55 protein-coding genes and 1 pseudogene (1 of these 56 cut by a window edge) are annotated in these 52,594 nt (G+C 44.4%); 41 read left to right on the forward strand and 15 right to left on the reverse strand.

The features are described 5' to 3' along the window. The 8 genes from AC58U0_RS26420 to AC58U0_RS26455 form a co-directional block, all read left to right on the forward strand. A protein-coding gene (locus AC58U0_RS26420) for a transglutaminase domain-containing protein (protein WP_497381864.1) crosses the window boundary here: on the forward strand, window positions 1-761 show its 3' portion. 388 nt of this gene lie to the left of the window's left edge; only the last 761 of its 1,149 coding nucleotides appear in the window; the start codon falls outside the window, past its left edge; it ends in the stop codon at window positions 759-761. A 172-nt stretch (window positions 762-933) separates the two neighbouring features. Further along, window positions 934-1,656, forward strand: a complete 723-nt coding sequence (locus AC58U0_RS26425) for an HAD-IA family hydrolase (protein ID WP_497381865.1) — start codon at window positions 934-936, stop codon at window positions 1,654-1,656. An 18-nt stretch (window positions 1,657-1,674) separates the two neighbouring features. Then, complete coding sequence (locus tag AC58U0_RS26430) at window positions 1,675-3,738, forward strand: peptidoglycan D,D-transpeptidase FtsI family protein (RefSeq protein ID WP_497381866.1); 2,064 nt, start codon at window positions 1,675-1,677, stop codon at window positions 3,736-3,738. 73 nt (window positions 3,739-3,811) lie between these two features. After that, window positions 3,812-5,092, forward strand: a complete 1,281-nt coding sequence (locus AC58U0_RS26435; protein WP_497381867.1) for a hemolysin family protein — start codon at window positions 3,812-3,814, stop codon at window positions 5,090-5,092. A 372-nt stretch (window positions 5,093-5,464) separates the two neighbouring features. Further along, on the forward strand, window positions 5,465-7,339 hold the full coding sequence (asnB, locus tag AC58U0_RS26440; protein ID WP_497381868.1) for an asparagine synthase (glutamine-hydrolyzing): 1,875 nt from the start codon (window positions 5,465-5,467) through the stop codon (window positions 7,337-7,339). A gap of 37 nt (window positions 7,340-7,376) precedes the next feature. Beyond that, complete coding sequence (locus tag AC58U0_RS26445; RefSeq protein WP_497381869.1) at window positions 7,377-8,111, forward strand: Cof-type HAD-IIB family hydrolase; 735 nt, start codon at window positions 7,377-7,379, stop codon at window positions 8,109-8,111. Between the two features lie 76 nt (window positions 8,112-8,187). After that, the gene (locus AC58U0_RS26450; RefSeq protein ID WP_497381870.1) at window positions 8,188-8,667 is read left to right on the forward strand and encodes a DUF456 domain-containing protein; all 480 of its coding nucleotides are present in this window, start codon (window positions 8,188-8,190) and stop codon (window positions 8,665-8,667) included. A 33-nt stretch (window positions 8,668-8,700) separates the two neighbouring features. Continuing rightward, window positions 8,701-10,374 carry a putative polysaccharide biosynthesis protein gene (locus AC58U0_RS26455; RefSeq protein WP_497381871.1) on the forward strand — a complete coding sequence of 558 codons (1,674 nt, stop codon included), beginning with the start codon at window positions 8,701-8,703 and terminating at the stop codon, window positions 10,372-10,374. A 16-nt stretch (window positions 10,375-10,390) separates the two neighbouring features. Here AC58U0_RS26455 and AC58U0_RS26460 read toward each other — a convergent pair whose 3' ends face one another. Further along, entirely contained in the window at window positions 10,391-11,659 is a 1,269-nt protein-coding gene (locus AC58U0_RS26460; protein ID WP_497381872.1) for a DUF2515 family protein, read from the reverse strand. Window positions 11,660-11,913: 254 nt separating this feature from the next. On the opposite strand from AC58U0_RS26460, the gene AC58U0_RS26465 reads away from it, so the two are divergent. Genes AC58U0_RS26465 through AC58U0_RS26480 form a run of 4 tightly spaced genes read left to right on the forward strand, consistent with a single transcriptional unit; the run spans window position 11,914 to window position 15,105 of the window. Beyond that, on the forward strand, window positions 11,914-12,291 hold the full coding sequence (locus AC58U0_RS26465) for a GntR family transcriptional regulator (protein ID WP_057307568.1): 378 nt from the start codon (window positions 11,914-11,916) through the stop codon (window positions 12,289-12,291). A 55-nt stretch (window positions 12,292-12,346) separates the two neighbouring features. Further along, complete coding sequence (locus tag AC58U0_RS26470) at window positions 12,347-13,036, forward strand: ABC transporter ATP-binding protein (RefSeq protein WP_497381873.1); 690 nt, start codon at window positions 12,347-12,349, stop codon at window positions 13,034-13,036. Continuing rightward, a complete protein-coding gene (locus tag AC58U0_RS26475) occupies window positions 13,033-13,866 on the forward strand; it encodes a hypothetical protein (protein ID WP_497381874.1) in 834 nt (277 codons plus the stop codon). Before AC58U0_RS26470 ends, AC58U0_RS26475 begins: the two co-directional genes overlap by 4 nt. Window positions 13,867-13,878: 12 nt before the next feature. Then, the gene (locus tag AC58U0_RS26480; protein WP_497381875.1) at window positions 13,879-15,105 is read left to right on the forward strand and encodes a hypothetical protein; all 1,227 of its coding nucleotides are present in this window, start codon (window positions 13,879-13,881) and stop codon (window positions 15,103-15,105) included. A gap of 369 nt (window positions 15,106-15,474) precedes the next feature. Here the strand turns inward: AC58U0_RS26480 and AC58U0_RS26485 are convergent, their stop codons facing one another. The 3 genes from AC58U0_RS26485 to AC58U0_RS26495 form a co-directional block, all read right to left on the reverse strand. Continuing rightward, window positions 15,475-15,846 carry a hypothetical protein gene (locus AC58U0_RS26485; RefSeq protein ID WP_497381876.1) on the reverse strand — a complete coding sequence of 124 codons (372 nt, stop codon included), beginning with the start codon at window positions 15,844-15,846 and terminating at the stop codon, window positions 15,475-15,477. A gap of 113 nt (window positions 15,847-15,959) precedes the next feature. Beyond that, window positions 15,960-16,151: a type II toxin-antitoxin system antitoxin gene (locus AC58U0_RS26490; RefSeq protein ID WP_497381877.1), complete on the reverse strand. Its 192-nt coding sequence runs from the start codon at window positions 16,149-16,151 to the stop codon at window positions 15,960-15,962. A 13-nt stretch (window positions 16,152-16,164) separates the two neighbouring features. Further along, window positions 16,165-17,004 (reverse strand): SPFH domain-containing protein, encoded by an 840-nt coding sequence (locus AC58U0_RS26495; protein WP_497381878.1) that lies wholly within the window; start codon window positions 17,002-17,004, stop codon window positions 16,165-16,167. A gap of 164 nt (window positions 17,005-17,168) precedes the next feature. Between AC58U0_RS26495 and AC58U0_RS26500 the strand changes: the two genes are divergently transcribed. Next, window positions 17,169-17,513, forward strand: coding sequence for a thioredoxin family protein (locus AC58U0_RS26500; RefSeq protein ID WP_497381879.1), 345 nt, complete (start codon window positions 17,169-17,171; stop codon window positions 17,511-17,513). 93 nt (window positions 17,514-17,606) lie between these two features. Here AC58U0_RS26500 and AC58U0_RS26505 read toward each other — a convergent pair whose 3' ends face one another. Next, entirely contained in the window at window positions 17,607-18,128 is a 522-nt protein-coding gene (locus tag AC58U0_RS26505; RefSeq protein ID WP_497381880.1) for a general stress protein, read from the reverse strand. 245 nt (window positions 18,129-18,373) lie between these two features. On the opposite strand from AC58U0_RS26505, the gene AC58U0_RS26510 reads away from it, so the two are divergent. From AC58U0_RS26510 to AC58U0_RS26530, 5 genes and pseudogenes are all read left to right on the forward strand, one after another. Then, window positions 18,374-19,273 (forward strand): COX15/CtaA family protein, encoded by a 900-nt coding sequence (locus tag AC58U0_RS26510; RefSeq protein WP_057307737.1) that lies wholly within the window; start codon window positions 18,374-18,376, stop codon window positions 19,271-19,273. Window positions 19,274-19,482: 209 nt separating this feature from the next. Next, window positions 19,483-19,746 (forward strand): annotated as a pseudogene (locus tag AC58U0_RS26515) (4-hydroxybenzoate decarboxylase); the annotation flags it as partial. Further along, a complete protein-coding gene (locus AC58U0_RS26520; RefSeq protein WP_497381881.1) occupies window positions 19,743-20,696 on the forward strand; it encodes a DMT family transporter in 954 nt (317 codons plus the stop codon). The pseudogene AC58U0_RS26515 and the gene AC58U0_RS26520, both read left to right, overlap by 4 nt. Window positions 20,697-20,732: 36 nt before the next feature. After that, entirely contained in the window at window positions 20,733-21,443 is a 711-nt protein-coding gene (locus tag AC58U0_RS26525) for a Cthe_2314 family HEPN domain-containing protein (protein WP_497381882.1), read from the forward strand. Between the two features lie 7 nt (window positions 21,444-21,450). Continuing rightward, window positions 21,451-22,242, forward strand: a complete 792-nt coding sequence (locus AC58U0_RS26530; RefSeq protein ID WP_497381883.1) for an SDR family oxidoreductase — start codon at window positions 21,451-21,453, stop codon at window positions 22,240-22,242. A 65-nt stretch (window positions 22,243-22,307) separates the two neighbouring features. Here the strand turns inward: AC58U0_RS26530 and AC58U0_RS26535 are convergent, their stop codons facing one another. Then, the gene (locus tag AC58U0_RS26535) at window positions 22,308-22,553 is read right to left on the reverse strand and encodes a NifU family protein (RefSeq protein WP_056829608.1); all 246 of its coding nucleotides are present in this window, start codon (window positions 22,551-22,553) and stop codon (window positions 22,308-22,310) included. Window positions 22,554-22,648: 95 nt separating this feature from the next. Between AC58U0_RS26535 and AC58U0_RS26540 the strand changes: the two genes are divergently transcribed. Next, window positions 22,649-22,903, forward strand: a complete 255-nt coding sequence (locus AC58U0_RS26540; protein WP_047681593.1) for a YuzB family protein — start codon at window positions 22,649-22,651, stop codon at window positions 22,901-22,903. 2 nt (window positions 22,904-22,905) lie between these two features. Here AC58U0_RS26540 and AC58U0_RS26545 read toward each other — a convergent pair whose 3' ends face one another. Both AC58U0_RS26545 and mqnE read right to left on the reverse strand, forming a co-directional pair. Then, on the reverse strand, window positions 22,906-23,970 hold the full coding sequence (locus tag AC58U0_RS26545; RefSeq protein WP_497381884.1) for an NAD(P)/FAD-dependent oxidoreductase: 1,065 nt from the start codon (window positions 23,968-23,970) through the stop codon (window positions 22,906-22,908). A gap of 44 nt (window positions 23,971-24,014) precedes the next feature. Further along, window positions 24,015-25,118 carry an aminofutalosine synthase MqnE gene (gene mqnE / locus AC58U0_RS26550; protein WP_497381885.1) on the reverse strand — a complete coding sequence of 368 codons (1,104 nt, stop codon included), beginning with the start codon at window positions 25,116-25,118 and terminating at the stop codon, window positions 24,015-24,017. Between the two features lie 379 nt (window positions 25,119-25,497). Here mqnE and AC58U0_RS26555 point away from each other — a divergent pair, with 379 nt between their 5' ends. The 4 genes from AC58U0_RS26555 to AC58U0_RS26570 all read left to right on the forward strand — a co-directional run bounded on the left by AC58U0_RS26555 (window position 25,498) and on the right by AC58U0_RS26570 (window position 27,458). Then, a complete protein-coding gene (locus AC58U0_RS26555; protein WP_497381886.1) occupies window positions 25,498-25,689 on the forward strand; it encodes a Spo0E family sporulation regulatory protein-aspartic acid phosphatase in 192 nt (63 codons plus the stop codon). Window positions 25,690-25,821: 132 nt separating this feature from the next. Continuing rightward, window positions 25,822-26,193, forward strand: a complete 372-nt coding sequence (gene erpA, locus AC58U0_RS26560) for an iron-sulfur cluster insertion protein ErpA (protein WP_029194777.1) — start codon at window positions 25,822-25,824, stop codon at window positions 26,191-26,193. 156 nt (window positions 26,194-26,349) lie between these two features. Next, window positions 26,350-26,628 (forward strand): hypothetical protein, encoded by a 279-nt coding sequence (locus AC58U0_RS26565; protein ID WP_497381887.1) that lies wholly within the window; start codon window positions 26,350-26,352, stop codon window positions 26,626-26,628. Window positions 26,629-26,777: 149 nt separating this feature from the next. Continuing rightward, window positions 26,778-27,458: a glycoside hydrolase family 73 protein gene (locus tag AC58U0_RS26570; RefSeq protein ID WP_497381888.1), complete on the forward strand. Its 681-nt coding sequence runs from the start codon at window positions 26,778-26,780 to the stop codon at window positions 27,456-27,458. Window positions 27,459-27,506: 48 nt separating this feature from the next. On the opposite strand, the gene AC58U0_RS26575 is transcribed toward AC58U0_RS26570, so the two are convergent. Then, the gene (locus AC58U0_RS26575; RefSeq protein ID WP_057307549.1) at window positions 27,507-27,668 is read right to left on the reverse strand and encodes a hypothetical protein; all 162 of its coding nucleotides are present in this window, start codon (window positions 27,666-27,668) and stop codon (window positions 27,507-27,509) included. A 340-nt stretch (window positions 27,669-28,008) separates the two neighbouring features. Between AC58U0_RS26575 and AC58U0_RS26580 the strand changes: the two genes are divergently transcribed. Beyond that, entirely contained in the window at window positions 28,009-28,164 is a 156-nt protein-coding gene (locus AC58U0_RS26580) for a sporulation histidine kinase inhibitor Sda (protein WP_082562636.1), read from the forward strand. A gap of 311 nt (window positions 28,165-28,475) precedes the next feature. On the opposite strand, the gene AC58U0_RS26585 is transcribed toward AC58U0_RS26580, so the two are convergent. Next, window positions 28,476-29,477 (reverse strand): NAD(P)/FAD-dependent oxidoreductase, encoded by a 1,002-nt coding sequence (locus tag AC58U0_RS26585; RefSeq protein WP_497381889.1) that lies wholly within the window; start codon window positions 29,475-29,477, stop codon window positions 28,476-28,478. A gap of 410 nt (window positions 29,478-29,887) precedes the next feature. On the opposite strand from AC58U0_RS26585, the gene AC58U0_RS26590 reads away from it, so the two are divergent. Next, entirely contained in the window at window positions 29,888-31,078 is a 1,191-nt protein-coding gene (locus AC58U0_RS26590; protein WP_047681609.1) for an NAD(P)/FAD-dependent oxidoreductase, read from the forward strand. Between the two features lie 27 nt (window positions 31,079-31,105). Next, window positions 31,106-31,387 (forward strand): hypothetical protein, encoded by a 282-nt coding sequence (locus AC58U0_RS26595; protein ID WP_497381890.1) that lies wholly within the window; start codon window positions 31,106-31,108, stop codon window positions 31,385-31,387. Between the two features lie 162 nt (window positions 31,388-31,549). Here the strand turns inward: AC58U0_RS26595 and hemQ are convergent, their stop codons facing one another. Further along, window positions 31,550-32,296, reverse strand: a complete 747-nt coding sequence (gene hemQ, locus AC58U0_RS26600) for a hydrogen peroxide-dependent heme synthase (protein WP_029194770.1) — start codon at window positions 32,294-32,296, stop codon at window positions 31,550-31,552. 191 nt (window positions 32,297-32,487) lie between these two features. On the opposite strand from hemQ, the gene AC58U0_RS26605 reads away from it, so the two are divergent. Together AC58U0_RS26605 and AC58U0_RS26610 are read left to right on the forward strand one after the other, a co-directional pair. Further along, complete coding sequence (locus AC58U0_RS26605; RefSeq protein ID WP_029194769.1) at window positions 32,488-32,772, forward strand: YuiB family protein; 285 nt, start codon at window positions 32,488-32,490, stop codon at window positions 32,770-32,772. A 90-nt stretch (window positions 32,773-32,862) separates the two neighbouring features. Then, the gene (locus tag AC58U0_RS26610; protein WP_497381905.1) at window positions 32,863-33,723 is read left to right on the forward strand and encodes an alpha/beta fold hydrolase; all 861 of its coding nucleotides are present in this window, start codon (window positions 32,863-32,865) and stop codon (window positions 33,721-33,723) included. Window positions 33,724-33,785: 62 nt separating this feature from the next. On the opposite strand, the gene AC58U0_RS26615 is transcribed toward AC58U0_RS26610, so the two are convergent. Further along, window positions 33,786-34,820 carry a zinc-binding alcohol dehydrogenase family protein gene (locus tag AC58U0_RS26615; protein ID WP_497381891.1) on the reverse strand — a complete coding sequence of 345 codons (1,035 nt, stop codon included), beginning with the start codon at window positions 34,818-34,820 and terminating at the stop codon, window positions 33,786-33,788. A gap of 126 nt (window positions 34,821-34,946) precedes the next feature. Here AC58U0_RS26615 and AC58U0_RS26620 point away from each other — a divergent pair, with 126 nt between their 5' ends. The 3 genes from AC58U0_RS26620 to dnaI all read left to right on the forward strand — a co-directional run bounded on the left by AC58U0_RS26620 (window position 34,947) and on the right by dnaI (window position 38,064). Further along, complete coding sequence (locus AC58U0_RS26620; protein WP_497381892.1) at window positions 34,947-35,303, forward strand: winged helix-turn-helix transcriptional regulator; 357 nt, start codon at window positions 34,947-34,949, stop codon at window positions 35,301-35,303. A 171-nt stretch (window positions 35,304-35,474) separates the two neighbouring features. After that, the gene (locus AC58U0_RS26625) at window positions 35,475-36,995 is read left to right on the forward strand and encodes a replication initiation and membrane attachment family protein (protein ID WP_497381893.1); all 1,521 of its coding nucleotides are present in this window, start codon (window positions 35,475-35,477) and stop codon (window positions 36,993-36,995) included. A 118-nt stretch (window positions 36,996-37,113) separates the two neighbouring features. Then, on the forward strand, window positions 37,114-38,064 hold the full coding sequence (dnaI, locus tag AC58U0_RS26630) for a primosomal protein DnaI (RefSeq protein WP_497381894.1): 951 nt from the start codon (window positions 37,114-37,116) through the stop codon (window positions 38,062-38,064). A 123-nt stretch (window positions 38,065-38,187) separates the two neighbouring features. Here the strand turns inward: dnaI and AC58U0_RS26635 are convergent, their stop codons facing one another. Then, complete coding sequence (locus tag AC58U0_RS26635) at window positions 38,188-38,331, reverse strand: YqzM family protein (protein ID WP_156410805.1); 144 nt, start codon at window positions 38,329-38,331, stop codon at window positions 38,188-38,190. Window positions 38,332-38,541: 210 nt separating this feature from the next. On the opposite strand from AC58U0_RS26635, the gene AC58U0_RS26640 reads away from it, so the two are divergent. The 3 genes from AC58U0_RS26640 to uvrC all read left to right on the forward strand — a co-directional run bounded on the left by AC58U0_RS26640 (window position 38,542) and on the right by uvrC (window position 41,789). Continuing rightward, window positions 38,542-38,925 carry a MerR family transcriptional regulator gene (locus AC58U0_RS26640; RefSeq protein WP_497381906.1) on the forward strand — a complete coding sequence of 128 codons (384 nt, stop codon included), beginning with the start codon at window positions 38,542-38,544 and terminating at the stop codon, window positions 38,923-38,925. Window positions 38,926-39,067: 142 nt separating this feature from the next. Beyond that, window positions 39,068-39,382, forward strand: a complete 315-nt coding sequence (gene trxA / locus AC58U0_RS26645) for a thioredoxin (protein WP_057307540.1) — start codon at window positions 39,068-39,070, stop codon at window positions 39,380-39,382. 448 nt (window positions 39,383-39,830) lie between these two features. Then, a complete protein-coding gene (gene uvrC, locus AC58U0_RS26650; protein WP_497381895.1) occupies window positions 39,831-41,789 on the forward strand; it encodes an excinuclease ABC subunit UvrC in 1,959 nt (652 codons plus the stop codon). Here the strand turns inward: uvrC and AC58U0_RS26655 are convergent. Next, window positions 41,749-43,320: a CPBP family intramembrane glutamic endopeptidase gene (locus tag AC58U0_RS26655; RefSeq protein WP_497381896.1), complete on the reverse strand. Its 1,572-nt coding sequence runs from the start codon at window positions 43,318-43,320 to the stop codon at window positions 41,749-41,751. The genes uvrC and AC58U0_RS26655 overlap by 41 nt on opposite strands. 274 nt (window positions 43,321-43,594) lie before the next feature. On the opposite strand from AC58U0_RS26655, the gene AC58U0_RS26660 reads away from it, so the two are divergent. From AC58U0_RS26660 to AC58U0_RS26675, 4 genes are all read left to right on the forward strand, one after another. After that, window positions 43,595-44,947, forward strand: a complete 1,353-nt coding sequence (locus AC58U0_RS26660; RefSeq protein ID WP_057307537.1) for a TrkH family potassium uptake protein — start codon at window positions 43,595-43,597, stop codon at window positions 44,945-44,947. Window positions 44,948-44,961: 14 nt separating this feature from the next. Beyond that, entirely contained in the window at window positions 44,962-45,624 is a 663-nt protein-coding gene (locus AC58U0_RS26665; protein ID WP_060647541.1) for a potassium channel family protein, read from the forward strand. Further along, complete coding sequence (locus AC58U0_RS26670; RefSeq protein WP_497381897.1) at window positions 45,624-46,874, forward strand: cation:proton antiporter; 1,251 nt, start codon at window positions 45,624-45,626, stop codon at window positions 46,872-46,874. The genes AC58U0_RS26665 and AC58U0_RS26670 overlap by 1 nt, the downstream gene beginning before the upstream one ends. A 93-nt stretch (window positions 46,875-46,967) precedes the next feature. Further along, window positions 46,968-47,705: a response regulator transcription factor gene (locus AC58U0_RS26675; RefSeq protein ID WP_497381898.1), complete on the forward strand. Its 738-nt coding sequence runs from the start codon at window positions 46,968-46,970 to the stop codon at window positions 47,703-47,705. Between the two features lie 79 nt (window positions 47,706-47,784). Here AC58U0_RS26675 and AC58U0_RS26680 read toward each other — a convergent pair whose 3' ends face one another. Beyond that, a complete protein-coding gene (locus AC58U0_RS26680; protein ID WP_497381899.1) occupies window positions 47,785-48,681 on the reverse strand; it encodes a LysR family transcriptional regulator in 897 nt (298 codons plus the stop codon). Between the two features lie 288 nt (window positions 48,682-48,969). Here AC58U0_RS26680 and AC58U0_RS26685 point away from each other — a divergent pair, with 288 nt between their 5' ends. The 3 genes from AC58U0_RS26685 to sdhB are packed head-to-tail and all read left to right on the forward strand — an operon-like array spanning window position 48,970 to window position 52,170. Further along, a complete protein-coding gene (locus AC58U0_RS26685) occupies window positions 48,970-49,623 on the forward strand; it encodes a succinate dehydrogenase cytochrome b558 subunit (protein ID WP_029197341.1) in 654 nt (217 codons plus the stop codon). Window positions 49,624-49,639: 16 nt separating this feature from the next. Then, a complete protein-coding gene (gene sdhA / locus AC58U0_RS26690; protein ID WP_057307531.1) occupies window positions 49,640-51,403 on the forward strand; it encodes a succinate dehydrogenase flavoprotein subunit in 1,764 nt (587 codons plus the stop codon). A 2-nt stretch (window positions 51,404-51,405) separates the two neighbouring features. Beyond that, window positions 51,406-52,170: a succinate dehydrogenase iron-sulfur subunit gene (gene sdhB / locus AC58U0_RS26695; protein ID WP_047680827.1), complete on the forward strand. Its 765-nt coding sequence runs from the start codon at window positions 51,406-51,408 to the stop codon at window positions 52,168-52,170. Window positions 52,171-52,594 lie beyond the last annotated feature (424 nt).

Consider the following 52,594-nt stretch of genomic DNA (forward strand, 5'->3'; position numbering starts at 1 on the left):
TGTTAGGAAGTTGGTTGGCTAATCGTGATCCTTACAGAGAGCGCAGCAACTCTTTTATTAGTTCTGTCTCTGGTGGAGCCATTGGTTCTGTCGCAGGATTCGCTAGGGCGCTCATTCTTATTGCTGTGCTTTTCATTTATGTAACGTTATTCCCGCACTCTTTGGTCACACCTTATATTGAATCATCACAGATGTATCAGAAAGGTGCAAAAGAAGTCATTTCACCCTTCACGGGTGACTTCATTGCCGACAAAGTGCCCGTGTTCACACGTGCTGTTGAACAAGAATTTACGAATATCCTGCAGCGTAAGTATGAAGTTCTAGACGCGAAAATTCCAGGCAATATTTCAGATACAGCCAAAGAAGTAACCGCCAGTGGGAAGACGGATGAAGAGAAGGCCAAGCTGTTGTACAAATGGGTAGGCAACTACGTCAAATATGATTGGAATAAGGTAACTCTTTATGAAGAGAAACGAATCTGGAAGGAACAGACGCCGGAGGATACCTTCAACACCCGCGAAGGGGTTTGTATAGACTACTCCAGGTTGTATGCACAGATGGCCAGATCCATCGGCCTTGATGTGAAAGTTGTGACTGGACTAGGCTATGATGGGCAGGGCAGCTACGGTCCTCACGCTTGGAATGAGGTTTACCTGAAAGAGTCGGATCGCTGGGTACCACTAGATTCCACCTGGGTGGCAAGCGGAGGCAACTGGTTCAATCCGCCCAACTTCGATCAAACTCATGTCAAGGACGCTTAGAAAAGTATTAGTAAGAAGCCTTTCCTTTGGAGATCAAAGGAGGGCTTCTTTTTATATAAGGCGACCGATCTATTAAGGGAAATCATGGATAGATCTGGCGGCTTTTCTCATATGATGATTAAATGTGGTACACTAATAAGATAGGATTGTTTATAAGAATAAGGGAGATTGTATGCGGAAACCACTTCAGGAATATAAGATGATTTACTTAGATGCTGGGGACACTTTACTTACGATTCCAGCAGCCCAAACGATACTCAAACAGTATTTACAATTGCGATCTGTGGATCGTGATGAAGCTCATATTAGTGAACTATTTACGGAAGCATTTCGTCTTTTTTATTATGTGAATAAGCAGGATAATTTCGTGGTTTGCAGTCCAGATTCAGACCGTGAGTTCTGGGTTAATCTATATAAATACGTACTTCATAAATTGGGCATTCACGAGGAGTGGACAGAGGAAGAGATTTATACCTGCTGCCACGAGCTTTACGACATTTACACGGCACCTGAGTATTATGAATTATTTGATGATGTTAAGCCATTTTTAGACGGTTTGAAGGCCCGAGGGTTTCGAATTGGGATTATCAGCAATTTTGCTCCCACCTTGAAAGCCATACTGGAGGATAAGGGGATTTTGCATGATTTCGATCCCGTCATTGTTTCAACTGAAGTTGGTCTAGAGAAGCCAGATCCGGCGATTTTCCAGCTTGCCCTGGACAGGGCAGGGTTAGAGGCTGAGGATATTCTTTATATCGGCGACCATGAAACGAATGATATTTGGGCGCCAAATCAAGTCGGTATCGATGCTGTGCGAATTATCCGTTATTCCTATCATACAGGAGAGGGTATTCATTCCCTGCTCGAGTTGTTCCATGAACAAGCCATAGCATAAGAAAGGATCTGAGAAGTGATGAAATCATCCATTATGGATGATCCGAAGAAAAAAGAAATTACCAAAAAACGGCACTTTTCGTTTCGGATCAATATATTTTTCTTTGTCACCTTTTTATTATTTTCGATATTAATCGTACGATTGGCCATCTTACAATTCGTTCAAGCCAAAGATCTTAAAGCGGCGGAAAATACGAATACGAATCAGACAACGAGTATCGCCCCTATTCGAGGCAATATCTATGACTCTACAAAATCTCCTCTGGCTTATACAATTCCTGTTCAGTCCTTGTTTTTCCGTATTGAACCAGGTCAACAAAACAAGGATGAAGTGATTGCGCTTGCTCAGCGGCTAAAAGTAGATGTTTTTGATAAATATGCCAAACCGAATTCGGTCAGCCCTACTCCGGAAGAGATCGTTCTAGCGATGGATTTAGGTTACGATATCAATAAGAATAAAGTGAAAGACCCAAGTTACTACTGGGTTCCGCGGCGGATTAAAGCCGATTTGTCCAAGGGGGAAATGGCCTATTTACTAGAGCACCGAGATGAATTTAAGTGGCTAGAAGTGACGGAGGAGAGTATCCGTACTTATGAAATGGATGATGATAACAAGACCACGATAGCCACACATTTGGTTGGATATTTGAAATCATTTTCTACACAAACGGCCAAAGATATTTATAAAGACAGCCCAAATAGCGAAGAATACCTGAACTCAGAAAATGTAGGATTTGACGGCATTGAACGCTTGTATCAGGATGAGCTGCGCGGTAAAAATGGGAGTAGGAAATATCCCGTCAACGCGGCTATGAAAATTATCGGAAGAGCCGAAGTGACAGCGCCTGTCAAAGGGAATAATCTATACCTGTCGATTAATAAAGATATTCAGAAGGCTACCGAGAGAATACTAGAGGATCATATCAAATATTTACGCAGCCCGACTCATGCCAATGATCTGTATATGAAAACAGGGATGAAGGCCTCCTCTGGCTTTGCCGTTGCGATGGAAGTGGATACAGGGCGTGTCGTTACGATGGCGAACTATCCGGATTACGATGCTAATGCATGGACCGGAGGGATTTCGCCGGATATTTACAAAGAAATTGGTACGTATATTTCCAATGGATCTATCATGACAGCTAAATCCAAATATCCAGATGAGAAAGAGAATGCGAAGCATCCGTCTTCCATTGTTTTTATGGGTTCGACCATTAAGCCTTTGTCGGTATTAATTGGACTTAAGGAGAAATTATTCGGCGCTTATGAGAACTATTACGATTCAGGATCGTTTAGTTTTGGTAAGGGCGGGTCTAGTACCATTACAAACTCGGGGAAAGCAGCTTACGGATATATTAATGCTTCTGGGGCTATTGAACACTCTTCTAACACGTATATGTCCGAGAAAGTGGGCATTCCCTTCTATTTGAAATATGGAGGAGAATCACCAAAGGTCACAGCGAAATGGGCCGAATACCTTGCGAAATTTGGCATGGGCGTGAAAACAGGAAGCGGTCTTCCAGGTGAATTCGCAGGTTCTAATGATTTCATTAAAAATGCCCAAAAAGACAGTTACCAATCAGCAATGGTCTACGCTTCATGGGGACAAAATGAAAAAACGACGACGCTGCAGCTTGCTCAATATACAGCTACATTGGCTAGTCGCGGGAAACGTATGAAGCCTCTTTTTGTAGATGAAATTCGAGATTACCAAGGTGAATTAGTTAAAAAAGTTGAGCCAGAGGTTATTGAGGATTCCTCCTCTGAATTTTCTAAAGAAGATTGGAATACCATTATCCATGGTATGAAAAGTGGCGCCGAGGGCATTGATGAATTACCGTATAATGTAGCACGCAAAACAGGTACATCCACGCAAGCAGTTTCGGGAGGCACGGTAGAAAATGCTGTGTTTATCGCATTCGCTCCTGTAGAGAATCCAAAGCTAGCCGTAGCTGTTGTTGTGCCAGAAGGCGGATTCGGACGCTACGGGGCATCCCCGATAGCAGCCAAAATTTTTCAGGCATATGATGCGGCGAACGACGGTATTCTGACGAAGCTCGGCGGCGGGAAAAGGCCGTGGTAATAGGACTGAAAATTAGCCTGTAAGGGTTAGGTGATAATGATCCCGAACAACTACAAGCTGAAGGAAGGTAACTATGCTAATCAACTTGTTCTTAATCGTAATACTTATCCTGCTCACCGCTTTTTTTGTCGCTACAGAATTCGCTGTTATTCGAATTCGCCCCAGTAGAGTGGATCAAATGGTAATGGAAGGTAAGAAAAATGCCCTTGCTGTACAAACGGTTACCTCTAATTTAGATGGATACTTGTCAGCTTGTCAGCTTGGCATCACGATTACGGCCTTGGGACTTGGTTGGCTAGGTGAACCGACGGTGGAGAAGCTTCTCAACCCATTGTTCCATGTGATAGGAGTAGGAGAAAGCTTAGCTCATATTTTATCATTTAGTATCGCATTTCTATCCATTACGTATCTCCATGTTGTACTCGGTGAACTAGCGCCAAAAACGTTAGCCATCCAAAAGGCAGAAGTCATATCTTTACTAACAGCCCCTGTCATTATTTTATTTTATAAAATCATGTATCCATTCATTTGGCTGTTGAATGGGTCGGCGAACAAGCTGGTAAGGATTTTTGGCATTAAATCTGCAAGTGAGCATGAAGAAGCACACTCGGAAGAGGAGATTCGTATTATTTTATCGGATAGTTATCAGAGCGGTAAAATAAATAAGACAGAGTTTCGTTATGTGAATCGAGTCTTCTCGTTTGATGAACTGTTGGCTCGCGAAATTATGGTGCCGCGGACAGATATGATTTGCCTGTATGCTAATAAATCACTGGAAGAAAATATGGGTATTATTACGAAAGAACAATATACTCGCTTTCCAGTTGCGAAAGAAAACAAAGATGATATTATTGGGTTCGTCAACACCAAGCAGTTTTTCTTGAGTTACATTAGTAACCCGGATTTTAATTTTAAATCCTTGCTTCAACCGATGATGACCGTTCCGGAAGTTATGCCAGTTAAAGCTCTTCTTAAAAAAATGCAGCAAGAAAATGTTCATATTGCACTGCTTTTGGATGAGTACGGGGGGACTTCAGGTCTAATAACGATTGAGGATATCTTGGAGGAAATTGTTGGGGAAATTCGTGATGAATTTGATAAAGACGAAAAGAAAGAAATAGAGTCTTTAGGAGAAAATCATTATGAAGTGGATGGTACCGTCTTATTGAATGAAGTCAATCATGTAGTAGGAGCAGACATTATTGATGAGAATGTAGACTCGATTGGTGGTTGGTTATATGGTAAGCAACCGGAGCTGCAAATAGGTCAAGAGTGGAAATACGGGTCATTGACATTTATTGTGCGTGAAAGAGATGCCAATCGAATCCGTAAAATTGAAATTATCAAACAGTAATCGATATTGGTGACTAGTAAAGGGGGGATCTGCGGAAGCAGGTCCTTTTTCTATGCCTATTCATACAGCAAACAAGTGCAGGAACCGTTTGGCACCCTTGAGCATATCCTAGTGTAGGGGAAGGAACATTTCCTACCCCAAAAGTTGCACAAGGCAAACTTTTATGCGCAGAGGAAAGGTGGAGGAAGGCATGAAAAAAACCAGGTTATCAGCTTCATTAAAGCGACTTCTGATTTCCATCATTTTTCTATAGGATACAGCGCTTTCACGTACTTTCATCGCATTTCCAGAATGACGGACAGATATGGTATACTAATATATCGGTTGTCGAATAGAAAGATTGATGAATGGTACGGAGGAGTGAGTTTCACCATGTGTGGTATTACGGGTGTGATGTATTTTGAAGATAGAGAACCAACCACTGCAATGTTGCAGCAAATGACAGATGTTATTGTTCATCGGGGGCCGAACGATTCCGGTTTTTGGACGGATAATCGTATTGGTCTTGGCTTTCGCCGCTTGTCTGTTATTGACCTGAAAGAAGGGCATCAGCCTTTGGCTAATGAGGATGATTCTGTCTGGATCATTTTCAACGGGGAAATTTATAATTATAAAGCCCTGCGCAGCATGCTGCAGGAGCGCGGGCATCAATTCCGCACGCAAAGTGATACGGAGGTTATCGTTCACCTCTATGAGGAGTATGGAGAGGAATGCGTCAAATACATGCGCGGCATGTTTGGCTTCGTTATTTGGGACAAGAAAAAGAAGCAGCTGTTCGGAGCGAGAGACCACTTCGGCATTAAGCCGTTTTACTATCATGTCAATGACCGCCAGTTCTTGTTCGGCTCCGAAATTAAGAGCCTGCTGGCTGCAGACGGCATGAATCGGTTGATCCACACGGACAGCTTGCTGAACTATTTGACCTTTCAATACGTACCGGAGCCTAACACGATGTTCCATGGCATTCATAAGCTTCCACCAGGGCATACGGTCAAAATCACGTTTGACGGAGAAATGTCGATACATAAGTATTGGGATCCCATGTTTGAGCCGGAGGATCGTCCGTTTGACTATTATGTAGAGCAAATTCGGGAAACATTGAAGGATTCGGTCAAACTCCACATGGTCAGTGATGTGGATCGGGGCTGCTTCTTGTCGAGCGGGATTGACTCGACGGCGATTGCTACACATATGCGGAATATCGAACCGATCCGCACGTTCTCCGTTGGCTTCGAAGGCGCCAACAATGAAACGCCGATTGCCGCCCAAACGGCTGCGGCACTCGGCACAGAGCATTACGACAAAATCATCACGCAGGATGATTTCTTCGGCACGATGCCGAAAGCGATCTGGCACCAGGACGAGCCTGTCGCCGATCCTTCGGCCATTGCCCTTTATCACGTGGCGAAGCTTGCGCGCGAGCACGTGACGGTTGTACTGTCCGGCGAAGGCGCGGACGAGCTATTCGGCGGCTACCGCATTTATCGCGAGCCGCAATCCTTGCGTCCGATCGACCAGCTGCCGACATCGGTGAAGCGCATGCTGAACCGCTTTGCCCGGATGCTGCCAAGCAGTGTGAAGGGCCGCAACTACTTGCTGCGCGGCACGACACCGCTTGAGGAGCGTTTCCTCGGCAACGCCAAAATTTTCTCCGAGGATATGAAAGCCGAGGTGCTGCGCCTTGATAATGAGATGCTGCGCGCCTATAAGAATCCCGTGCAAATTGCTGGCGATTATTACAGCAAGACGAAGCATCTTGATCCAGTGAGCCGGATGCAGTATATCGACATGAATCTATGGATGCCTGGCGATATTCTGATGAAGGCTGACAAGATGACGATGGCACACTCACTCGAGCTGCGTGTTCCTTTCCTCGATAAGGAACTGTTCGAAGTGGCACGCCGCATTCCGGCAAAGTACCGAATCGCGAATGGAACGACGAAGTACATATTCCGCAAGGCGATGGAAGGTATCATTCCTGATCCCATCCTGAACCGTCCGAAGCTGGGCTTCCCAGTACCGCTGCGCGATTGGATGAAAGGCTCTATGGGCGATATGGTTTTGGAGCAAATTAAGTTCAGCGGGATAGAGGATTATATTAACATCAACGCTGTGGAGCGCATGCTGCATAAGCATCGTAATAATCAGGGCGACTATGCTCGACGCATTTGGACCATCTATATATTTGCCCTCTGGCATGTGACATTCATGGAAGAACTGCCTAAGAAAGTGCTTGCTGCTTACTAGATCTACTAATGACGTAGAGACAGGGGATGGGAAAACCGTGGGATCTTATAAATTAATCGCCCTCGATATGGATGGCACCTTGCTGGACGATGACAAAAAAATATCAGTTGAAAACCGAGAAGCGATTCAAGAAGCCACAAAAGCGGGTAAGATCGTTATTATGTCTACAGGACGCGGAGCTGTAAGTGCCATGCCGTATATTCAGGAGCTGGGGCTTAACTCACCGCTTGTCGTGGTCAATGGGAGTGAAGTATGGGAGTCTCCGTCTAAATTGCTGAAGAGGACCCTGCTTCCAGTTGACACTGTACGTAATTTGCATAGTCTAGCTCAAATGCATGATTGTTGGTGGTGGGCTTATTCGGTGCAAGGTGTGTTCAATCGCGAGAGCGAAACCATGGACATTGACAGCCAAGAATGGCTGAAATTCGGTTATTTCACTGAAAATATGGAGAAATTGCAGCAAATCCGGGACATCGTAGAAGGATGGGGAACACTTGAAATAACGAATTCCCATCCCTCTAATATTGAACTTAACCCATTAGGCATTAGTAAGGCGAGCGGTGTGGAGACTGTATGTCAGCTTCTAGGCATTAGCATGTCTGAAGTCATTGCGATGGGGGATAGTGAGAACGACATCGCGATGATTCGTGAAGTAGGTCTTGGTGTAGCTATGGGCAATGCACAGGATGAAGTGAAGCGTATTGCGGACATTACGACCGTTACCAACAATGAACATGCCATTGCTAAAGTAATTCGCACCTATATGTTGTAGAAGTAGAAGTAGAAGTAGAAGTGAAGTGAAGTGAAGTGAAGTGATAAACCATCTTGGATTGGAGGAGATGCGATTTATGATCACCTTAGGCTGGACATTAGTTATCCTTTTATTTGTAGTGGGCATGATTGGTGCGGTTTATCCGGTGCTGCCTGGTGTGTTAGCGATTTATGGAGCTTTTTTCATCTATGGTTGGTTGATCAGCTTTGAGCCGTTCGGATTCTGGTTCTGGCTTATCCAATCCTTGATTGTCATTATCATCATGGTGGCCGATTACGCAGTAGGTGCGCTAGGGGTAAAGAAGTTTGGAGGCTCTAGGGCTGCTATCATCGGAAGTACAATTGGTCTTATCATTGGGCCTTTTGTTATTCCAGCTTTCGGCTTAATCATTGGGCCCTTCTTAGGCGCAGTGATTGGTGAAATCATCATAGGTACGTCGTGGAAAAAGGCGATAAGTGCCGGTGTCGGCTCTGTACTCGGTTTCTTTGCAAGCAGTGCGGTGAAAATTGCGCTTCAGCTAGCGATGATTATTATCTTTTTTATCTGGGTTTTTTAATGGAATGAATACTGTAAGAGAGTAGGAACGGACTTGACGAAGGAAACCAAAGATTCTCTAGTAAAAGGGACGCTCATTCTCACCGTGGCCGCGCTAATAGCGCGGTTTCTCGGCGTTTTCCAGCGAATTCCGCTGGTACACTTGCTTCATGAGGAAGGAATGGGCAGTTATTCCATTGCTTTTAATCTATATTCGATCTTACTTGTTGTAGCAACAGCCGGTATCCCAAGCGCACTAAGCAAAATGGTGTCCGAGAAGTATGCGATCGGAAGACCTGCAGAAGCACAGCGGATTTATCACGCGGCCATATGGTTTGCAGTCGTTGCGGGAGTCGTAATGACGGCGATTCTATATGTCTTTGCACCGATCTATGCCGAGAACATTTCACATGGTGGACCGGATGCCACCCTAGCTACTCGCGCTATAGCGCCAGCTATGCTGTTCTTCCCGCTTATTGCCATTATGCGGGGCTATTTCCAAGGTAGACAAAACATGATGCCTAACGGAATTTCACAGGTTGTGGAACAAGTATTCAGACTCGTAACCTCAATCGGACTCGCATTTATTTTATTGAACATCAGCTTAGGTTGGGGAGTTGCGGGTGCATCTTTTGGAGGGGTCATGGGCGGGATTGCGGCACTTGCCGTTATGCTTTACTATGCTTTGAAGCTGAAGCGTAGAGATGCGCAATCGAACATAGCGGCCGAGCAGATAGCTGCGGGAAGCACGCAATCGACACAATCACATACGCCAGTTCGATATAGTGAAATCTATCGCAGCTTACTGAAGCTTTCGATTCCTATCGTTATTTTCTCAGTGACGGTTACACTTGTGTATGCGATCGATACCTCGATCATTATCCCGCTCTTAGAAGGGACCATTGGCAGAAGCGAAGCGCTTGGGCTTGTTGGTATTATAGGAGGACGTGCCCAGTCCCTGGCGGGAATTCCGATTATTTTGGCCATCGCGCTTAGCCAATCGGTCGTTCCCATCATCTCAGCAGCCTATTCACGCAAAGATTTGAAACAGGTTGGCCACCAGACAACAAGGGTGCTTCAACTCTCGATACTTTCTGGGTTACCGGCCGTATTGGTGATCGCCATTGCTGCCCGTCCATTAGACTTCTTCATGTTCGGGCATGAGGATACCGCTTTTGGCATGAGCCATGGACCTCACATGATTTCACTGCTCACATTAGGAGCTATGTTTCAAATTGTGATGCAGACATCGGGCGCTGTCCTTATGGGCATGGGCCGAATGAAACCGCTGATGTTGCATGTTGCCGTTGGTATTGCGGTCAAACTAGCTGGTAGCTTCTTACTTGCGCAGTGGTTTGGCATCTATGGAATCATCGGCTCAACGGGTCTTTGTTTTATTGTCATGTCTTGGCTCAATTTACGGTCGCTTCGTAAAGAAGTCGACTTTACGATCCTTGGACGTCGTTTCATCGGATTACTGTTTTCCATCGTTGTCATAGGTATCCTTGGTCTAGGGGCAGAGTGGCTCACACATACGTATGTGCATCCAACTAGCTGGTATCGGCTAAATGAAGGAATAAATGCAGTACTTGTTTGTGGCTTCTCGGTTGCCTTGTATCCATTGATGCTGATGGTAACACGTGTTGTAACGAAGGACGATGTGAAAAACTTCCCTTCCCCTGTGCAAAAGCTAATCGGCAAAGTGAGTCGTCTTATCAAACGTTCCTAGCCATAGCCAAGCTGAGTCACCGAATCACTTTCTTAATCGCTTGGGCAGCTACAATGCCTAACTCAATCTTGCTTAAACCAAAGTACACTTCTTTCGTTAAATCATAAGGAATCGGTACAGGAATGGAGCGCATATGCACCAGCGGCTCCTTCACACTCTTGAACCAGTCACCGGGCTCTACAGGGGCCAAGCTCCTGTCAGGCCATACCGATGTAAGCTTAGGACTATAAAACGGCTGTGTCCCTTTCTTAAGGGCGCTGCCATCCAGCCTCTCCTGATATTTCATATCGGGAGGGGTTTTTCTAATTTGGGCAAACAGGTGTGGCCAGTAATCGGAACGTGATCCAGTATGGGGAGTTGCGGCCGCAAATCTAAGCACGCCTTGAAGTACTTCCGGTGCTCCGAAGAGTATCGCATACAAGCTTTTTCCGAATTCGATGCGTTCTGTTAAGCTAGTGAAATTCTCAAGTACAAGTCCAGCCAGATGCGGCTGAGGTGCGTGGGTTTGGTCGGAAGCGGGAAAAAAAGGAAACCCGATTTGATTCAATTGTAACCATGCTTGTGTTTTGAACAAAGGCGTATTCAACACGTTCTGCTGAATCTGCTTATTCTTTACGATTCGTTGTTCGATGTAGTTTTGTTCATTAACAATAAGTGCAATCGTTAGGGCGGCCGATTCTTGATTCGTCCAGAAGTCGCTCCAAACAGGGACCATCCAGGACGAAATATTCATATGCGGCAGGAGGTGAAACAAACTCATCTTTCGCTTCTTGCTTTCGCCGTAGAGCAGTAGTTGAGGATAAGCATCTTGAAAAATAAGGCCGTTCGCTCGTTCCAGAAAAGCAAATAGATGCTGAGCCAATTCATTGCTTATCAAATGTGGCAGCAGTTCCCCGCGAAGATCGGTCATGCACCAGCCCCCGTTGCGTGAAACCATATGGGCAAGCAGTGCCCAGTGAAGCTCCGGGTTATCCTGATAACAAGACCAATACGCGTTAGTTCGTGTCACATTATTTCGATTTTCCCGCTGGGTTCGTTCCTTAATTCGATGCACAATCGCCCTCTCATCTGTGGAGAGAGGTGAATTTACAACACCGCTTTGCTGCAGATCTAATTGATGTTTTAAGCCCTTTTCCAGCCTCCCTATGAATGCTGTCGTGACAGGAATTTCATCCAAAGGATCAACTATTTTAGCAGAGGAATGCAAAAGAAGCGATGCTTGCTGCTTGAACAGCTGTGCAACTGCGTTCGGCAGTCCTCTCATTTTGCTTAGAACACCTTTCATGTTCTTACCTCTTGGTTTAACTGTTCCTCCCAACACCAATTACCTCCCCGACCTTCAACGAATCATTGCTTCTAGTGTTTGCTTATTCACTTACAGGTATGTGGGAACGCGGCCAATTATGGCTATGGCTTCCAATCATCTCTTGACAGAATAAGTGTATGAAGTGTATAGTACACTTCAAGATGTATGAACCAGTTAATACACACACTAAATTTATCCAGTTTTACTAAGGAAGGGACATAGGAGATGGGTAGATGAACATTACGTTTAACAACCGCGATCCGGTTTATCTGCAAGTTGTGAAGTACTTTAAAGAAGAAATCGCCACAGGCAAGCTAGCTTCAGGACAGGAGATTCCGTCTAGGCGCGAATTGGCGGGGTTGCTTCAGATCAATCCCAATACAGCACAAAGAGCTTACAAAGAGATGGAGGAACAGAAGTTGATTACAACCGAAGGAAATTCCCCTAGCCGAATTACGACGGATGGACGAATTTTGAATTCGATTCGTGAAGAGCTCATACAGGAGGCTGTTGAAGTATTTGTCCAATCCATTAAGAAAATCGAGCTGCCAACGGATGAACTGCTTCGCTTTGTGAAAGAGAAGTATGAATCGGAGCGTGCTAGAGGGTAATGCCGCATGTTTACGAAGATTTTTTTGTTAAGCAACACTCGAAGGAGGTCAACAAATGATCGAAGTAGATAAGATCGTTAAGAAATACGGCAGGAAAAGAGTGCTGGATGAAGTTTCATTCATGGCTGAGAAAGGCCAAATCACTTGTCTTATTGGCATAAATGGCGTCGGTAAATCAACCATTATGAAATCCATCATGGGGTTAACACCCATAAGCAGCGGTCAGATTCGGATTGACGGTCAGCTTTTAGATAAACACACGTACGAGAAGGTTGTTTTTATTCCTGATACATTGACCATGCCTACCCATTTAAGAATTGCAGAGGCAATGCAGTTTATGCAGGATTTCTATTCGAATTGGAACAGTAAACGAGCGCAGGAGCTTCTAACTTTTTTTAAGCTTAAAGCCGAAGATCGGATAGGCAGCCTATCCAAAGGGAATTCAGCTAAAGCCAATCTACTGCTTGGTCTATCGCTTGATGCTGATTATTTACTTATGGACGAGCCTTTTTCTGGGATTGATATCTTTAGCAGGGAGGAGATCACGGACGTTTTCACCAGTCATCTCGTCGAGGACCGCGGAGTCCTGATAACGACACATGAAATCCACGATATCGAGCACTTGATTGATAAGGTTGTTCTACTCGATCAGGGCCGAGTGATGAAGCAGTTTTATGCGGAGGAGATGCGTTCCAAGGAAGGCAAGTCTGTTGTAGATGTCATGAGAGAGGTGCATCTGGCATGAATCGTTATGGTAAACTGCTGAATTGGGAAATCGTCCGATTTAGCAAATTTTATGGCGCATTATTACTAATAACGCTGCTTTCGCAATTTTTCGGCATATGGTTAGAGGCGAATAGCTACATGAATAGGGCTGAAGAATTGATGGATAGGAATTCGATTTCAGCTATCCAGTATGCAGCGCAGTACGGTAAGATCAGTATTTCAAATGGCTATCAATCTATTTGGTTTGAAGGCCCCATTAGTCTGTGTGCTGCGACGCTCATCCTATATATATTTCTGATTTGGTATAAGGAATGGTTTGGTAAAAGTACGTTTGCCTATCGACTTCTCATGCTCCCCACATCCAAAATGAATGTATATCTGGCCAAATTAAGTGCCATTGTTCTGTTCGTATTAGGGCTTGTAGCCTTTCAATTAATGTTGATTCCTATTCAAATGGCCGTATTTGACGCAATGATTCCCGGTGAATTCAAACAAGCCGTGACCGCCTCGTCTCTAATCCATAGCCATCCTTTTTTGCAAACATTGCTGCCTTCCTTTTTCATTGAATTTGTCCTGTATTACGGAGCAGGTGTGATGGGTGTAGTCGTCATGTTTACAGCGATCTTACTGGAGCGCAGCTTCCGATATAAAGGCATCGCAGCGGGTGTTGTATATTGTGGCGCGGCTCTTCTTTTTATTCTAGTCCCCATTCTACTTGCGGAAGACTGGCTTCAGGGTTACTTGTTCCCCAGCGAGGTTCTCATTCTGCAAATTATCATTGGTATCTGTATCACAGGTCTTTCTTTGTGGCTCAGTTCCTACTTATTACGAAAAAAAGTGACCATATAAGGAGGTGCACCCATGAAACGTTACTGGATACTTGCATTGCTTATTCCGTTTACTGCATTGTCAATTAGTATATATTACGTCACAGCTGCTGAGGATGGTAAGCCAGATTATTATCTGAAAACGCTTGGAGGCGAGGAAAAAGAAGCTTTACCTATGACTGTTCAAGCTCGATATAAAAACGAGAGGGTTGATATTCAAACGAACGGGAGCAGCTATCCAAGCGAACAGCAGTCCTATATGAAAAGATTGGATTCATCCTTCTATTATTTAGAAGAATTAGGTGGTCTACTCGAAGAACATCGCTCCTTCCTGAGAGGGAAAAGGAATGTGAATGCATTTTTTGAAGATGAAAAAGGTATTGCATACGTAGGTTTTGATACGGAGTTCGATTTGGACAAAATTCAATCGGATCTCCTCGACATCTCGTTTTATCAAAAAGGAACGAAAAAAAGCGAATCCTTCCAGGTGAAGGTGCAGAAGAATAAAGATGAGTACGTCAGTATCTTGGATGTTCAGGTAAAAGAGCGGACGATGAAGCTGATGATATCTCAATATCAGCAGTCAGGTAAATATTCGACACCCAATAATTCAGAATACTATATGTATACACTGGACCTCGATAAGAAGAGTATTGTGGAGAAGAAATTGATTGCAGCCGTTACCTCCCAAGACAAATCGATACGGACAGTAATTACCAATATCTGGTCAAGCGGCTTGATCAAGCCGAGCAACTACGCAATCTTTGATCGAACCTCCTACCAACTAAACGGTACGAAAGAGGATACTGCAGAGGCAAAAAATCAAGGAATCGTGAACCGTAATATTCTTGTTTATGATATATGGAATGGTCAAATGACGACGATTCAAAGCGATCCGGTACATGACATGCTGATGAAGGGAAACGCGGAAAATCTGTCCATTCGATATATTGGCGATGATCTCTATCTTACCTTGTTGTCAGAGTCTTCGGAATCTCGGGTTCTCCAGTACCAGTTAGTGGAGAATAAGCTTAAGCATGACGTCAAGCTTACTCTTCAAGATTGGCAAACACAATGGGGCAGAGCACACAACACCCAAATTGCCAATAATCGTTTATACATGCTCGCTTTAGGAAAGAAAGATCCGGGGGTAGTTATTGCTGACTTAGATACAGGGAAGATCGTGTATCAGGGTGTGATTGAAAGGAAAGACGAATTAGGAAGCAATTGGTTATCATTTGAAAATATATCAGTTAGGTAGCACTATTGCCTAATACTTTATCTGATAGGGAAGGGGCCGTGAGGCCCCTTTTTTCATCATAAAAGTTATTTCGGCTAGGTAGTTACGGATTTTTGCAAGCTAAGTGAGTTTTTGGATATTTATGCATAATTATTTGTTAAATGACTATGTTTTCCTTGCGTTTTTGTGAGAAGTGGGGGTTTAGGAAGGCAAGTTGTACAACGTGCAACAATTTTCTTGATTTCTTCTTGAAAAGCTCAAGATGTTGTATGTTCTACAACAATTTATCCTTTTTATGTGCTATAGATTTTTTATGCATTTACGTTTTGGGTGTAGCGGGGGGTTGCATCAACCTTTACAACACTTTTACCCAAGGTTGGCATAAACCGTTTATTTTAACGATTCCGGCTTGCTGTTGATATTCTGGTATTCCGGTAAATCCCCCAGATTCATAGCTTCAATATGCTTCTTGGTTTCAGGCGTACCTAGCTGGTATACAAGAAAATAAATATCCTTAAGCTGTTCATCATAAGCGCGGTTTTTCATGTCCTGGTCTTTTTCCGGGAACGCCTCATACGGTGTACTTGCCCGTTTCACCAATTGCTTATCTACCAGATTGATTTCTTGAAATTGTTCAGCGAGCCGGAGAAGCTCTGCCTCATCGGCGTGGATCTCGAACTCATAATGGTCTCGAATGAGCCCCTCACTGGCTGGAACGACTTCTTGCCTTCCGACGCTAACCCAATATGTTGTTCTTGGCATGCTGTATCACTCCTTATCTCGTCTTTATTTCTATTTACCCCGAAGTCGATGTCTAGAAACTTTTATAAATTAGAAAAACCTTGCGAGGCTTAATCGCAAGGTCATAATAAAAATCACTCATCCGTCTTTTCCGAATTGGCTTGCTCTGTTCCGGGTTTAATCACACGTCCGGTTCGTTGGAGCGCTTCACGCAGCAAATACTCGATATGACCGTTCACACTGCGGAATTCATCCTCCGCCCAACGCTCCAGAGCCTCGTACAGCTTAGGATCAAGTCGGAGCGGGAAATTTTTCTTAGGAGCCATAGCCCTGGTCCCGTTAGTACAACGAACCGGTATTAATGACCGGGCTCGCTGAGCGGTCCGATACGATCGCAACAAGCAAATTGTTAATCATAGCCGCTTTTCTTTCCTCGTCTAGGTGCAAGCCCTCGGACTCCAACCGAGAGATAGCCATCTGAACCATACCCACAGCGCCATCAACAATAATTTGGCGAGCGGACAAAATAGCAGAAGCCTGCTGTCGTTGAAGCATGGCACTGGCAATTTCAGTCGAATAGGCAAGGTGGGTCAGGCGAGACTCGATGACCTCTACACCTGCTACAGACAGACGCTGCTGCAGTTCAAGGCTAAGTTCAGCGGCAACTTCATCTGCATTGCCCCTAAGTGAGTAGCCTTCGCTTTCAAAACGGTCATAAGGATATTTGCTGGCGACATGACGCAGCGCCGTTTCACTTTGAATTTCAACGAATTTTTCGTAGCTGTCCACATCAAAGAGGGCCTTGTAGGTATCGACTACTTTAAACACGATGACGGCCGCGATCTCGATAGGATTTCCTTCAATATCGTTTACTTTGAGTTTCACACTGTTAAAATTGCGCACCCGCAATGAAATTTTCTTTCTGTTTGAAAAAGGAACAATGAGCCATAAGCCGCTCTTACGAATTGTACCCAAGTAGCTGCCGAAGAAAGTGATGACAGAAGCTTCATTCGGATTAACAGCAGTGATTGTCGAGACGAATATCAGCCCCAGAATAATAAGGATGATGCCCGGCACAATTCGTTCCTGCGTAAGAAGGAAAACGCCAATCCCGCCGCCGATAATAAATAACAATAAACCGAGAAAACCATTTAACGACCAAGCATTCGTTTCTTTCATTCTTGCAGCACCCCTTCAAGGTATATCTTTTTGATATTTATATGATATCACTTTTTACTTTTATTGTAAATCTATTTCAAATAAATCGCAGCCTATCTTTAATCTTGACACAATTGTTTGGACATGCTATAAGTTAATAAATTCTAAGCAGTGAGGTGCTCGTCATGATTAAAGTATCCAATGAACAAGCTTTTCAAGAACAAATCTCGCAGCCCACGTTGACCATTGCTGTATTCAAAGCAAGTTGGTGCAAAGACTGCCACTATATTGAACCCTTCATGCCGGCAGTGGAGCAAGCTTATGCTGGACGTATCACGTTCATCGAGTTAGACCGCGACGAAGTGCCTGATCTTTGTGAGCAGTTGAATATCCTTGGTATTCCAAGTTTTATCGCCTTCCGTGAAGGCCAAGAGCTGGTTCGTTTCGTCAGTAAATTACGCAAAACACGCGAAGAAATTGAGGAGTTCCTGGACCGTGCAATTGAAGTGTCCGATGCGTTAAAGTCGTAAGCACAAAAATCTCTCTTTTGAGTTAAATGGGGTCAAGGTTGACCCCATTTAACCAAAGAGAGATTTTTTGATAACCAAGTATATATTTATGATTTATGATCGATAGCCATACTCAGGGGTATAGGTGTTAGCATTCAGCGATTTGTTATTGCGAAATGTTTCATAGGCTTTATGATCGCGGGTGGAGTCAGATTCGACGAGGACCAGAATTTTCCCATCCTTGACGTAATTATCATAATCTTTGGCCTCATTCTCGGGAATACCTAAACCGATTAAGCCGCCGACGAGGCCGCCTGCACCCGCACCAACGGCTGCGCCGGTCAATGTCGCAACAATAGGGCCGGCTGCTATGATAGGGCCTATACCTGGAATGGCAAGTGCACCTATACCCAGGAGTAATCCCGTAACGCCACCTAATACACCGCCAGCAGCAGCACCGGTTGCTAGTCCTTCTTCCGCTTTGGTTTCTGTTTCATCCTCGATTTGGTTTAAACCCTCGTTATTCCTGCCGATAACTGAGATATCATCTGCTCTGTAGCCTTCTGCCTTGAGTTGGTTAATCACGCGAATGGCTTCTTCTTCCGAATTGAATACTCCAATAATGTGCTTACCCATAGATAAAACCTCCTGCAATCGATTTTGGTTGAACAGCAATAATTTGGTGCTCATCTTTTATTTACCCTCGTCCGAAAAGTTGAAACATTGAATGCCTTATGAACTTCAGGACGGCCTTCCGCGCGGTTTCGGAGCTTTGTAACAATTGCGAATGGATTTGCCTACTTATTACAGCTATAATTGAAAGCGGAGCAACATCATTCGACATGATTAACAGAAGTAATGACATAAAAGTAGGTGCAATCATGCAAAAATTGATTCAAAGATTAGCGAATCTTTCGGCCATTGGCATGTTTCTTATTCTTGCAATGGGTGCCTTAGTTACGAAGGCTGACGCAGGTAGAGGCTGCGGAGATGAGTGGCCCCTGTGTCATGGGACATTCGTCCCGGCACATACGATTTCATCGCTTATTGAGTACAGCCATCGATTGGTCGTCGGCATTGTGACGTTAATCCTGGTTGCTACGTTCATTCTTGTATTTCGTTATGTGAAACGTAGAGATGCCAAATTTTTTATCTCCGCTACGGTATTGATGACGCTCATTCAAGCAGCAATGGGGGCAATGGCTGTCGTATGGCCGCAATCTTCACTCGTCTTGGCCTTACATTTCGGATTATCCTTATTGGCCTTTGCTTTTTCTTTGCTGCTAGCCATTGTTTTTACGCCATGGGGGCAATTCCAGCGTGATACGGCCATTCGCAGCAGTTTTAAAGCCCTTGTATGGATAACGACGATATACAGCTATGTCGTTGTTTATCTGGGTGCATTCGTTCGTCACACGGTTTCATCAGGCGGATGTTCGGGCTGGCCTTTATGCAATGGGGAAGTAGTCCCTGAACTCAGCGGGGCAACGGGCATTGTCTTTACCCACCGTGTAGCGGCATTACTGCTCTTTATATGTATTTTGTTTCTTTACTTACAAGCCAAACGTTATTATCAGGGCTCAGACAAGCTGAGGTTTGGCAGCAAATGGGCGCTAATTTTAGTGTCTCTGCAAGTGTTTAGCGGAGCCGTTGTGACCTGGTCAATGGGGAATGAAGTCGCTTATTTATTTACCGGCATGATTCACGCGGTTATTGTTTCTTGCATGTTTGGATTCTTATGTTATCTCTGCGTACTTACGCTATATGACCGCAAAGCTTAATACCTGACGGACGAGCTACTTGAAAGCACGGCAGGGCTATCTTTGCGGTAGAGGATGCCTTCTGACGCGGAAGGCTATTTCCTTTTTACTTACAATTACTCATCTACAATCCCACAGTCAAAGGTGGAACCTACATGGTACCAACGAATTTACGAGCTTTTCTAGACATTTTGCGCCGCGAAAATCAACTGATTGAAATCTCGGCTCCAGTAGACGAGTGGCCGCTGGTCATCTTAGTGGATGACGCCAGCGGCATCGCGAACGACCAAACCAAATTCTTATGGACCGTGTTCACTCGTTTCAATCCGGCAAGTGACATGTACGCGCAGTCCAGCGTGAATCGTCATCACATCGCCTACGAGGTTCCGATTGTGATTGATGCTCGTATGAAACCGGGATATCCAGAGGAGTTGTTCCCGCGGGAAGATATCGTGGAACTCGTGGATCGCCGTTGGAAGGAATATTTCGTATGAATACGTATCGGTTCCGTTCCTTTTATCCACATGCAGGGTTTGTTCTGGTGTATATCCTTTGGGGCATTAATCTAGCTTCGCTGAAGATTGGGGGAAGAGAGTGGGATTCCCTCGTTTTTAACGGGTTGCGCTTCGCGAGTATGATTCCCTTGCTGTGGGTTTATACTTACTTTTATTATCGATCGCGTTCGCTGAAGATTCAGATTGCCGGTAGAGATCTGCTCCTTATATGCGGGTTAGGCATTCTCAATGCCATTGGCATGGAAGCTCTTCTGCAGTATGCCTTGCAATTCTCTAACTCCGCGAATGGCGCTGTTTTAGGGCGCGGCTTCATGCCCGTCATAACCGTTCTTTTCGCTTTAATAGCCGGTCAAGTGAGGCTCACATGGCGTATCCTGATAGGAATTCCATTAGCTTTATGCAGTGTAATCGTCATTGTCTCAGGCGGGGTTGATGGATTCCATCTTGGAGGCGAAACGTTCCGAGGGGATATTCTATTACTGATGCGCAGTGTTATGGGAGCCATTTATCTCATCGGTATGAATCGACTTGTATTGCGCTATCCGTTGCCGCTGCTGATTTCACTCGAAATGACAGCGGGGGCGCTTTCGCTACTGCCTTTCGTTCTCTGGCGTGCTGACGCCGCCTATTTTGCGGCCATTTCTTCGACAGGCTGGATCAGCTTAATTTATACTTCCTTGATGGCTACTGCCTTAGGATTTTCTATACACAACTGGAGCTTAGCTAAGCTAGGGCCGTTCAAATCCTCTGCTTATGGGTACTTACTTCCTGTAACAGCAGCTATTGCGGGCTACATCTTTTTGCATGAGTCGATTTCCCTGTATCAATGTTTGGGTGGTGTTGGGGTTTTGGCAGCTATGTATTTGGTACAGCGGGATCGTTCACAGAAGGTGAAACAGACCCTAAGCGAACAAACAACAAGTCTATAACCGAACAAATTTGCTAGATGAAAAAGGGGTGTGCCCGTGCTGCGAGTATTGTTCAATGAACCGAAACGAATAGATAGCGGACTTCTTCTAGAAGCCGGCAACGCGGTTAGAACGTATATTGAGCTGTTGGAATCTAAGGAGCATAGCCGCCTAGCCTCAGAGTATCCCAAGTATCATAGACGGGCGATCTGGAGCAAGGGGTTTATCGATGCCTTGGATGAGCTTGAACAGAGCAAATATTGCTGTGAGCGTTACGCTGAGCATATCAGCAAGGCATTCTTGGAGGAAATGAATCCGCAAGAGATCGAAGAATATCATCGATTTGTTTATTTTTATAAAAATGCCTTCATTCGCTTGTTTTCGATCTTGGACAAATTGGGCACGTTTATGAATGATCTATTCGAGCTGCAAACAGAGACGCTTAAGTCTCGTTTCTCGTACTTTACCGTACTGCGCCGAATGCATGAAAAGCATATTCACGGTTCACTAGAGCTCCAGCTTTATAATCTCAAAATGGATTACAAATCGTCGCTAGATCGACTGCGTAATCAACGGAATATGGAGATTCATTATATTAACGCTGAAATGCTGGATGATCTTATGCAAAAAGAGCCGATTCCCGGGGAACGTATTCACGTTGAAAATGTGAAATCAAATGTCGCCGATCTTCAGCAGGGATTTGAAATGGTGTGCCGAACCTTAACAATAGCTTTCTCTTATATTACGGCAAGTATTGCAAAGGGGTAAGAGGACCATGGAATTAAGAGGCCGAACGGTTCTTATTACAGGCAGCGCCAAGGGCCTGGGCAAAATGACCGCGATTACCCTAGCACGGCGGGGTTGTCAAGTTGCTGTCAATTATGTAAATAGTGAAAAAGAAGCTGCTGAGCTCGTCCATCGATTGGAAGATCTGGGTGTTCGCAGCGTGGCCGTCCAAGGGGATGTCGCCAAACGCGATGATATTATACGTATGGTGGAACAAACAACTTCTGCGCTCGGTCCGATTGATATTCTCGTGAATAATGCGGGACCTTTCTTCAGAGAGCGGCGCTTTTTCGCTGATTATAACATCGATGAGATTGAGTATCTGATGCGCGGCAATTTGCTCGGCGTCATGGAGCTTGATCATCTGGTTCTGCCTATGATGCGGGAGAGACGATGGGGGCGAATCATCCATTTTGGATTCGGAAAGGCGGCTGAAGCTAGGGGCTGGACGCATCGCGCCGTATATGCGGCGGCTAAGGTAGGCTTAGTTTCCTTCACGAAGACATTGGCCGAAGAAGAAGCGAGTCATGGGATCACCGTCAATATGATATGTCCTGGCGATATTCGAGGTAAGAACAAAGAACGGACGATGCAAGAAGCGCGTCTGGAGGTAGATGGGGAAACACCGGTAGGAAGACCCGGGACGGGCGAAGATGTGGCTAGAGTCATTGATTTCCTTTGTTTACCTGCATCCGATTTCATTACTGGAAATATAATGGATATTTCTGGTGGGCTCGATCCGATCCAGCCTTTGCCAGTGCTTAACCAGCGTAAAAACTAGCCCTTAATACATAGGCAAAAAGAGCTTACCATAGAGGTAAGCTCTTTCTTATGATATAGTCGTATTTAGAATACCTGTACGACTTCTGTTATGCCTTCAACCTCTTCAACCAATGCGCGTTCAATACCAGCTTTCAACGTGATTGTTGAGCTTGGGCAGCTGCCGCAGGCACCCATCAGTTTCAGCTTCACAATACCGTCTTCTACATCAACGAGATCTACGTCACCGCCATCGCGTTGTAGAAAAGGACGGAGTTTATCTAAAACCTCAAGGACTTCATCATAAATTACTTCTTTTGTTTTTTCAGTCATTTGATTCATCTCCTTTCTTCTATTATTATATTACAATAATGATTAAATGAAAATGGTTTTCAACTTGAATATCAACATAAGGTGGAATTTATATAATGAGACCAATCATTGAGTTTTGTGCCAGTAATATGCATCATGGAACTGATAAAGTCATGAAAGCTTTAGAACAAAATCCTGACTTCGACGTCATGGAATACGGCTGTCTAGGCAATTGCGGACAGTGCTATATGGAACCTTATGCGCTTGTGAATGGCGAAATCATTGCAGCTGAAAGCGCCGATGCTCTTCACGAGCGCATTTTAGACCGTATTAAAGAAATAGAAGCAATGTACGAACTTCTTGGAGACTAATCTTACCCGAAGTGACGCTTAGACTTCCAAAGTACACCGCTTTTGAGCACACGAGCGATTTTGCCCGTCATTAACGTACGTTTACCCATGATGCCGAAGCCGGCCTTTTTACCTAGTGAACCCAGCGTACCTCTGAGTTTAATTTTACCAAGACGAGGCGTATCGCCTTTCCAAATCGACAGCATGGCTTCGGCAATCTGCTTGCCTTGGGCTTGCGCCGCTTGCGCACTTGGAGAGAACGGCAGGGAAGCGCAGTCCCCTACGACGAACACTTCTTGATAATCTGGAATTTGATGATACTCATTAAGCAGGATACGGCCCTGACGGTCTTTGGGCACATTCAATGCCTCAACGATTGGATTGGGCTGAATGCCTGCTGTCCAGATTGTAGCATCGGTTTTAATAATTTCATCCCCGTTGTACAAATCCCCACCATCTAGTCGGACTAACGATACCCCCGGACGGAGTTCAATATGATGTTCCGTCATCCATTCGCGGACGTACTGCTGCAGATTGCTCGGAAAAGCGGAAAGTAAGCTTGGGCCACGATCAATCAATCGAATGTTCAAATCAGCCCGGCTTTCACGGAGCTCAGCGGCCATTTCGACACCGCTTAGACCTCCTCCAATAATGGAGACTTGTCCATATGGTGCAATGTCGTTAATGCGCTGGTAAGTGGCACGTGTTTGGCAAAGGGTCTGGATGCTGGAAGAGTACTCTTTAGCACCGACAATTCCATGATAACTATCCACACAACCCAGACCAATAACTAACCAGTCGTACGAAAGCGGTTCTTGATCTTCAAAAAGAATTTGCTTATTGTTCAAATCAACGCTAGAAACCTCACCAAATGTAAGAAGCAACCGCGGGTCATTCGGATAGGCAACACGAATATGTGTCTCAGCAATCGTACCTGATGCCAGTGCGTAATATTCAGTTTTTAATCCTTGAAAAGGGCTTCGGTCAATTAGTACTAGTAGTGTATCATCTGGTAAATCCTTCTCCAGCATGTTTAAGGCTATGGTCAAACCGCCATAACCGCCTCCGAGAATTACAAACTTTTTCATCCCATCCAATATCCCTTCTGAACAATATCTCTTCTCTAGTATGACTAATATACTCTGATTTCATTATAAAAGGTGTCACGTTCAACGGGAACGCGTCCAGCGCCTTTAATGAGATACACGAGCTCATCACGTGTAAGGCCTTCTGGCGACAATGCTCCAGCAGCATGAGAAATCTTCTCTTTCACGATCGTACCATGTGCATCCGAAGCACCGAAAGCGAAGGATAGCTGGGTCAATTTCGTTCCAATGTTAATGAAATAAGCCTTAATATGCGGGAAATTATCCAGCATCAAACGACTAATCGCAATGGTTTTCAATTCATCCCAAGCTGCTACCCGATGTTTGAGGCCTGCGTTTTTACTTGCTGGTTGAATGGAATTAGGAATGAATACTAAGAAACCGCCTGTTTCATCTTGAAGCTCACGCAGCAGCAGCATATGACGAATGCGTTCCTCTTTCGTTTCAATTGAGCCGTACAGCATCGTTGCGTGAGTTTTCATACCGAGCAAATGAGCGTTACGATGTACGTCAATCCATTCCTCTGAGGACGCTTTTTCTACTTTCATTTTCGTCCGGTAGCGCTCCGTTAGAATTTCGGCTCCTCCTCCTGGAAGAGTGGACAAACCTGCATCCATTAGCGTTTTGAGGACATCTCGGAAGCTAAGACCACTGATACGCGAGAAGAATTCAATTTCAGCCGCTGTATGAGCTTTAATCGTAACGTCAGGGTAAGCTTGTTTCAGTTGGCGGATGCAATCCACGTAATATTCAAAAGGCAAATGCGGGTTATGCCCTTGGCTAATATGAAATTCTTTAATTTCTGGATTAAAATTTTCAGCTACATAATCTAACATTTGACTAGGTGTCAGTGTGTATGAGCCTTCTTCACCTTCGTCGCGGCGGAAATGACAAAAAGCACAATGCTCCTCGCACACATTCGTAAAGTACAAACTCATATTTTGGACAAAATAAACCTTGTTTCCGTTCATTCGCGTATTTACTTTGTTCGCTAATTGACCGATGGTTAGCAAATCGTCCGATTCATACAAAAATAGCCCATCTTCCATAGATAGACGTTGACCATTCTCAACTTTGTCTGCAATTTCGGCCATTCGTTTGACCGGATCTGTAGTGACAACACTCATCATTATTCCTCCTCTGAATAGTAAATAAAGTCCATACTGAATCGACGCATTCAGCTAGATAAGGACCAAATGCGTTATGCGGTGTGAGACGCTCGCGTACCTGTTCTTCCAGTTCGGTTCAGGAATTCACACTCTTAATATTAGGGATCTTTGAGCTTAGCTCAAAGTCTCTTCGTCTTGTTTCTTCTATTATACGTGCAATCCATCACATCCATTATAAACCTCCGTGTTGGGAGGGGCAATATCATTAGATGGAGATAAATTGACAATATACAACTATGACATTATTTTTCCTGCTATATTAGGAAATGTTATTCCCAATATTAACAAATTCCTGTATACTATTGCAATGTGATTACGTAGGGCTAAAGGTGATTAAATCGTGATATCAGCATTCGTGACCGAACCACAGGAACGATTAAATATAGAAATAGAACAGCTTAGAGGCCATATGGTTTCCTTAGGTACGGCACACGGCTTCCTTCATCCAGAAGTGCAGCAGTGCAGTCGGGAGCTCGATCAATTGCTGTTACAATATTATGCGATAAGGTCTAACAGTAAAGTTTATGGCTAAAATGGCTATGAATGACTGCGCAACTGCCCTTGAGCAATGCGTCAGATAGGAGTATACTTGATAGTAAGCATTACGAAAACTTAGTATAATGCCAGTTTTCCATAAGGAGAACTTTAGGGAGGGATTTCCGTTATGATTAACATTAGTGAATCAGCGTCAGATAAGATTAAAGAGCTTCTATCTTCTGAAGAATCACCGAACCTGTTCTTGCGTCTAGGAGTCAAAGCTGGAGGCTGCAGCGGTTTCTCTTATGGCATGGGCTTCGATGATGAGCAGAAGGATGACGATAAAGTATTCACCATTCATGGCCTCAAGGTCGTTGTGGATGAAGATAGCTCCAAATATTTATACGGTGTTGAAATTGACTACACAGACGCAGGCATGGGCGGCGGGTTCTCCATTAACAATCCGAACGCAGTAGCTTCCTGTGGGTGCGGCTCTTCCTTCAAAGTGAAGGATGAAGAGGGCTTAGTTGAGAAATGCGACGATAAAGTCGAGGCTTAATGAACAATGAGAACCAATCCTTCCAAGGTGTGTATGTTCAAATACACTAGTCTTGGGAGGTTTTTTGTTTTCATCTTAGTAAAGACAAACCATCAAGTGATACAATATACATAAAAAGGAATTCTTGCAGTTGATGAGAGGAGTTGAATCCTTTAAGTGAACTGGAATTTTAACATTTCAATCATCTCTACAATGGTTGTCATTATCGTATTAATGCTGTTTTACAGAAATAGGGAAGAGGACGAAGGATATTTAGGGTGGAAATTAGTTGGATATTACATTTTAGGTACATTCAATTTAAAAGTTGGCATTTTAATTCCTATTGGTTTTATTATTTGGCTGCTGCTGTTTTACCCGAAGACGAACCGAACGATAAAGAGATATTCGGCTATATTTGGATTACTTATGATGTTGCTTGGTCATTGGATATTTTAGCTCCCTGAGTGCAGGATCGTTGCACTTACGGGAGCCTTTTTTACATTATTTTCAAAAAACAAAATACTAGCGGAACCCTTTTAAGCATTGAGAGAATAGAATAGATTGAAAGGTTTAGTTTACTAGTGATATAAGAAGGAGGTGTGTCTATGGCAACTAGGCAGGAATTTATTGAGATCATTGCGCCTATTGCTGTGAAGCTTCGCATAGAGAACTCACCGATCTATCCTTCAGTGAGAATCGCGCAAGCCATTCAGGAGACTGGGGGCAATATGAACGCGTGGAACAATCTAGTCGGTTATAAGGTTGGTAATGGCATGCTGACGCCGTATTGGCAGGGAGATCGCGTTTCAACAACGACATGGGAAGTCATTGGGGGGATACGCTATGATAACGTACCAGGAGATTTTCGCGCATATCCTACGGTTGAAGCGGGTTTTCGTGATCAGGATTACCTTTTTGGATCCCCTCGTTATGCTAGCGTCAGGATGGCGAGAAGTCCTGGTGAGCAATTGAAAGCTTTGCAAAGCAGTGGTTATGCATCGGATCCCTCTTATGCAAGTAAACTGAATGCGATAATTCAATCTTATGGTTTAACTCACTTTGATGAGGAGGTCGTGCGTATGTTAGAGAAACTGCAGGAACAAATTGTAGCTTTACAAAATAGAGTTAGTTCCCTAGAGGAGCAAGCAGCGATGGAGGTCGTACCGCAATGGGCGAAAACTGCTGTAGACGCTGCGATCCAAGCCTCATTAATCGATACTCCGGAGAAAGGGAGCTATGATTTCTATCGATTATTAACGGTTCTGCATCGGAAAGGGATCATCTAATGGCATGGAAGAAAAAAAGGCCGCTAGTGTATAACGGGTTCTTTATCCCTAATACACCATGCGGCCTTTAATTTTAACATTATCGCCATACTTGGCTTTCATGAGCTTACTTTGCTCTAGCATGAATGTGTAAATCTCTTTCAAACGGTTCTTACGAGGTTTAATCGTTTCTTTAATTTCACCATTTAGCACAATATCGTAGACGATCATATTTCTCGCTCCTTTGTTTTTGTCTTTCTACTATCATTGTAGCCTATGAATATTAAATGACGATTAAAATTTCTTTTCAATTGTGTGAACAAGCTTAAGGATTTGTTAACTGAGAGTAAAATAATTCCGATATTTCGATCAATTTTTTTTATCGGATGACTGACAGTTTAGCGTGTGCATAACTTTATGCACAGTATCCCCTATAAATACAGCGTGTTTATGGGACATATTAACAATCTACCCACAGGATATGCACAGGTATCTGTGGATAACGGAACGCTTGTTCTAATTTTGCCCCCATGATAATATAATTACAAATTATAGAATAAAGGTGATTTCAGTGAGACAAATTAGTGACGAAACATTGATCGACTCTTATTACAAAGCATTGGATTTGAGATTGGAATCAGATTTTGTTGACCTGTTGCTCGCAGAAATACAGAGACGTAATTTAAAACTTCACGTCTACATCAAAGATGAAACCCCGCTAAACTAAAGCGTTTCTTCATGAAGTTATCTGGATGGTAAAATTCTGGTGGCAGTTGGCGCAGTTTACCAGATGAAGGCATTGATTATTCTGTGAGCCTAGTGCCCCATCTGACATGGAGATATCATCAATCTCTCGGTAAGGAGAGTAGGGACCTAGATAGTCACTCCATTTCCCGCAATCATTCATCTGATGTGAACAAACAGGACACACGGTATTTAGCTCCTGTAGGCCGTTGCAAACCGGACATATATATGACAAAGGGGTATTCCTCCTAATCCGTAGATTAGGTTTAGAATACCCCATTTTATTTAAGAAGATTAAAATTTTAAGTTACTGCTGTGTCCTGGTGAAAGTTTTGCATTAGGGTCGATATAGACTTTAGCGTTATTAATCGCAGTAGGTGCTTCACCGAAGCCAACAGCAATCAGTTTCAATTTCCCCGGATAAGTTGTGATATCCCCGGCAGCGAAAATGCCTGGAATGTTTGTTTCCATTCTGGAGTCAACAACGATTGAGCCGTTTTCAATCTCAAGGCCCCATTCGGAGATCGGTCCAAGGGAAGAAATGAAGCCGAAGTTAATGATAACAGCATCGACATCATGTACAGTTTCTTCGCCCGATTTGATATCTTTAAGGGTTACTTGCTCGATGCGGTCACTACCGTGAAGTTTGGTGATTTCCGTTGGAGTTACAACGTTTACTTTGGAGTTCATTAGGTTCTCTACACTGTGCTCATGTGCACGGAATTTATCTCTACGGTGGATAAGTGTTACTTTATCCGCGATAGGCTCAAGCATTAAGGCCCAGTCCACCGCTGAATCGCCACCACCGCTGATTAACACTTTTTGGCCAGCGAAAGCATTCAAATCGCTAACGAAGTAATGCAGGTTTTTCTTCTCGAATTGCGCAGCTTCGGGTAGCTCAAGACGACGCGGTTCGAATGCGCCAACCCCGCCTGAAATAATAACGGCGCGGCTGAAATGTGTGCCTTTGTCTGTCGTTATTTCGAAGAGACGCTCTTCTTTTTTGATGACTTGGTGTACTTTCTCTTCCAGGCAAGTGTTGATCTGAAAGTGTTTCATTTGAGCTAACAAGTTGTCCACTAATTCTTGTGCGGTTACTTTCGGGAATCCAGCTACATCATAAATGTATTTCTCAGGATATAAAGCTGCAAGCTGACCACCAAGCTGCGGCATACTTTCGATAATTTTTACTGATGCTTGACGCATACCCGCATAGAAAGATGCGAACATTCCAGCAGGGCCTCCACCAATTACTATGATATCAACGATATCTTGATTTGTTTCTCTCTCGTTCATTCTTAGACTCCTCCGATTCAGTACTTTTGATGTGGTAATATATGTGTATTGCCATAATCATTATTTCATTATAAACGTCTCTTCTATTGAAGGAAACAGAAAAATGAGATTTCTTTATATAAATCGCTTATAGATACGATAAATTATGTTTGCAATAGTTGGGCAAGCTAGAAAGGCCCTTATGCCTTATTTTAAGCCAAAATAGCACTTGATATTTACTTATGAAAATTATATTATATCATGAGAATCGGTTTACGCATGTTGTGACTAATTTCATCCTGTTTCATCATAATTCGCTGCAGCTGGGTGCAAACTAGAGGCAGTATACTACTTTTGAAGCTGTTTGTGTAAATTTTCACAAGATAGAGAAACCATAGGACTATAAATACGGATATGGAAGTGAGAGAGACATGAGTAGAATACCAAGAATCGTTATTTTAGGAGCAGGCTATGGCGGAATCCTATCCGCAATTCGTTTGCAAAAAGAATTAAACTACAATGAAGCCGATGTAACACTTGTAAACAAGCATGATTATCATTACATTACTACCCATCTCCACATGCCTGCTGCAGGAACCGATAATCCTGAAAATGCACGCGTGAACATTTTGAAATTGATTGATGAATTTAAAGTTGATTTCGTAAAATCTACAGTTACTCAAATCCGTCCGCACGAGAAAAAGGTTATTCTCGAAGATGGTACGCTTTCCTATGACTACTTGGTTATTGGTCTTGGTGGCGAAGCTGAAACTTTCGGTATTCCTGGGCTTAAAGAAAACGCATTGAACATTCGCAGTATCAACAGCGTTCGTTTCATTCGTGAACATATTGAGTATCAATTCGCGAAGTACAAGCGTGAGCCAGACCGCAAAGATTACCTGACATTCGTTATCGGTGGAGCAGGATTTACTGGAATCGAGTTCATTGGTGAGCTTGCTGACCGTATTCCACAGCTTTGCAAAGAGTTCGACGTCGATCCTTCCCTTGTGAAGATTTATAATATTGAAGCAGCTCCAACGGCACTTCCAGGATTCGATCCTGAGCTTGTTGAGTATGCGATGAAAGTTTTGACTGACAAAGGCATTACTTTCAAAATCGGTACAGCGATTAAAGAATGTACGCCTGAAGGTGTTCTGATCGCTGGCGATGAGTTCATCAAAGCTGCTACAGTTGTTTGGACAGGCGGTATCCGCGGTAACCATATGCTTGATGAAGCTGGCTTCGAAACGATGCGCGGCAGAATTAAAGTCGATGAGCACCTGCATGCGCCAGGCTTCGATAACATCTATGTCGTTGGTGACTGTTCCATCGTGATGAACGATGAAGGCAGACCATACCCTCCAACAGCTCAAATCGCTATGCAGCAAGGTGAGGCTGTTGCGCACAACCTGATTGCTTCCATTCGCGGTTCGCAAATGAAAACTTTCAAATACTCCAACAAAGGTACAGTTGCTTCCTTAGGTAAAGGTCAAGCTATCGGTATCGTAGGCTCCCGTAAGCTCAAAGGTAACGTTGCAGCCATGATGAAAAAAGTGGTTGATATGAGATACCTCTACATTATTGGCGGTATTCCACTTGTTATACGTAAGGGACGTTTCTAGTCATCATTATTTAACGGGGGGATCGCCATGCGGCACTGCAGTGTCCAAGTAAGAGGACTTCTTACCCGGGATGAACTGGATCGTTACAATGCCCTGATCGAGGTCGGTCACTTTCTAGAGACTGAGAAACGTTATGATCATGTAGCTGTTGTGCAAAAGGAAATTGATATTCTCATTCTTCCTGCGATTGAACGATTGAAGGAAAAAGGTCGTCAGCGTGACCGTGACACGGAAACGTATCTGGCTCGTAAAGCGCAGATGGAAGCTGAATTAGAGGCTGCCCTGCGTGACGACGAGGATGAGGAATAATTCATGGAAAAGAAAGCTTCGCTCTTCATTGAGCGAGCTTTCTTTTTTAATTCATTCATCTTCAATAGCTGTTTACCCTTTTCGAAAAATGTGCACAATGTTGATTGTACAGTCATGCAAAAAGAGCGAAGGACACGGAGTCCTTCACTCTTACGTTATATCTTAAATTTGAATTAATTTAGCAAATTTATCAGGTGTCAGCAGGTTGCCGACGTAGAAGTCGCCGAACTCACCGAAACGTGCGCTCACTTCGTCGAAACGCATTTCATAAACGAGCTTTTTGAAATGGAGAGGATCGTCGGAGAACAGGGTTACGCCCCACTCCCAATCATCCAGTCCTACGGAACCAGTAATGATTTGTTTAACTTTACCTGCGTATGTGCGTCCAATCATGCCATGGCTGCGCATCATCGTTTTGCGATCTTCGGCAGGGAGCATGTACCAGTTGTCATTGCCATCGCGACGCTTATTCATCGGATAGAAGCAGATGTGCTTCGATTTAGGCAGGATAGGCTTCAAGCGGGCTTGAATTTCTGGATCTTCCGAAGGATCCACGCCTGGCTTAGCCAGATAACTGCTTAATTCTACAATGGATACGTAGGAATAGACCGGGATTGTAAAAGCGGCGAAGCTTGATTTATTAAACGTATTTTCCAATTCATTCAGTTCTTCAAGCGTTTCGCGCATTTGCATGAATACAAAGTCGGCTTTCTGACCAACGATGCTATAAACGGCAGTACTGCCAAGTTTATCATTCTCGAATTGCTGCCACTGCGACAGAAATGTATTCAGCTCGTCCGTTGCGTGCTTACGCTCCTGCGGGGTTGCAGCATGCCATGCATTCCAGTCGATCAGACGGAAATCATGGAGCGCATACCAGCCTTCCAGCGTTTGTACGGCTTCACTCATTGGTTTTCCTCCATTCAAGGGCTAATATCCCCTACATTGTATCCAATTCATGGGGAAAGGGCAAATGAACAAAGGGTGAAGAGGGAAATGTTCAATTTGTGTACACTTTACCTGTGACATTTCGTGGATTACAATTATAAGGAAGTCAGATAGATGAACAGGCTTCTTACATTGTTAAGGGGGAACGTACATTGTTACAAATGGTCATTGCCACTGTCTTAATGATAGTGTTATTTTTTGGGATCGGGTTTATATTAAATATGCTAATGAAAACAACATGGTTTCCGCTTTATGCTTTTATTGCTTTGGTTATCGGTGTTGTTATTTATGGTTCAATAGGAGAGGCGTCTTTTCTTTCCAGTGGAGACAGCTTCACCATTGTTGATATTGTTCCAGCTATCGGTGGTTTAGTTGGCGCTATTTTAAGTGGATCGGCCATTAAAGCGCTGCGGATTAGAGGCTTCAAAATGTTCTGAGGTTCTCATAGAAAAAGGCAGAACTGGTCATTCTAAGGTTGAGTTGCCTAAATTGACCTTTCGGAGGAGACTATTTTGCCCTTGGCTCATGTGAACGGAACCCAATTGAATGTTGAGATTACGGGGACTGGTACCCCAATCGTCTTTATTCATCCACCCTTATTAACCTTACAGACTTTTGCTTATCAAACAGAGCAGCTTTCGGACCATTTTCAAGTCATTACTTTTGATATCAGAGGGCATGGCGCGAGCAAGTCGTCAGAACGTGCATTTAGCTATGCTCTCATCGTTGAAGATATAAGGCAGATGCTAGATTACCTGGGTATTGAAAAAGCGTTCCTATGTGGTTATTCCACAGGCAGCTCGGTGCTCTTGGAAGCGCTACTTACATATCCAAAAAGGTTCCTTGGGGGAATCGTGGTCAGCGGGATGTCAGAATTAACAGATCCTTATAACAAAGGCAGGGTATGGCTCGCCGCGCGGATGGCCGGTTCTGGTCTCTTTATGAATTTGTTGAAGAAAGCGATCACCTTTGGGAATGCGGATAATGCTTCTACTTATCACGAACTGTACCAAAGATCCATTAGCGATGATGCAAAAAATGTGAAGCCGTATTATGAACAGTCCCTTACCTACACCTGTACACGCCGTCTTCGGGGAATTCAGCATCCAATGCTATTGATTTATGGTCAAAAGGACCGCACCTTTCATCGGTATGCGAACATACTCCATGAAGAGCTTCCGCATAGCTCCCTCTACTTCATAAAGGAGGCTAAGCATCAAATTCCGCTTAAAAACCCATCAAAAATGAATGACTTGATCCACCTCTGGGTGGACAGCCTGGAAGATAATCAGACACAGCGTGTACTGCTGGACTTAGCGATTGCACAGAAGCTGAATCCGGACAAGTATGGCGAGGATGTTAAGGAAAGTCAGCTGCCGCTTCATTAAACCAGCTGATGGAATGGAAGAGCCTGTTGAGAAAACTCAACAGGCTTTATTTTTATCACAGGTTAAAAATGTTCCGAAACCACTTTTCCAACTGTGTTGCCTGCTTCAATCATAGCGTGGGTCTTCCGCAAATTCGCAGCATCGATTGGCTTCAACCTTTCGGCCAAAGTCGTACGGATGGTACCAGTATCGATTAGTCTAGCAACCTCATTCAGCAGCTTATGCTGTTCAATCATATCGGCTGTTTGGAACATGGAGCGAGTGAACATTAATTCCCATACAAACGTTACACTTTTATTTTTAAGCAAAGTCAAATTCAGTGGCTGGTCTGTCTCAACGATGGAGCAAATTTTGCCTTGCGGCGCAATCGCATCGGCCATGTTCTGCCAGTGCTGCTCCGTACTATTTAAACAAAAAATATAGTCGGCATTCTGTAAGCCGATAGCGTTCAATTGAGGAATGAAAGAATGGTAGTGGTTGATGATATGATCTGCGCCCATTGTTTTCACCCAATCGATTGATGCGGGACGGGAAGCCGTACCGATCACCGTCAGGCCGGCATACTTCGCCAGTTGTGTTGCAATGGATCCTACACCTCCAGCAGCACCTATAATCAAAATAACCTTACCGTCGTTCATGTCTTTATCGTGGGACACACCCAGTCGGTCATAAAGTGCCTCCCAAGCTGTGATGGCTGTTAAAGGCAGCGCTGCGGATTGAGCAAAATCAAGCGTTGAAGGTTTCGTTCCGACGATACGTTCATCGACGAGATGAAACTCGCTATTTCCACCCGGGCGTGTAATGCTGCCGGCATAATAAACCTCATCGCCTGGTTGAAATAATGTGCATTCCGGTCCTGTTTGTTCCACTATTCCCGCGACGTCCCACCCCAGGATTCTTGGTGATGCCTCCGTCTTATCTTTTGGAGCCCTTACCTTGGTATCGACTGGATTTACAGAAATAGCCTTAACTTTGACAAGTAGATCTTTGCCTGTAGGAACCGGCTTTTCAATTTCCACATCAATCAAGCTTTCTGAATGCTCCACATTTAAATACTTATATAGACCTACTGCTTTCATAGTGTCTTTTTCAATCATTTTCCCATCTCCTCATTCAAATAATTGTTTTTATGTTGTTAGTTTAATCGTTCCGTTTTAAAATAGTAAGTACGCACAATCGTGTTATGTAGTATCAATTTATATACTGTAAGGAGTTGAATGTGAATGCGGGATCGTAAAAGCGGGTACGGCAACCTTCATAATGATGAGGGCTGTCCAGTTGAATATACATTGGATGTTATCGGGGGCAAATGGAAAGGTGTCCTTTTATATCACCTGATTGGAGGGACCAAAAGATTTAATGAATTCAAAAGAATCTGTCCATCCATTACTCAGAGAATGCTGACCCTACAGCTAAGGGAGCTGGAAGAGGACGGCATTGTCCACCGCGAGGTGTATCATCAAGTACCTCCAAAGGTCGAATATTCGTTGACTGACTTCGGGCAAACATTGGTCCCTATTATTTTACTTATGAAAGAATGGGGCAATGCTTACAAAAACAAGTCGGAGTGTCAGGTCTAAAGGCCAAATTGTCGGAATTTTGGCGTCCGAAAGGTTGGTTTTTTCATATTAGGTAATATTATCTTTCTCTCGTAGATACCAAGCGTGTCGATTTTTGTGGTAGACTAATAGAGAGAAACCGAGAAGCTTACGTAGCTTCAATCGGTTGAGGCAGGATGGTGCTGTAACGGAATGAGAATGACGAATATGCTGCATTTCACCGAAAACCACAGGTTTTGTGTGAACCGTGAGTTTTCTTTGAGCAGTCTGGATTATAAAATGTTAGCTATTATGTATCAGCCTATGATCGGCGGATTGGCTATTAGCCTCTATCAAGCACTCTATCTGCAGATGAGTGCAGAAAAAGTCGGATATTCGCCGCTGGAACAGCAGCGAAAGCTGTTTCTGCTGCTCGAGCTTGAGCAGGGGGAGCGAGGGCGCAAATATCTCATTGAGCAATCTTCGAAGCTTGAAGCCATAGGGCTCCTGCAGACCACTCGCAAGTTTCTGCCGGGTGAAGAAGACTATGTCTTCGTATATACCTTGTTCCCTCCGCTTGGCCCCAATGAGTTTTTCCGCAATCAGCATTTGACGCTGCTGCTCCGCGATAAAGTCGGTAAGTTCATGCTCCTATCCCTCCGGGAAGAGCTGCTCTCACCAGAGCCGGAAGAGTGCCGTGACGCGAGTGAAGAGAACCTGTCTGTTCCGTTCTATGATCTATTCCGTCTCAATACCCAGGTGGTCGACTATGAGCTTGAGCAAGCCCTGTATGAGGCCTCTGCCAGTAAACAGGGAGACGCCCGCATGGATGTGACAACCAAAGGCTTCCAGTATGCGGATATTATTATGAGGTTTCCGCGAGGAGCGAGCAATCGTGTTTTCGTTGAGGCTCTCAAGCATAAGCCGGATCAGATGGCTGCGATTAATATTGTGGCGAAGAAGTACAACCTATCGTTACAGGAAACATGCCGTTTGCTAGATGAGGATGGTGCATTCACCGAAGAGGGTGAGCTGCAAATGGATCTTATGCAGTATAATGCGAATCTGTTCTACAGACAAAGCAAGAAGCGGGATGAGGAACGAGAGCGCACGTTGTCTAGGTCGGAAGAGAAGTCACAAGGTGAAGCGAATGATGATACGCTAGACACATCTGGAGACAAGTCAGTTGAAATGGCTTATTACCTAGAAGTGCCGCAGCAGCTTCGCGGCGAATGTACAGATCATCAATACAATTACATTATGCGAAATGAGCCGTACACGGCAGTTCTGAAAATGTTCTTCACTCAGGGCTCCATTCCGGACGGTGTACTTAATATATTTGAGAAGATTGATTTGAATTATAGATTGAAAGAGGAAGTCATTAATGTCTTGATCCACTTCCTACATATCGACCGCCGCTCGTGGGCCAAGTCCTCGATTGAAGCAGTCGCATCGGATATGCTGGGCAAGCAAATTATCACTTACGAACAAGCGGTGGAATATGTACGTGAGAAAATCAGCTACAAACAAAAGGCTGCTTCCAAGGTGGAGGCCGCTAAGGCTAGCGGTGGCTCTGTAACTAGAGGCCGACAAGGCAAGACGCAGAAGCCTCACATTCCGATCGTTGTGCCGGATGCCGGCACAGCAGCGGCTTCAAGGCTGACGGATGAAGAGCTAGAAGCCGCAAGAAGGATGGCGCAGAAGCTGGACGAGCGCTTTAATCGGAAGAGCTGACGGGTAGATGTTTCAGTCTGCCTTTGATGTAAAGAAAACTAACGCAAGCGTAAAGAAAAGTAACGGAGAATGCTGTTTTAAACAACGTACAAGAGAATCATAAGGAGGTGCAGGAAGCATGGATTCCCTGTCTCACTTACTCAAATCAATGCCGCAATCCGAATGGAGACGGAAGGCAGAAGCGAAAATTAAAGTTGTCATGGACGACGTCTTAGTTCACAAATTTCGCCAAAAGTACCCATTTGTTGATGACTATACCATAAAGATTAATATGAACAAGCTGTATCAATATGTGACAGAGTTCAAAAACTGTTCGAACTGTCCAGGTTTAGACAATTGTCCGAATGATATGACGGGGCATTATACGATGTTAACAGCCGACTCCGTCAATGAAAAGCCGTTTGTTCATGAGGAAAAGGTAGCATGCAAGAAGTTCAACGCGAAGCAGCTGCAGGATGCCATAAGCAGCCGAATCCGCACCTTTCACGTGGATCCGCGGATGATTTCGCGCAGCTACTCTTTTGGAGATATCCTTGAAACAGATCTGGACCGGGCGAAGGCCGTTATGCAAATTAACGACTATGTCAGCCTGACAATGGAAGAGGGGCTTCAGACTAGAGGACTCTACTTATCCGGATCGTTTGGGACGGGGAAGACTTTCCTGATGGGTTATATGCTGCATCAGCTGGCCAAAGTCGGTATGACAGGCGCAATCGTCTATATGCCGGATTTTGCTGAGGACTTGAAGGGGATGTTCCAGGAACCTTACAAGCTGAAGGAAACGATTGATCTTCTGAAGGAAACGGATCTATTAGTTTTCGATGATATTGGCGCGGAGAATTTGAATCCGTGGCTGCGAGATCATGTCATTGGCGCTATCGTGAATCATCGTATGAATCGTAAACCGACCTTTTTCACATCCAATTATGCGCTCTCTGATTTGGAGAAGCATTTCAGCTTCACGAATAAAGATGGTGACGAGGAGTACAAGGGACAGCGGATTATGGACCGTATTCGTCCTTTTGTCGATGTGGTTGTGGTAACAGGTACGAATAAGCGTGGGAAATAATAAAAAGCTGTACAGATGAGTTCATCTGTGCAGCTTTTTTGATCAAATAGTTTTTTTAAAATGAAAACTGCATGAAAAAACCGCTTCACACGGAGTGCAAAGCGGTTCCAGGCGTGGACATTCCTATTTCATAACTTGAATCACAGTTGCAATAGCTGCAATTAGAAACAATACGCCAAAGAATGCGCCAAACCCAATACCTACATCCATGAAATCATTACGCGGTTCTTCGTACACGTGAAGCTCAGGGTGTTTAGGATCGCTCATGTGGTTACCCCCCAACGTCCGACATTCGTATGTTTAAGTTTAGTATACCCAAATTCGTCGAAAGTTGTAAAGCTTATCAAAGTGACAATTGTGCAAACAATAACAGATAGCAGCGGAAAGTATAAAATAAGACTTGACTCTAACATTAGTGTTATGGTTTACAATGAAATCATCCTTACTTGATCAAGGAAAAGGAAAAAGGTGAAGGCCATGCGTATTAGTGAGTTATCCAAGCTTACTGGAGCCAGTATTCGTTCATTGCGTTATTATGAGTCGAAAGGGCTAATCGCGACACAGCGTGAAGAAAACGGATATCGGGTGTTCAACCAGATGGCTGTTGAGCGCGTGAAGACCATTCAGTTTTATTTGAGCTTAGGCTTTACGACCGAACAAATTGAAAGCTTTCTGAACTGCGTCATGAAAAATCAGGAGTCGATGTGCGATGATTTGCTGCCACTCTACACAGAGAAGCTCGAAGAAATCGAACAACAGATGAAGATGCTGCAGTTGCTGCAAGCTAATTTGAAGGATCGTATTGCCTATATCGAGCAGCAAAGACTTCAGGGGCTGCCTGTAGGTTTACCTGCTAAGTAGATCTAACTTCAACCTTTTTGCTAACTTATGGCTTGGTTGAAATGACCCACTGGTGTGGTATACTTTACATGTTGACGTTCATCGGTAGCTAGGTACTACTTGATGTTATAAATCAAATCCATTCTTAGAAGGAGGAACTATCATGTCAATCGTGAATGTTTCTGATAACAGCTTTAAAGCCGAAGTTGAAGGAGAAGGTACAGTACTTGTAGACTTCTGGGCACCTTGGTGCGGACCTTGTAAAATGATCGCTCCCGTTTTGGAAGAGCTTGATAAAGAAATTGAGTCCTTGAAAATCGCAAAAGTAAACGTGGATGACAATCCGGAGTCTGCTGCACGCTTTGGTGTTATGAGTATCCCAACATTGATCGTTTTCAAAGACGGACAGCCTGTTGATAAAGTGGTTGGTTTCCAATCCAAAGAAGCACTGAAAAATGTTGTTTCTCGTCATCAATAATTTGTTACAAACTAGAAACAATTGTTCGTGAGAAAAAGCTCTTTTTCTGCTATGCTGAAAAGGAGCTTTTTTTTGTTTTCTGTAGGGGAGCATTTATAATTGGCGGCTGCTTAGACGATTATGTTGTACGAAATACAACAATTGTTTGAGTATATGGGCATTTATGAACGAATGTTGTATTTTATACAACAAAAATGGCTCAATTCTCTGTAACTCGCATATTTAAGCTGAAATTGTTGTATGAAATGCAAGATTAGCAGCGGAATGGCTTGTTTAAGGTTTAAAATGTTGTACGTTGTACAGCATTGGGGACCTAGGAGTTTGGGGACTTGGAGCTTAGGAATTTGTGAAGTTGGGAACTTAGAAATTAGGTAATTTAGAGTGTTTAGAAAGTACGAACTTAGCGGGAAATATGGGGTAAGTTTTTGTGCGAGAGGAGATTGGATGCATGACCGAGCATGAGCATGAGGACGCTGGAGTCCGCGAACAGAGTCTGGAAGTAATTAAACACAAGCTGAGCTTATTACCGGATAAGCCAGGTTGCTATATCATGAAAAACCGCGAAGGTACGATCATTTATGTTGGAAAAGCGAAAGTACTGAAGAATCGTGTGCGCTCCTATTTCACGGGTAGCCACAGTGCGAAGACGCAAAAACTAGTCAGCGAAATCCGCGACTTTGAATATATAATTACCTCCTCGAACATGGAGGCTTTGATTCTTGAGTGTAATCTGATTAAGCAGCATCATCCTCGGTACAATGTACTCTTGAAGGATGATAAGACGTTCCCGTACATCAAGATTACACATGAAGAGCAGCCGCGCCTGGAAGTCACGCGGCGGGTGTTTAAAGATAAGGGAAAGTACTTCGGCCCTTATCCAAATGCCTTCGCGGCCCAGCAGACGAAGAAGCTGCTGGACCGGCTTTATCCACTGCGCAAGTGCAAGACGATGCCCGAGAAAGTGTGCCTATACTATCATATCGGGCAGTGTCTGGCGCCTTGCGAATTCGACGTAACCGCCGAGACGAACGAGCGGATGGTGCAAGAGATCAGCCGTTTCCTGAACGGGGGACACGACGTTATTAAGGAAGAGCTGACGACCAAAATGCTGGCCGCAGCGGAGGAACTGAACTTCGAGCGCGCCAAGGAGCTGCGCGACCATATCATGAACATCGACGCCGTGATGGAGAAACAGAAGATCACGACGGCTGATGCGCTAGACCGCGATGTCTTTGGTTACGCGGTCGACAAGGGCTGGATGGCTGTGCATATCCAGTACATGCGGCAGGGCAAGCTCATCGAGCGGCACGTTTCGCTGTTCCCATATTACGGTGATGAGTACAATGACTTCATTACCTACGTTACTCAGGTCTACAGCGATAATCCCGCGCTGCCGAAGGAGATCTTCCTGCCGACGATGCCGGTACAGGTGGCAGTCGCTTCTACTACTGCTCCAACAGATGCTGAAGCTCCCGCTGAAGCCACAATTGACTCCTCTGCTGAGGTCCCTGCCGAAGTTGTGGCTCAAGTAGAGGCCGAAGAGAAGGATGTCCGCGAAGCATTGGAATCCTGGCTCAAGGTCAAAGTGCATATCCCGCAGCGAGGGTTGAAGAAGCAAATGGTCGATATGGCCAAAGACAACGCCCGCAATGCGCTGGATGAGAAATTCCGCTTGGTAGAGCGCGATGAGCGCCGCACGACCAAGGCGGTCGAGAATCTTGGAGAGTGGCTCGGCACGGGAACGATTCGCCGCATCGAAGCATTCGATAACTCGAACATACAAGGGACGAACCCGGTATCGGCAATGGTCGTCTTCGTGGACGGCAGGCCCGATCGTAAGGAGTACCGCAAGTACAAAGTCAAAACGGTCGTTGGCCCGGATGACTACGAAACGATGCGAGAGGTCATTCGCCGGCGGTATGAACGTGTGCTTAAGGACAATCTAACAATGCCTGATCTGATCGTTGTTGACGGAGGGAAAGGGCAGATCTCAGCCGCAGTCGACGTGCTGGAGAATGAATTAGGCCTGTTCATTCCGATCTGTGGACTCGTGAAGGATGCGAAGCACAAAACAGCGCAGCTCATGATCGGAGATCCCGCAGAAGTTGTGCCATTGCCGCGTGATAGCCAGGAGTTTTACCTGCTGCAGCGGATTCAAGACGAGGTTCACCGCTTCGCGATTACGTTCCACCGCGAAACAAGGGCGAAGTCGATGGTTGTCTCACAGCTCGACGCGATTCCCGGCATCGGAGAGAAGCGCCGGAAGGCATTGCTTAAGCACTTTGGCTCCGTGCGCAAAATAAAAGAGGCTGAAGTCCAAGACTTCAAGCCTCTGGGTATAGGTGAGAAATTAGCTAACGAAATTCTTAGAGCACTTCAAGGCGAGGCGGCGGCTCCCCAGGAATAAGGGGACCCCGCCTTTTTGCATGCAGCCAGGCTAGCAGCAAGCCGATCAAACCAGGCAGCAAGATGTAGAAAATGCCAGCAAGCACATCGCTTACATGTCCGAGGTAGAAGAGGGACATCCCCATGAGGATGCTATCCATGCAGGCATGAGCGAAAACAGCGGTAATGAAACCATACTTTAGGAAGACATAACCTAGAATGATGCCTATGATGGTGACCTCGATTAGCCGAGTATAGACTGGATAAATGGGATACTGGGTATGACTTGCCGCCCAAATCACGCTGGGAATGATAATCGCAATAAAGTTGGAGCGAAACAGCTTTTTGAATAGAATGATGCCGAGCAGCCGGAAGGTCGCCTCTTCAGATATGGCAGCAACCCAGGCCATAAGCGGGAAGAATCGAGGTTCTACCATATTAAGAACAGAATCGGACGGATCGTTCACGGCCCAAACATCAAAATTCACTTCACCTGTGTAAAAGAGCACCTGCTGAATGCCTAAGATGAAGAGAGCCAGCAAATAGCCGCGCCCCATGCCGCTATAAACCTCAGTTCCAAACGATGATTCCTTCCAAGCCGGCCATTTCCGCTCTCCGATTGAATTCCACAATCCATTACCTGCTACAAGAGCTAGATAGAGAGAGAGGCCGAGCAGCACAGTCACTACATTCATGAAAATAATAGCAGCCCATGTTGCGAATTGATCGTTCAGAGCTCCGCTCATAGATCTAAAAGCAGGGTACATATTAAAATTGTTGGTGATATAAATGGCTAAGAAAATGGCTGTTAATAGCAGGCCTCTACTGAATTTCATATGTTTTCTATAGATGATGGCAAATACAATCGCGGAAATGGTCATGATGAGTGTGAAGCCCATGGAAATCCAAGTCATGATAGATGCGGAGCGATCCTGCTGATCGATCCAGACTTGATGTGACGCAGGTAAGCTGAACAACACGTTAAAACCGATCAGATTTTTGTCATCGAAATCAACACGAACCTGTAACTTTGATTCACCAAGCGGTTTTGTTTGCTTTTCATACAATAAGGTTGTTCCATGTTTTGGGTCGTCTTCGGCATTCCGTTTATCTAGGAGGGCAAAGTCATCCGGTTCAAAGCCTTGCTGCCGAATCTCCTGCTTGGCCAAAATGTCTGCTTTCTGCTTACTGATGATTGCCTGATCGGAGGTTTTTTGCGTTTCACGCCATCCAATAACGGAAGCATTCATGTAATTAATCTCAACTTCAAATTGACGGTTGGTCTTGGTGTCTTCTACGCTTACTTGATAATAATCAATAGGGTAACGTTCCCCATAGTCCTTCAAATAGGTTTCTAACAAATGCTCCTTTTGCAAATAACCGCTTCGATCCTTCTTGGACTGGTAAACAACGTAGGTTTGCGGGTTATGCAAATTGTAGCGCTCACTTACAAATTGAGCTGCACGATCGGCAGCCTGCTGCTTCGTGATGGAAGGATTGTCTGCTGCCGTCGGTTCTTCGGCCTGAAGGCCGTATAATGCGGATATTCCCAAGTAAAGAGCTACTCCAATGCATGCAAGGAAGAGGAGAAAACGATTTAATTTTGGCCTAATCATAGTGAGTTCCCTTCTACATTTCCGATTCTGAAATCACATCTTTCACGTTATCATAGTTTAAAAAGAAAGCCAATTTAGTGGTAAAGAATTAAAAACAATTATATAATACCTATCAATTGGGTACGTTCGGAATTTCTAAATAATAACGGGGGAACCCTACCGTTAACGTATTGGAAATCCTTATGTCTTTTTTGCAAACACAGGAGGCATTATGATTAAAAAAATGAATATTTGGCGATTAACGCCTCCACAAATTCTCGTTCTCGGATTTGCTGCGATTATTTTCTTAGGAGCAGGGCTTTTGACGCTTCCCTTTGCTTCGGCAACGGGACATTCGATTGCTTTCATTGATGCGCTGTTTACAGCGACTTCGGCAACATGTGTGACAGGTTTGGTCGTCGTGGATACAGGGAGTGCCTACACGATGTTTGGGCAGATCGTCATTGTGAGCTTGATTCAAATCGGCGGATTGGGTTTCATGACAATGTCGACTTTAATCGCTTTTGCCTTCCGTAAAAAAATCACGTTAAAAGAACGGCTAGTTCTGCAAGAGGCTTTTAACCAAGGCAGTATGGAAGGTATAGTTCGACTCATCCGTAAAGTAATTATTTATTCGTTATCGATTGAAGCTATTGCAGCCGTGATTTTCACGATTCGTTGGACGTTTGACTTGGGATTTACAAAAGCCCTTTACTTCGGTATTTGGCACGCCATCTCTATGTTTAATAACGCTGGTTTTGATTTATTTGGGACGGTCGATGCGCCATTCGTTTCCTTAACCGGCTATGTTAATGATTTCGTAGTAAACTTTGTTGCTATGGCGCTTATCGTGCTTGGGGGTATAGGTTTCATTGTTATGTCTGATTTGATGGACTATAAGACTAAGAAGAAGCTTTCCCTGCATTCCAAAGTGGTACTTAGCATGACAGGTTTTCTTATTGTGTTTGGAGCTATTATCATCTTTATATTCGAATATACCAATATCAGAACCATGGGTTCGCTGGATTTGGGCGGGAAAATATTAGCTTCCTTCTTCCAATCCGTAGCCCCTCGCACGGCTGGGCCGAATACGGTTGATATTGGGGCTCTTCGCCAAGCTTCCCAATTTTTCATTGTCATTCTTATGTTTATAGGAGCTTCTCCCGGTTCAACTGGGGGAGGTATTAAAACAACGACATTTACGATTCTAATTAGTGCTATAGTGACGATGATCCGTGGGAAAGAGGATATTGTTATTTTCCGATACCGTTTGGCTAAGGATCGTATTCTCAAGGCTATTACCTTAACTATGATGGCTCTATTCTTAGTTATCATTGTCACGATGCTCTTATCGACGACAGAGGATGCCCAGTTATTGAAAATTTTGTTTGAAGTGACATCCGCCTTCGGGACCGTAGGTTTGACTATGGGTTTGACGCCTGAATTAACAACATTTGGGAAGATCCTCATAAGTTTGACGATGTTTGCTGGGCGACTAGGACCCATCACACTAGCCTATGCCTTACAGCCGAAGCAAGAGAAAGAACTATTTAGATACCCAGAGGGTAAAATCACGATTGGATAAGGGGAACTAGAAACATGAAAAAAAATCAATATGTCGTAATCGGGCTGGGTCGTTTTGGAGCCAGTATTTCCAAAGAACTCATAAAGCTTGGTTATGAAGTGTTGGGTATTGATAAAGATGAAGAAGTCGTTGATGAGCTGAGTTCTGTGCTTACCCATACGGTAGTTGCGGATGCGACGGATGAAGAGGTATTGAAGTCATTAGGCGTACGAAATTTTGACTGCGCTGTTGTAGCCATTGGGGATGATATTCAATCGAGTATTCTAGCAGCCATTGTTCTTAAAGATTTGGGGATCAAAAAGGTTGTCGCTAAGGCATTGTCCGAATTGCATGGCAAAGTACTAAATAAGCTAGGTGTTGACCGCGTCATTTATCCGGAACGAGATATGGGAATTCGTGTTGCCCATCAACTGGTGTCACCTAACCTTCTGGACTATATTGAGATTTCCAAAGAGTATACGATCGTGGAATTGTCTGTCCCTAAGAATCTATGTGGCTTTGCTCTCAGAGAGCTGGACCCTCGTGCTAAGTATGGCTGCAGCATTGTGGCTATCAATAAACAAAATGGGATTATCATTGCACCTACAGCGGGTGATGTCGTGAATGAGAATGATGTGATGGTCATCATCGGAACCAACAATCAAATTGATAAATTTGAAAGTGAAGTCATCGGATAATGGAAAATACAACCTCGATCCTAATTGAACATGTTATTATTTTGCTAGTGCTTATTTTTGGATTGGGCATGATATCTGGGAAAGTGGCACAATGGCTGAAGCTTCCTGACGTTGCTCTGTTCCTTATTGCGGGTATGCTGGTGGGACAAGCCCTTCATTGGATTACAGAATCCAGCACTTCTTTTACGAATCAATTCATCCTTGTCGTTGGCTCTACCTTAATCCTCTTCGATGGAGGACGCAATATCAGACTCTCTGGTCTTCGCAAGGTATGGCTTACTGTAAGTTTACTCAGTGTTCCTGGCGTTCTTATCACATGCGGCGCAGTAGCAGTAGTCGCTCATTTACTGCTGAATTTGCCTTGGCTTTATGCCTTATTGCTGGGAGCTATTATTGCTTCAACGGATCCTGCAACCCTGATCCCAGTGTTTAAACAAGTCAAAATCCGTCCGAAAGTGCGTGAAACGGTTGAAAGTGAATCTGCTTTTAATGACGCGACGGCTTCGATTCTAACTTTTTCTTTATTAGCGATTATTCTGGGGACACAAGAGGTTTCTGTTGCTTCGGGTGTCATTGATTTTGTGAAGACAGCACTAGGGGGGCTTCTAGTTGGTGCGGTCATTGGGTATGTGATGACGTTCCTGACGGCACATTTGAAGCTTGGTCACCTAAGAGACTATGCAACGATAGCGATGGTTGTGACTTCACTTGGTGCTTATATCGCGGGAGAAGCGATTGGTGTAAGCGGTTTTATGGCGACCTTTACAGCAGGATTGATCTGGGGGAATGCAGGTACTTTTAAGCTGGAAATGAATGATAAACAGCTTGAAATGGAGCATTTTTCAGAAAATATTACGGTCATCATGCGCATGCTCATTTTCATCTTACTAGGCAGTCAAGTGAACTTCCCATTAATCCTTGAGCATTTCTGGACAAGCCTGGGCGTTATCTTTGTATTTATGTTTATCGCGCGGCCGCTTACAGTTCTGATCTGTACATGGCCAGATCGTAAAGCGAAGTGGAAACGAAATGAAATTTTGTTCATGTTCTGGGTTCGAGAGACAGGTGTTATACCCGCGGCGTTATCCGGAATGGTAGCTGGGTTGGGCGTTCAGCACAGTGATCTTATTGCTAGCGTTACGTTCATGGCTGTACTTATAACCATTTTGTTTCAAGCAAGTACAACTGCTTATGTGGCACGTAAACTAGGTCTTGAAATAAAGCCTGACGATCCCGACAACCACGATTAAAATAATTTTCTTTGATCGCCATTCGACTATTCAATTAATAAATTTGCGAGTACATATACAACAAGAGAATTTCAAACTGAAGGTGGACTCCCCATGTATAAGGTATTAATAATTGAAGACGATGCCATGATCGGCGATATGGTCACTATGTATTTAAGTGAAGAAGGATTTCATGTCATAAGAAAGGCAAATGGGGCAGAAGGCATTGCAGCTGTCTCTCAGTTTAATCCAGATGTTATTTTGCTTGATCTGATGCTGCCTGATATGGATGGTCTTGCCTTATGCAGACAAGTTCGGGAAACCTCCAAAATACCTATTATGATCGTCTCGATGAAAAATAAGGTCGTTGAACGCGTTAACGCGCTCGGTGCAGGTGCGGACGACTATATGTGTAAACCATTCAGTATGCATGAAATGAGTGCGAGAGTTCACGCTCTTATTCGGCGCTCCAACTTGTATTTGAAATCGAGTATGAATACTCGTCAAGTAACGGAAGCAGCTGGGGGATCAACAACTGCGGTATTAGAGGCAGTCTTGGATATCGATAAGAAGATTACACTCAATCCGAATACGCGTTCTATGCGTGTTCATGGTGCTCTCGTAGAGACGACTTACTCGGAATTCGAAATTATGAAATGCTTTGTGAATCATCCTGGTCGCGTATATAGCCGAGAAGATTTACTGCAGACGGTTCGCGGATTCGACTGTTTAGTGACGGACCGGGCCATTGATGTGCATATTGCTAACCTTCGTAAAAAGATTGAGGACAATCCCAAAGAACCTAAGTGGATTCGGACGGTTTGGGGTGTAGGTTACAAGTTTGTTTATTAGAAAGATTAAAATAAAGATGAAAAGGCGATAAATAGGGTGAATCCCCATTTACCGCTTTTTTTATTAACCAATGTAGGTTTTATTTCTGCTTGGCGAAGTAATTGATTGCTTGAGTTATAAATTTCATAGACGTCATATTATCCGCTGTATGGTCCGAGTAAATGAGTGAAGTCGTTCGCTTGGTCTGTTCTAATTCGACAAGATTGCGCAAAATCAATTCATTATTACGTATTAAGTCTTCTCGTAAATAGGATCTTGGAAGCAATGTAGCCGTTTTACAGGTTGAAACGAGTCGGATGATGGCTTCGAAGGAGTCTATCTCCATTTGTACGTTGGGCAATATAGTATAACGGTTGAACAGCTCATCCATCAAGATGCGATACCAAGTGCCTTTGGAGAAGAGAATCATCGGCAATTCATTTAAATCGTTCATTGTGATGGTGGTGTGATCGATAAGAGAATGCCCTAGAGGAAGTACCAGACATAAGTGATCGTCGAATAAAGGCTCGCAATGGAGGCTGGAAGCATTAATTTGGGAAGCGACGATACCGATATCCACTTTGTTTTCTTTCGCCATGGTAACAATCTCGTGCGTCTTACCCGTAAGCAGCTTAATTTCTGTCAGTGGGTAATCCTGCAAGTAGTCCGTGATGAGATCCGGTAGCGTTGTTTGCAGCGTTGTCAGGCTTGCTCCTATGGTAATCGAGGTGTGGCTGCCCGCTGCTTTGTAGGTTTGGATCGCTTGTTTGAACTTGCGCTCTAGATGACGCAGTTCTAAGGCATGATCATAGCAAATTTGACCGACTTTGGTCAGCTCCAGCCTTTTACCTTTACGGTTAAAAAGTTCTACGCCCAGCTCTTCCTCGAGCTTCATTATTTTGCGAGAGAGAGCTGGTTGTGAGATGTTTAATAGCTGAGATGCTTTATTGAGGCTTACTTGTTCGACAACAACAGCGAAAACATCCAAGAGTTCCATGCTTCTATCGTCTCCTTCAGCGCAATGCATATGTGTATTAGTTATAAGTGTATATAAAAAAACGGCACTTCCATTATAAGCATGAAAGAGGTACGATGTACATGTCACTTTTTATTCACATTTCTTGGACGAAGGTGTATAATCATTCACTGATTTGGCAAAATAGGCTTGGATGATTATGGGTTGACGCTCGTTTGCGGCGAGAGTACAATGGTATGTGGCTTGTCTTGTCTGATCATGTCGGATAAATGATGAATGAATTTTTATGAGGGGGGAATTGGTTCAATTATGGGTAATTCGTATTACTTTCGAAAGATCCACTCTTTGCTTGGCGTAATTCCTGTGGGCTTCTTTCTTATTGAGCATTTGCTCACGAACTATGAAGCAACAAAAGGACCAGGCGCGTTCGTGGATCAAATTAACTGGTTAAATGGCTTGCCATTGGTGCTGTTTCTAGAAATCTTCGGAATCTGGATACCGCTTCTTTACCATGCGGTATATGGCCTGTATGTAGCGTATCAAGCGCGTAACAACGTTTCGCAGTATGGTTATTTCCGTAATCAAATGTTCATGCTTCAACGTGTTACTGGTGTCATCACATTCTTGTTCGTTGCTTGGCATTTCTTCGAGACCCGCTTGCAAGTTGCATTCGGTAACGTAGCGCATGAAGAGCTTGGCAGGACGATGCATGATATCGCGACGAATCCGGTTATGTTTACGATCTATGTCATTGGTACGCTATCCGCAGCATTCCATTTCTGTAACGGCATGTGGTCGTTCTTGGTTAGCTGGGGAATTACAATTGGACCGCGCGCGCAGCGCTTTTCATCCATCATCTGGATGGCTTTGTTCGTTGTCATGGCCGTGATGTTTATTATGTCATTGACTGCATTTACAGATACGCAATTTCAGCTTCCGGTAGAAGCGCATACGGGGCATTAAGGGAGGGTGAACAGAAGTGGCTAATTCAAAAATTATCGTCGTCGGCGGAGGCCTCGCGGGACTCATGGCGACAATTAAGGCGGCAGAGGCCGGGGTACATGTGCAATTGTTCTCCTTGGTTCCTGTTAAACGTTCCCACTCCGTATGTGCGCAAGGCGGCATTAACGGTGCGGTGAATACGAAAGGCGAAGGCGACTCCACATGGGAGCACTTTGATGATACAGTTTACGGTGGAGATTTCTTAGCAAATCAACCACCTGTTAAAGCTTTGTGCGATGCGGCTCCAGGCATTATTCACTTAATGGACCGTATGGGCGTTATGTTCAACCGTACACCAGAGGGTCTTCTGGATTTCCGTCGTTTCGGCGGTACCAAATATCATCGTACGGCATTCGCAGGCGCTACTACAGGGCAGCAGCTCTTGTACGCACTCGATGAGCAAGTACGCCGCTGGGAAACAGCTGGTCTTGTAACGAAATTCGAGCATTGGGAGTTCCTAGGTTCCGTTCTCGATGATGATGGCGTATGCCGTGGTATTGCAGCTCAAGATTTGCGGAGCATGGAAATTCAAACATTCCCATCCGACGCAGTTATCTTGGCTACAGGCGGTCCTGGTATCATTTTCGGTAAAACAACAAACTCGGTAATTAATACAGGTACGGCAGCAAGTGCTGTTTACCAACAAGGTGTTAAATATGCGAATGGCGAAATGATTCAAATTCACCCAACAGCGATTCCCGGAGATGACAAGCTTCGCTTGATGTCGGAATCTGCGCGTGGTGAAGGCGGACGTATTTGGACATACAAAGACGGGAAGCCTTGGTACTTCCTAGAAGAGAAATATCCAGCGTACGGTAACTTGGTGCCGCGTGATATAGCAACTCGCGAGATCTTCTCGGTGTGCGTAGACCAGAAGCTTGGTATTAACGGCGAGAACATGGTTTACCTCGATCTTTCTCATAAAGATCCGAAGGAGCTTGATATTAAGCTTGGCGGAATTATGGAAATCTACGAGAAATTTATGGGCGACGATCCGCGTAAAATTCCGATGAAGATTTTCCCTGCGGTTCACTATTCCATGGGCGGAATCTGGGTCGATTACAACATGATGACGAACATTCCCGGCTTATTCGCTGCTGGTGAGTGTGAGTATCAACATCACGGTGCGAACCGTCTCGGAGCGAACTCGCTCGTTTCAGCTATCTATGACGGAATGGTTTCCGGTCCTAAAGCGGTTGAGTATATCCGCGGCTTAGAAAAGCACGCAGACGATACTTCCTCGATCGTATACGATCGCGAGAAGAAACGTCATACAGACCGTTATGAGAACTTGCTCAAAATGAACAACGGTACGGAGAATGCCTACGTTCTGCATAAAGAGCTTGGCGACATGATGAATGCCAACATGACGGTTGTTCGTTACAATGATCGTCTCGAAGATACGATTGGTAAGATCAAGGATTTGAAAGAAAGATACAACAACATCAACATCACAGATACAGCTCGTTGGAACAATCAAGGGGTTGCGTTCACACGTCAACTCTGGAACATGTTCGAATTGGCTGAAGCGATGACACTTGGGGCCTTGCTCCGTAACGAAAGCCGTGGAGCGCATTACAAGCCAGAATTCACTGAGCGTGATGATGAGAACTTCATGAAAACAACAATTGCCGATTGGACGCCAGATGGTCCGAAAATCAGCTATGAAGATATCGATGTATCTTTGATTGCACCGCGGAAACGTGACTACTCCACGGAGAAGAAAAAGGGAGGACATTAATCATGGCTGAGACACTTAGCGCACAAAAGACAGTGAAGTTTATCGTGACTCGTCAAGAGAGTCCAGATTCCAAACCTTATACCGAGGAATTTGAAATTCCTTATCGCTCCAATATGAATGTCATCAGCGGTTTGATGGAAGTACAGCGTAATCCGAAGAATGCGAAGGGTGACAAGACGACGCCTGTTTGCTGGGAATCCAACTGTCTCGAGGAAGTATGCGGAGCTTGTTCCATGGTTATCAACGGTAAACCGCGTCAAGCTTGTTCGGCTCTTGTTGATAAGCTGGAGCAGCCGATTCGCGTAGCTCCTATGAGCACGTTCCCTGTTATGCGTGACCTTGTTATCGACCGTGGACGCATGTTCACGGCTTTGAAGAAAGTTAAAGCATGGGTTCCAATTGATGGTACGTATGATCTTGGACCAGGACCTCGTATGGCGGAGTCGAAGCGTCAATGGGCTTATGAGCTTTCCAAATGTATGACATGCGGCGTTTGTCTTGAGGCTTGTCCGAACGTGAATGACAAGAACTCCTTTATCGGGCCATCCGCGCTTTCTCAAGTTCGTCTGTTCAATGCGCATCCAACGGGTGAAATGAACAAAGACGAGCGTCTGGATACGTTGATGACAGATGGCGGTATCGAAGGCTGCGGTAACTCGCAGAACTGCGTACGCTCCTGTCCGAAAGGCATTCCGCTGACGACTTCGATCGCAGCACTGAATGCAGATACAACGAAACATATGTTCAAAAAATGGTTAGGCGTGTAAACTCCGCTTAATGAGGATAAAGCCCGATACCCTGATCTTCAGGTGTCGGGCTTTTTTGATATTGCAATTGACAGTTGCTTTAGAAGACATTGTTAGTCACGTCTAGTTCTATACCGAAGTCTCACTGACATCGGTTTCCATCGTCATGTATTCTCATTAAAGGTTGCTGGATGAGTCTTTCTGTTTCACGGTTGAATGATGTTGTATAAAGTACAACAATTACTGCCTATTTCGCCCATCTCTCCCTTCATTGTTGCATAATTTACAACATATTGGCTGTAAACAGCCCGTTTCGCAGCAAATGGGCTCAAAGTCGGTCTAACCCCCTAATACTGGACACTAGTCGACTAAAGCAACAGATTACTTATTAAATTGCGAGTTTAAACGGCTTTACTTCATTTTTCTTTAACTTCTCGAGAAATTC

This window comes from Paenibacillus sp. J31P190, assembly GCF_059692075.1.

Coding starts and splice junctions, on each gene's coding strand:
- AC58U0_RS26425 (WP_497381865.1), top strand. CDS start 934: ATGCGGAAACCACTTCAGGAATATAAGATGATTTACTTAGATGCTGGG.
- AC58U0_RS26430 (WP_497381866.1), top strand. CDS start 1,675: ATGAAATCATCCATTATGGATGATCCGAAGAAAAAAGAAATTACCAAA.
- AC58U0_RS26435 (WP_497381867.1), top strand. CDS start 3,812: ATGCTAATCAACTTGTTCTTAATCGTAATACTTATCCTGCTCACCGCT.
- asnB (WP_497381868.1), top strand. CDS start 5,465: ATGTGTGGTATTACGGGTGTGATGTATTTTGAAGATAGAGAACCAACC.
- AC58U0_RS26450 (WP_497381870.1), top strand. CDS start 8,188: ATGATCACCTTAGGCTGGACATTAGTTATCCTTTTATTTGTAGTGGGC.
- AC58U0_RS26460 (WP_497381872.1), bottom strand. CDS start 11,659: ATGAAAGGTGTTCTAAGCAAAATGAGAGGACTGCCGAACGCAGTTGCA.
- AC58U0_RS26465 (WP_057307568.1), top strand. CDS start 11,914: ATGAACATTACGTTTAACAACCGCGATCCGGTTTATCTGCAAGTTGTG.
- AC58U0_RS26470 (WP_497381873.1), top strand. CDS start 12,347: ATGATCGAAGTAGATAAGATCGTTAAGAAATACGGCAGGAAAAGAGTG.
- AC58U0_RS26475 (WP_497381874.1), top strand. CDS start 13,033: ATGAATCGTTATGGTAAACTGCTGAATTGGGAAATCGTCCGATTTAGC.
- AC58U0_RS26480 (WP_497381875.1), top strand. CDS start 13,879: ATGAAACGTTACTGGATACTTGCATTGCTTATTCCGTTTACTGCATTG.
- AC58U0_RS26485 (WP_497381876.1), bottom strand. CDS start 15,846: ATGCCAAGAACAACATATTGGGTTAGCGTCGGAAGGCAAGAAGTCGTT.
- AC58U0_RS26490 (WP_497381877.1), bottom strand. CDS start 16,151: ATGGCTCCTAAGAAAAATTTCCCGCTCCGACTTGATCCTAAGCTGTAC.
- AC58U0_RS26495 (WP_497381878.1), bottom strand. CDS start 17,004: ATGAAAGAAACGAATGCTTGGTCGTTAAATGGTTTTCTCGGTTTATTG.
- AC58U0_RS26500 (WP_497381879.1), top strand. CDS start 17,169: ATGATTAAAGTATCCAATGAACAAGCTTTTCAAGAACAAATCTCGCAG.
- AC58U0_RS26505 (WP_497381880.1), bottom strand. CDS start 18,128: ATGGGTAAGCACATTATTGGAGTATTCAATTCGGAAGAAGAAGCCATT.
- AC58U0_RS26510 (WP_057307737.1), top strand. CDS start 18,374: ATGCAAAAATTGATTCAAAGATTAGCGAATCTTTCGGCCATTGGCATG.
- AC58U0_RS26520 (WP_497381881.1), top strand. CDS start 19,743: ATGAATACGTATCGGTTCCGTTCCTTTTATCCACATGCAGGGTTTGTT.
- AC58U0_RS26530 (WP_497381883.1), top strand. CDS start 21,451: ATGGAATTAAGAGGCCGAACGGTTCTTATTACAGGCAGCGCCAAGGGC.
- AC58U0_RS26535 (WP_056829608.1), bottom strand. CDS start 22,553: ATGACTGAAAAAACAAAAGAAGTAATTTATGATGAAGTCCTTGAGGTT.
- AC58U0_RS26540 (WP_047681593.1), top strand. CDS start 22,649: ATGAGACCAATCATTGAGTTTTGTGCCAGTAATATGCATCATGGAACT.
- AC58U0_RS26545 (WP_497381884.1), bottom strand. CDS start 23,970: ATGAAAAAGTTTGTAATTCTCGGAGGCGGTTATGGCGGTTTGACCATA.
- mqnE (WP_497381885.1), bottom strand. CDS start 25,118: ATGATGAGTGTTGTCACTACAGATCCGGTCAAACGAATGGCCGAAATT.
- erpA (WP_029194777.1), top strand. CDS start 25,822: ATGATTAACATTAGTGAATCAGCGTCAGATAAGATTAAAGAGCTTCTA.
- AC58U0_RS26570 (WP_497381888.1), top strand. CDS start 26,778: ATGGCAACTAGGCAGGAATTTATTGAGATCATTGCGCCTATTGCTGTG.
- AC58U0_RS26575 (WP_057307549.1), bottom strand. CDS start 27,668: ATGATCGTCTACGATATTGTGCTAAATGGTGAAATTAAAGAAACGATT.
- AC58U0_RS26585 (WP_497381889.1), bottom strand. CDS start 29,477: ATGAACGAGAGAGAAACAAATCAAGATATCGTTGATATCATAGTAATT.
- AC58U0_RS26590 (WP_047681609.1), top strand. CDS start 29,888: ATGAGTAGAATACCAAGAATCGTTATTTTAGGAGCAGGCTATGGCGGA.
- AC58U0_RS26595 (WP_497381890.1), top strand. CDS start 31,106: ATGCGGCACTGCAGTGTCCAAGTAAGAGGACTTCTTACCCGGGATGAA.
- hemQ (WP_029194770.1), bottom strand. CDS start 32,296: ATGAGTGAAGCCGTACAAACGCTGGAAGGCTGGTATGCGCTCCATGAT.
- AC58U0_RS26615 (WP_497381891.1), bottom strand. CDS start 34,820: ATGATTGAAAAAGACACTATGAAAGCAGTAGGTCTATATAAGTATTTA.
- AC58U0_RS26620 (WP_497381892.1), top strand. CDS start 34,947: ATGCGGGATCGTAAAAGCGGGTACGGCAACCTTCATAATGATGAGGGC.
- AC58U0_RS26625 (WP_497381893.1), top strand. CDS start 35,475: ATGAGAATGACGAATATGCTGCATTTCACCGAAAACCACAGGTTTTGT.
- dnaI (WP_497381894.1), top strand. CDS start 37,114: ATGGATTCCCTGTCTCACTTACTCAAATCAATGCCGCAATCCGAATGG.
- AC58U0_RS26635 (WP_156410805.1), bottom strand. CDS start 38,331: ATGAGCGATCCTAAACACCCTGAGCTTCACGTGTACGAAGAACCGCGT.
- AC58U0_RS26640 (WP_497381906.1), top strand. CDS start 38,542: ATGCGTATTAGTGAGTTATCCAAGCTTACTGGAGCCAGTATTCGTTCA.
- trxA (WP_057307540.1), top strand. CDS start 39,068: ATGTCAATCGTGAATGTTTCTGATAACAGCTTTAAAGCCGAAGTTGAA.
- uvrC (WP_497381895.1), top strand. CDS start 39,831: ATGACCGAGCATGAGCATGAGGACGCTGGAGTCCGCGAACAGAGTCTG.
- AC58U0_RS26660 (WP_057307537.1), top strand. CDS start 43,595: ATGATTAAAAAAATGAATATTTGGCGATTAACGCCTCCACAAATTCTC.
- AC58U0_RS26665 (WP_060647541.1), top strand. CDS start 44,962: ATGAAAAAAAATCAATATGTCGTAATCGGGCTGGGTCGTTTTGGAGCC.
- AC58U0_RS26670 (WP_497381897.1), top strand. CDS start 45,624: ATGGAAAATACAACCTCGATCCTAATTGAACATGTTATTATTTTGCTA.
- AC58U0_RS26675 (WP_497381898.1), top strand. CDS start 46,968: ATGTATAAGGTATTAATAATTGAAGACGATGCCATGATCGGCGATATG.
- AC58U0_RS26680 (WP_497381899.1), bottom strand. CDS start 48,681: ATGGAACTCTTGGATGTTTTCGCTGTTGTTGTCGAACAAGTAAGCCTC.
- AC58U0_RS26685 (WP_029197341.1), top strand. CDS start 48,970: ATGGGTAATTCGTATTACTTTCGAAAGATCCACTCTTTGCTTGGCGTA.
- sdhB (WP_047680827.1), top strand. CDS start 51,406: ATGGCTGAGACACTTAGCGCACAAAAGACAGTGAAGTTTATCGTGACT.